A 56,661-nucleotide genomic window follows, 5' to 3' on the forward strand; every position below is an offset into this window, starting at 1 on the left:
GCCGCTCGCGACAAAGCGGTGAGCGAGCCGGCTGATCTGACGTTCGCACAGTCCGAGTCGTTCAGCGGCCTGCACCATGGTCAGCCGATGCTCACAGACGGCCTCGATCACTTTGATACGTTCGAGTTCGTGCATAGTCGCCGTGATGAAACCACGCTCGTTCATGGTGAGCCCCGAATAGACGCGTCATCGTCAGCGTGCGCCTCGCAGGGCAAAACCCGACATTTCTAATGAGCCCAAACCCGACATTACTAAAAAGCGCTGACATCTAAATCTTCCTCTAATTTGTGTTATGTAAAATATAACGCATCCCGACATTGCATCTGATCGGCCGATCCCTCAACCACCGCAGCCTTAGTCCCGCACAACATCGAAACCGAAAAGCCGCCGAGGCGTTTCCCACTGAACCTGTCGCCTGATCTGCGCATCCGGCATCATTCTTTCAAACAGCGTCAGCAACGGGCCATAGTCAAGCCGCTCAGGCGCTCTCAGGAACGGCCAGTCCGAGCCCCACACACAGTGCTGCGGCCCGAAGACCCGAAGTAATGTATGCACGTATCGCCAGGCGTCCTCGTAGGGATAAGCTTCGCGGGAAAACTTCTGCCAGCCGGAAAGCTTGACCGTCGTGCGCCCATTGTCTGCAAGACGCAGAAGCGCATCGAATCCAGCTTGCTCGACACCGGCTTCTGCGCGAGGCCGCCCGCAGTGATCGATCGCGAGCGTGGTTGCCTGCTTGTCGAGCCAAGGCTGAAGCGCGACCATTTGATCTTCGGCGACCTGGACCTGAGCGACCATGCCGAGATCCGCAAGCATGCGAAAGAGCGCGCCGGCACCGAGCACCGCATCGACGCCCTCCATCGCCGGATTGAACGCGACGCCCACCACACCCGCACGATTCAGGGAAACGAGCGCGTCCCGCGTCATGTCGTTATCGACGACCGCGATGCCGCGAAAGCGGCCTTCATACCGCGCGATGGCATCGAGGAGACAGCGGTTGTCCGTGCGATATCCGCTGGTGGGTCCGACCAGCAATGCGTGCCTCACGCCATACGCATCCAGTACCTGCACGAACTGCGCGGCCGTGCCGATTTCCTGGCCTTCAGGGCGGTAGACGGTGTCGTCGCGATAGGGAAAGCGCAGTGGATCGAATATATGGCAATGACAATCGATCTTGTCGTCTTCGAAAACGCTCATTCAGATGCTCCAGTGAGGGTCGTCAGTTTTCCGGCGCCGGATAGCGGTTAGCTCCTGCTCAGGAACAACTCCGCCACGACCGGGCGAAGCCAGCGGTTACCCGCTTCGTGATGATATTTCGCATGCCAATGTTGTCGCACCGCGAACTTGTCGACCGGAAAGGGACATGCATGGACCGCAACGTCATTCACCCGTGCCAGTGTCTCGCCGATGTTTCGCGGCAACGTAGCGATGAGGTCCGTCGACTTGACGATCGATCCAGGTCCGAGCATGCCTGGCAGTTCCAGCACGACGTCGCGCTCGATGGCCTCGCAACAAGGCTTGTTTCAGCAACTGCGCGCCCGTGCCGGCTGCGATGATCACATGCCCTTCATTGCAATATTGCTTGAGCGTCAGTCTGGCGCGCACGCGGGGATGGTGCGGATTCGCGAGGCATACCCAATCCTGCATATAGCGCTGTTGCTGGTACATGCCGCCTCCAAGCCAAGGCACGTGTCCTATCGCAAGGTCGGCTTCGCCGGATTCGAGCGCCCGCTCCGTATTCCCGTCGATCCTCGCCGCTTCCAGCCGGATGTCCGGGGCCTGAGAACGTACGTGCGCCAGCAGACGTGGAAGCAGCGTGATGTGGCTGGCGTCCGTCATGTAGATCCGAAAGCGCCGCTTGGCCGTGGCGGATCGAAGGAAATCTCCCAGGCTGCAAACCGGCGCAGCGACTCCAGTATTTCCCTGCACGGTCCGATCAAAGCATCCGCCTGAGGCGTGGGCGTCATGCCGCCCGGCGTGCGGACGAACAGCGGGTCCTGCAGATGCTCACGCAGACGCGCGAGCCATATGCTCACCGAGGGCTGGCTCTGGCCGAGCTGTCCTACTGCCCGGGTGACGCTTCGCACGTCATACAGCAGGTCGGACAGCTGCAGCAGTTTGAGGTCAGGGAGTTCGGAGAGGTTCATCGATCTATTGCCTGTCGCAATAGCCTCATTTTAACCATTGCATTGCGTGCGTGGGTTCAGCCTCGTATCTTGAAGCCGGTTGGGTTACCCACGCGCTCTCTACGCTCTCCTCACTCGCTCTTCACATTTCAAAACCGCCCGGAGACACGCATGATCACTGGCAGTACAGCCATCATTGCCCACATCGGCTTTCCAACGCATTCATTCAAGGCGCCGATGATCTACAACCCCTGGTTCGATCACGCCGGCATAGACGTTGTTGTCGTTCCGATGGGTTGCAAGCCCGAGCCCTTCCCTGCCTTCCTGAAATCGGTCTTCACGCTCGATAACATCCATGGCGCGCTGATCACGATGCCGCACAAGATCACCACCGCCGGCCTCCTCGACGAAGTCACGCCTGCCGTGAAAATCGCCGGTTCGTGCAACGCCGTGCGCCGCGCTGAAGATGGGCGTCTGGTCGGAGATAGGTTCGATGGCGAAGGCTTTGTGCGCGGCGCCCGACGCAAAGGCTGCAAGCTCGAAGGTGCGCGGGGTACTGGTGGTCGGCGCGGGCGGCGTGGGCTCGGCGATCGCCGCATCGCTTGCCGCAGCGGGGATCGCATCGCTTGCGCTTTACGATGCCCGTCCGGAATCCGCGCAAGGGTTGAGCGACCGTCTGGCCGCGCACTATCCGCGACTCGAACTGAGCACGGGCAGCAACGATCCGTCGGGCTACGATCTTGTCGTCAATGCCACGCCGATGGGCATGAACGACGGCGATCCGCTTCCTGTGGATGTTGCACGAATCTCGCCCGATACATTCGTCGGCGAAGTCGTCATGAAGACCGAGATGACGGCCTTTCTCAAAGCGGTTCAGGCACGCGGCTGCCGTTTTCAAACAGGCTCGGACATGTTGTTCGAGCAGATTCCTGCGTACCTTGAGCTCTTCGGCTTGGCGAGTACGACAGCAAGCGCTCCCGTCCGCTGCCCTGTCGCGTCTTTCTGGAAAATATTTTCTCGCTGCTCTTCCCGCAACGGGAAAGCTTCCTCTATAATTCGCGCCTTCTGTAGGCTCGTAGCTCAGTTGGTTAGAGCACCACCTTGACATGGTGGGGGTCGTTGGTTCGAATCCAATCGAGCCTACCAACGACATTCTGAAAAAAGCACCGCCACGATTTTCATCGTGGCGGTGCTTTTTTGTTGTCGCGTAGGCGATGCACGCGACGTCAATCGTTCATCAGTCCCAGCAGTTCCGGAACGCCACCGCGACGATCACCGGCACGGTGAGCACCAGCGGAATGGCAAAGTACTGGACTTCGAGATCGACGATCCACGTATAGATCAGCCACGCCACGCCGAGCGCAAGCGTAGCCAGGCCGACGAGCGCCGTGAGCACGTTGAGCATGCGATGCGAGATCTTGCGGGAGCTTTCCTTGCCCGAGTGAGTGTCCATGGCAGCGGGCGCGTTGAGGCGCGATAAGAGACGCATCAATTTTAACCCGCCCTGCCCGCTGCCGTATCCGTTGCTGTCGTGGCTCGCCGCTCAGATATGAAAGAGTTGCGCCACGAGCGCTGCGCCGAGAAACGTCCCGGCGTTCGCCACGAACGACACCAGCACGATGCGCCAGCCAAGCCTTCTGAACGCCGGAATGTCCTTGGCGATCGACAGGCCCGCGAAGGTCAGCATGGGCGTGGTCACGCCGAGGAAATCGTTCTGCGCGCTGAGCGTCGCGATTTGCGCGCCCCACGGGCACCACGGCGACGTCAAAAACATCGCGACGATCGACACCCAGCACACCGCCGGAATCTTGCGGCCCGTGGCCTGCGCGACGGCATCGCCGACGATCGTCGCCAGCACCATGATCGCCATTCCCGGCAGGGCTTGCAGCGGCGTCGTGCCGTGCGTGATCCAGTCGGCGACGAGCGCCATCACCGCCGTCACGCCCCACGCGAGCAGCTTGCCGCCATAGCCGAGTTCAGGCGCGCTGGTCTTCACTTCACCCAGTTGCGGCGCTGTCGTGACCGCCTCGCTGGCGTCGGAGGCTTTTGTCTTGCGGCCGATCAGCGGTTCGAGCAGGCGGTAGCCAAAGATCGCCATCGGCAGCGAGATGAAGAGCGTGAAATAGGTGCCGATGGTCGTGGTGATCAGATTGCTGGCCGCCGCGAAGGTCAGCACCGACTTGGCCGTTTCCGGGTCCTGTTGCGCGGCGATCGCGCCGGATGCAGCGGCCATCATGCTGCCGGACCCGACACCCGATCCCATGGCGAGCGCGAGCGGATGAAAGATATGCAAGCTGGCGACGAAGCCCGCGAAGATCGCGATGAATAACGCGCCGAACACCGTGCCGGTCAGGTATTCGGCGAGCACGCCGCGCCCTTCTGCGGAATCCATGCCGTATTTCTCGCCGATGATGGCCAGGCTCGGCTCGCGTCCCACGGAGAAGGTCGCGCCGATCGCCTCGCGCTTGATGCCGAGCAGCAGCGCGAGCGGCAGGCCCAGCAGGATCGTGCCGACGAAATGCCCGAGTTCCTGGAACGCCAGCGCCCAGCCGGCTGCGGCAAGCTTCGGCAACGCGCTGCCCACCATGAGACCGAGCTTGGCGACGAACAGCAATAGCGCGGGCTGGAGAATCGCCGCTGCGTAGAACTGGCTGCGCACGTCGAGACGCGCCTCGCTGTTCCAGCGTTCGGAGACGAGTCCGAGCGCGGCGCCGAGGAGAAGCGCCCAGATCATCGGCAGCAGGATGACCTTGCCCGGACCGATCTTGAACGTGAACGAACCAATGAACTCGGCGATCAGCAGGATCACCGCCGCATAGAAAAACAGCTTCGCGGTCCTCAGGCCACTGCCTTGTGCGCTTTCCGCGCTCATTGTGCTTTGCATGCGCTTCTCCCGTGTGCGTCGTCGTTCATATTGGCCCGTGCCGTTTGCACGGCACGGGCTGCAAGGTCACAGATAGCCGAAGGTCGTGGCCGGTTCCTTCGCGGTTTCCACCCATACGCTCTTGGTCTGCGTGTATTCGTAGAGCGCCTCGACGCCGCTCGACCGGCCATACCCCGAGAGCCCATAGCCGCCAAACGGCGACGCCACGTTGATGGTCTTGTAGCCGTTGACCCAGAAGGTGCCGGCATCGACCTGTCCCGCCACGCGGTGCGCGCGCCCGACATCGCGAGTCCATACCGCGCCCGCCAGGCCGAACTCGGTGTCGTTGGCGATCGCGACGGCTTCCTCTTCCGTATCGAACGGAATGGCCGCGACCACCGGCCCGAAGATCTCCATGCGCGCGACCTCCATGTCGTTCGTGACGCCGGCCAGCACCGTCGGCGGCACGAAATAGCCCGCCTCCGAACGTTCGATCGTGCCCGCCGCGAGCGTCGCGCCCGCGCTGACGCCCTTGTCGATCATCGACATCACGTGATCGTACTGCTTGCGGTTGTTGATGGGACCGACTTCAGTGGCGTCGTCCAGCGGTGCGCCGACCTTGATCTGCTTCGCACCCGCCGCGACCATCGCGACGAACTCGTCATACACGGTGCGTTGCACCAGCAGTCGCGAGCCCGCCACGCAGCTCTGCCCGGCTCCCGCGAAAATCGCGGCCTGTGCGGTCAGCGCGGCGCGCTTGAGATCGGCGTCCGCAAAAATGATGTTGGCCGATTTGCCGCCCAGTTCCAGCACGCACGGCAGCACCCGTTTCGCCGCGGCTTCCGCGATGCGCGCGCCCGTCGCCGGCGAGCCGACGAACACGACCTTCTTCACCACCTTGTGGGCGATCGCCGCCTGCGCCACCGTGTGACCGAGCCCCGCGAGCACGTTAATGAGCCCCTTCGGCGCCCCGCCGCGCTCCGCCAGCAGGCCCACCACGAGCGAGGTGAACGGCGTCAGTTCGGAGGGCTTCAACAGTACCGCATTGCCCATCGAGATGGCGGGCGCGACCTGCCAGCCGCACGTGAACACCGGCGCATTCCAGGGCGTGATCTGCAGCACCGTGCCGGCGGGCTCGCGACGCGTGTAGTTGAGATGCGAGGTCGGCACCGGGATGACGTCGCCATGGAACTTGTCGGCCCAGCCGCCGTAGTACTCGAACATCTCGGCAACCTTCGCCACTTCGCCCCGGCAATCGCGGATCGGCTTGCCCGAGCCCAGCGATTCGAGCCGCGCGATAGCCTCGGCTTCCTTCCTGATTTCGCGCGCGATCTCGAACATCACTCGGCCGCGCGCGGCATGGGTGAGCGCCCACCATTGCTTCTGCGCGCGTGCTGCGGCGGACGCCGCTTGTTCGACCACGGCCGCGCCGCCATCGCGATAAGCAAGGCTCGGCTTGCCGGTGGCGGCGTCATGAAGCTGGATGTTCTCGCCCGCGCCTTCGATCAGTTCGCCGCCCACATAAGAGCCGATGGTCTTCGCGTTCGGGAAGAAATGCGCGAAGGCCGCGAGAAGTTGTTCTGCTGCGTTGTGTTCCATGTCCGTCAAGTCCCCTTACTTCGATTCGATGAACTGCACGATGCGATTGAAGTCCTCGGCGTCGCCGATGCTCGCCTCACTGGCCGCCCACAGCCGCCCCGCTTCCTTCGCGATGGGCGCGTCTTCATGAACGTTGTCGAGCAGCGCCATGGCGAGGCGCACGTCCTTGCGCATGAGCTTCATTGTGAAGCCGGAGTCGAACTTGTCGTTGAAGATCCAGGTGGGATAGTTGGTGAGCGTCGCGCTGTTGCGTCCCGAGCCGCCGTTGAGCGCTTCCACCAGTTTCTCCGGATCGACGCCCGCGCCCTGCGCCGCGCGCACGGCCTCGCTGGCGGCGAGCAGATGCACGCCGGTCAGCATGTTGTTGATGATCTTGGTCACGTGGCCCGCGCCCACCGGCCCGACATGCACGCGCTTCGCGCTGATGACGGCGAGGATCGGTTCGACGGCCGCGACGTCCGCGTCCGAGCCGCCGAGCACCATGGTCATGGTCGCGGTCGCGGCGCCTTTCGGGCCGCCGCTCACGGGCGCATCGACGAAGCCAATCCGGCATTCCGCGAGCGCCGCCGCCACCTTGCGGGTGCTGTCGGGATCGGCGGTGGTCGTATCCACGACGATCAGGCCGGCCTTGCCGCTCGACGCCACGCCGCCCTTCCCGAGCACCACCTCCTCGACGATCGCGGAGGTTGGCAGCGAGAGGATCAGCACGTCGGCCTCGCTCGCGATGGCGGCGATCGAGTCGCGCGCCTCCACGCCATCCGCTTCCAGCGCGGCGGCCGCGCCGGGCGCCGCATCGAAACCGAGCACGCGATACCCGCCGCGCGCCGCCGAGCGCGCCATGCCGCGCCCCATGTTGCCGAGTCCGATCACACCTACCGTCTTCATCCGCGAAACCCTCCGTCCGATGCGCGGCGCCTGGCGAGGCAGCCCTCTGCCCGCCGCGCCGCGCGTTGTGCATGGATGCCATGATCCGCCCGGCAAGACGTATAACCAATCAACGCCAATATTGGATGTGTTCTAATTTTTAGAACGTTACTTGCGGCGCAAGCGCGCTGAAGCCCTGGATGCCATGACAGACAATCTCACCGACAGCCGCATCGTCTATTTCTTCGAAGCGGTCCGCTGCGGCACGATCCGCGCGGCGGCCGATTACCTCAACGTCGCGCCATCGGCGGTGAGCCGCCAGATCGGCCTGCTGGAAAAGGAGCTGGACGCCGCGTTGGTCGAACGCCATGCGCGCGGCGTGAAGCCAACCGAGGCCGGCCAGTGCGTGATCGAATATTTCCGGGAACAACTCGCGCACCGCGACGATTTGCTCTCGCGACTCCAGGAATTGCGCGGCCTGCGCACGGGGCATGTGAACATCGTGCTTGGCGAGGGCTTCGTCTCGGACCTGCTGTCGGGGCCGATGCCGCGCTTTTGCAAGCAGCATCCCGGCATCAACGTGAATCTCGATCTCGGCGGCACCAACGACGTAATCCGCAAGATCTCCGAGGACGAGGGCGAGATCGGGCTCGTCTACAATCCGCCGCAGGAACCGAAGCTGGTGTCGCGCGCGATCAAGCGCCAGCCGATGATGGCGATCGTCGGCGCCCGCTTTCCACGGCGCGATCGCAAGTCGCTGAGCGTGCAGGAACTCGCGCAATTTCCGCTGGCCGTCACGCATGCGTCCTACGGCACGCGCCAGATGTTGCAGGCGGTCGAATATGCGGAGAAGCTCCGTCTCGATCCGGTGGTGACCACGAACTCCATCGCCATTCTCAAGCAGTTCGTGAAGTCGGGACTCGGCATTACCGTGCTGCCCGCCTTTGCCGTGACGAGCGAGATGGAAGCGGGCGACCTGTTTGCCATCGACATTCCTCACCCCATACTCGCCGATGCGGAAGCGCATCTCGTCACGCGCACCGGACGCAGGCTTTCAGTGGCGTCCAACAAGATGTTGCAGCTCATGACGGCGCATATGCGCGCGTTTCGCTAGCCTCGTTCACTTTAATCAGGGAGAACTTCGCATGATCGACGATACCGACAAGCGCCATTTGCTTCGCTGCATTGATCTGGCGCAGGAAGCGCTCGACGCAGGCGACGAACCGTTCGGCTCGATGCTCGTGGCAGCCGATGGCCGCGTGCTGTTCGAGGACCGCAATCGCGTGAGCGGCGGCGATCACACGCGTCATCCGGAATTCGCCATTGCACGCTGGGCCGCTGAAAACCTGCCTGAAGCGCAGCGGCGTGACACGGTGGTGTACACCTCCGGCGAACATTGCCCGATGTGTTCGGCGGCGCACGCGTGGGTCGGCCTGGGGCGCATCGTCTATGCGGCGTCGGCGGAACAGTTCACGCGCTGGCGCGCGGAACTGGGCGCGGCGCCCGGCCGTGTGCGTCCCCTGGCGATCCAGGACGTGATCGGCGACACCGCCGTCGATGGACCCGTGGAGGCCTTCGCCGAACGTGTGAAGGCATTGCACGTGGCGAGCTATGAAAGGAGCACGGGTCAGCAGTAGATCGCCATCGGGATGCCGGATGCATCGGCGTCCGGCGGGTCGGGAAAGCGCAGCGCCTGGCCCACCGCGATACGGCGCGCGCTCCACAGCACGGCGAAGGCGTCGAGCACATCGTCCCGCGATGCCTGCGCGGGCCGTCTTGCGGCCAGCGCGGCATCGATGGCGCTGCCGAAGCATTTGACCAGCAATGCATGACGCAGCGCGAATCCGGGCGCGTGCGCCTTGCTTTCGCGCAAACCGTGCCTCGGGCCGCCATGCTCCATCGCCAGATGCATGAAGCTCAACTCCGGATGAACTTCGAAGAGGCGCGAGCGCGCGGCGGCATGGCGGTGCAGGAGCGCATCGACTTCAGCGATCTTCTTGCCGATATGAAAGGCCTGAATGGAAATGCGCTTGCCGGACTCGGCCTGGTTGATCGCACAGGCTTCCTCGTGAGTTCGTGCCGACAGTGCCGCGCGTGTCGGCGGTGCAAATACCGAACTGGCACGCGGACGTCCTAGCAATGTGCGCGCATGTCTGTCGCAGGCGCGTGTGCCATTGGCCGACAGACCCACGGGGATATCCACCGCAACAATTGCGTGCTCGTGTTCCCAGTCGAGAAGAAGGTCGAGGCGATCGATCACACAGGTCGAGAGTTCGCCGGTGCTCGCATGCTGCCGCGCGACGAACCATCCCCCCTTGCAGCCGTCGATGCCAAAGAGATCGATATTCATGCCGTGATCGTAGCAAGTGCGGATCTTCATGCGCATCTGTGCGGCTCAGCGCGGACGCCCCGGACGTCGCTTGCTATACATGGACAGCAAAGACGAAACGAACAGGAGAGGCGTCATGTCTGCTCAGCCCGGCCGCACGGCACGCGATGAAATCGACCCGGTCCGCAAGCTGTTCCGCCAGGCCATGGCGCATCTCGGCGCGGCCGTGAACGTCATCACCACGGCCGGCACGCATGGACGCTGCGGTATTACGGCAAGCGCGGTGTGTTCGGTCACCGATGCGCCGCCCACCTTGCTGGTCTGCATCAACCGGTCGAGTTCGATGCATGCGGCCTTCGCAGGCAATCGACACGTGTGTGTGAATGTATTGCCCGGTCACTTCGAGGAAATGGCCCGGCACTTTGCCGGCCTCACCCGGCTATCGATGGAAGAACGCTTTTCGCTGCCGGTGTGGGATGAAGGCGCGCACGGTGTACCCGTCTTGCGCGATGCGCTTGCGAGCCTGCAAGGCAGGATTGTCGAGGCCAAGGAAGTCGGTTCTCATTCGGTGATGTTCGTCGAAACGACAACCATCCGCGTGCGCGGCGACGGCGATAGCCTGATTTATTTCGATCGCAATTTTCATCGCGTACCGCGTGGATGCACTGCGCTGTGATTCAATGCCGGCATGCGCCTTCCAATTAAATGATTACCGTATTTGCTTTGTACGCTTCCCATTGCTTGCTTCCCTTGGGTGTTAAACACCGTAACGATACGTAATGAATTGTGAGGTATTCGGGATGCCTTCGGCTGAAGCGTTGCAGCACTGTCGGGGCGCCGACGCGAATGGGCATGCAAACGGAATCGATCGGAATTGTTGCTGTATTCCGCAAAGAGAAACAAAACACAGTGTGGGCGGGCCGCCATGGCAAGGGCTTGGCAGTATGGCTTCGGAACTGGGATCCGATAACCTTGAAGCGCCGGATCATCATGCGGGCCTTGTGCTGCCGGCCTTTTGTCAAGCACGTGCCTGCTGTCTGAAAGCCGACGGCCAGCGGCTTGTCGCGTCTTATATTCGCTTCACGCGCCTTGAGCCGCGCAAACCCGCCGCGAAGTACGGAATGCAAAAAAAATGCAGCGAGTTGGCCTGCCAAAAGATTTAACAAGCCCACTTCTTATATCTTTAAATGATTCTTTTCATGCGCTCGAAGTCTATTGCCTCTAGCGTATGGCGCATGCGCATGGCATAGTTCGAAAATACAAATCGATAGAGGAAAGTCCATGCCAACGCTCGAAAACATTCAGGCACGTATCGAGGCGCTGCAGGCGAAGGCCGAATCGCTACTTGCCACGCAATCGGAAAGCGCGCTGCAAAAGATTCATGATCTGATGGCGCGCCATAATCTGACAATTTCGGACATCGAGAAATTCACGGGTTCGCGAAAGAAATCGGGACGCGCAGCTTCGTCTCGCAAAGCCTCGGTCGTGGCTTATCAAGACCCAAAGACGGGCGCTACCTGGAGCGGACGAGGCCGTGCGCCGGCCTGGATCGCCAAGGCGCGGGACCGCAGCAAGTTTGCGGTAGGAAGCGCTGCGTCGGGCGCGAGCAAGACCAAAAAGCGCGCGGCCACGAAGACGAAGAGCAGCGCCAATGGCAAGGGGCAACCGCGCGGCCCGCAACCCGCGCTTTATCGGGATCCGGAAAGTGGCGCTACATGGAGCGGCCGCGGCCGGGCGCCTGCATGGCTGGCATCCGCCGAAGACCGCACGCCGTTTCTTCTCGCCTGAGCAGCGGCTCCGCAGCGGCATGGTTTGGAGACGGCGGAGTTCAATCGCGGATTTCCGTTGATTATTCGGCCGTCTCTTTTCTCAATGGCTCACTCTCGAGTGGCCAATCAGTACGTCACTGCTTCCCCGTTCCTTGAGTGCGCGGATCGAAGTCGAATTCCACACGTATGCCGCCAGGCTCATAAATCATCATGTGCCGTTTCGGTCCGGCGCCGAGCATTTCAGGTGGAAACTCCACGACGACCCCCGGCCACGCGGAGACGCGTTCGAGAATCTCGTTGAATGCCGATTCATTGGCAGCCCGCAATGCAATATGGTGAAGTCCCACATTCTTGCGGCGATCAAAGGCCACCGGCGTCTCTTCCTTGGCTTGCCATAGCGTCACCAGCAGGCTGCCATCCGAGACGAATACCGCCGGGTAATCGGGCTTCTCGCCCGCGACGGTCCAGCCAAGACATTCAACGAAGAAATCGCGCGTCGTCTCGAGATGGCGCGCGGTCAGTCCGATGTGATCAATCCCCATTGTTAGCGTCATCGCTTCCTCCGGATGATCGGGATGAGACTGGCGTCTCGCTCATGAGCGCCTTGCCTCATTGCCCCGAATAGACCTGTGAGTCAATCAAGTGAAGGCCATCAAGGCCCGGCTGATGCTCAGGCCAGTGTCAACGTGACGTCGATGTTATTGCGCGTCGCATTGGAATAAGGACACACGATATGCGCCTTGTCGATCAACGCCTGAGCGGCGCCGCGATCCATGCCGGGCAGCGAGATCTTCAGTTCCACTTCAATGCCGAAGCCATTCGGGATCTGACCGATGCCGACGTTCCCGTCGACAGCCAGGTCCTTCGGCAAATCAATCTTGTCGCGCGCGGCGACGAACTTCATCGCGCCGATGAAGCATGCGCTGTAGCCGGCGGCAAACAACTGCTCGGGATTGGTGCCGTCTCCACCGCCTCCGCCGAGTTCCTTCGGCGTCGTCAGGCGCAGATCCAGATCATTTTCAGGGATGTTGGCGCGTCCATCGCGGCCGCCGGTGACATGAGCATGGGCGCGGTATAGAACCTTTTCGATCGACATCATCAGACTCCTGGGTTGGGAACGAATCGAGCCTCGCGCACGATGCAAACGCGCGAGCTTCGCCGAGAGGGATCTCGATGGAACAGGAACACCGCCGCGTGCGGCGGGTTCCGCTATGGAAGGATACGCAAGACGCGCGAAGCTCGCTCAAGCTTCGCGCGGTAGAGGAAGTCGAAGAAGAAAAGAACGATCAGGAATCAGAGCACGACGGGCTCTCGCCGGGGAAACATCGCATCCGCGACGGTCGCCCTCGTTTCCTTGACGACGCTCTCGCACAGCGTCACCACCTGGCTCGAACCGCTCGGCATGAAGAGCGAGTGATCGGCATCGGAGAACACCGCCATGCGCACGGACGGGAAGCGCGACAGGCGCGCGCCACCCTTGCCGAAGTTTGCGGCGATCAGGTCCATGCCTGCATCGTAGGCGCCGTAGATGAGCACCGTCTTCACATGCCGGGCATCCAGCGCGCGAATCATCGGGCCAGGCTCGGTCGCGAGTTCGGGAGGCGTTTGGGTGAGGCGGTCGAGCCGCAGTACATCGACGACCCGTGAGCGTACGCGCGTCATCATATAGCCCGACACGAAACGCAGTACCCGCTTCAGATCTTTTTCACCGCGCAGGATAGCTTTCCATTTCTGCGGATCGAGCATCGAGAACGCATAACCTGCCATCGAGTTGCGCGTCGACTGGCGCAAGGCATCGGGCGCGATATCGGCGGGCTTCTTGAAAGTCGGCAAATTCACCGTGACCACGCCGGTGATCGAGTCCTCGATCAACGCGGCCTTCAACGCGTGATAGGCGCCCGAGCACACGCCGAACGAGAAGATCGACTTGTATCCCTGACGCGAAAGCCAGCGCGCGGCGGCGGCGGTGTCGTCGGTCGCAACCGAGTTATAGATGCGGCCAAATGCCGTATCCGATTGCACGATGCCCGAGGCTGCCGGACTATCGCCGCGGCCACGCGCGTCGAAGCGCAACGAGGCCACGCCGCGGCGCGCGAGTTCGCGTGCGATGCGTACGGAAAGCCGGCTGTCGCCCACTCGCGAGCTGGCCGACGTATTGGCGATCAGGAACACCGAGCCGCGCGAAAGGCCAGTGCGCGGCTCGCACAGCACCCCGAAAAGCCCTTCCTCGCCGATGCAAACCGGACGCTCGATCGCTTCCGAGGTTTCGATCGTCAGGTCGGGCCACGCTTCCTGCGGCATCACGGCTTCAGGCGGCGTGCCCTGCTCTTGCGCGGCGTCGCGGGCCATCCACTGCACCGCTTCTTCGAAGGCTGCGCGGGGCAGCGCATTGAAGGCCGTTTCCTGGATGAAGCCAAGCAGATCTTCGAACGGCGTCACCTCCGCCTCGACGCCGCGTTCCGCGAGCGCATCGCGCAACGGGTCCTTGCCGCCCGCCCGCACATTCATGATGAGCGCGCGTCGCGCGGGCGCGGCGGCAGCACGCTTCACGCTGGCGACGAGATCGATCTGTTCGAGCGAGCGCTTGAATTCAGCGCTATAGACCTGGCCCAGCACGTTGAGCGGTTCGGCGGACTGCTGCATCTCGCGCAACGGCGGCGCAAGCTGATCCAGCCAGGTCTTGCGCACGATGTTGAGCTCACGCATATAGATGCGCCCGCTCGACACCGGCGCGAGCAACACCAGTTCGTCCACTGGCTTGCGCAGGGCCGCCTCGAGCGCGAATGCCGCGCCGACGCGAAAGCCGCACAAGGTCAGGTGATCGATACCCGTGGTTTCCTTGAACCAGTCGATGGCCGCTTCGACGTCGTCGACGGACGAAGCGAACTGGTCGGGCGCACCATCGGCGCCTGCCGAATCGCCGGTTCCCCGATAGTCGAAGCGCAGTACCCACAGGCCGCGCGCGGACAAGGCATCGGCAAGATGCCGCATGCCGCTGTATGTCCATACGTATTCGTGGCCGTATGTATTGCAAAGCAGCACGCCGCGCGTGCCCGTCCCTGCATGCAGCCATCCGAAGCGATTCCCGAATACAACCGGTCTCATTAGATCTTTTCCTCGTCTCTGGTGGCGCGCAATTCGGCTAGTCATGTCTCCTGCCGGCAAGTCTCGCCTTGACATGTCAGGCCGTCAACGTCCCGGCGCACACAACCGTGGAGGTGCTTGTGCGCAATCGACGTTCCCGGATGCGAAAATGGCCCGCTGACTTTTGAACCGGACTACAGGTCATCCAGGAGTGCCATCTCATGGATTCCTTCGGTTTTAGGTGTCGCGGGTTCGCGAGGTATTGAGACGATTATATGAATCGCTCCCGCCATCACGACATTCGGTCCGCAAATTGTGCCCAAAGAAGCTATCAAATGGCGCTTAACGCGGGGGCTTGTGTTTGGCAGCGCTCATTCACGCGCGAACGACAGTAAGCGTTTCGATGCCTGGCTTTCGAATGGGTTTCATCGTCAGGCAATCCATGGCGGGAGGTATGGGACAACCGCGAGCGTCATCATGACATCGGCTTGTGAAATCATGGTAAACACTGAACGAAACTGAGGGCCCGATAAGGGCATCCGCGGATACGCGAAAGGATGAAGGAATGCATCACCGCTCGCGTCGCGCAAGCGGCATATGGGCGCCTTGATCAACGGGCTGTCAAACACGATCTGCATTGAAGCATGGGGCTTGCGCCCAGGCGAATGTCACACGCGGCTCAGGCCGCTTGCCGCCCCCGCTCTTCGCCGATGAGGCGTGCATGCGCATACACCCGGTCTCGTTCACCGGCCACGAGCGTGCGCTTGTGCGCGAGCGTTTGCCGATGATATTTCGGGTCGCCCATCAACTGTACGTATTCGCTGTGACGATGGCGCAAGTAGCGCTGAAAGAACTCCGCGCCGGGCAAGCCGCTGTCCAGCGCCATCAACACGCCATAGTCGATCTCGCGCACGTCGCCCAAAGTCTTGATGGCCGATTCGAGCGCCGCATAGCGTTGCGCCAGCGGAATGCTTCGTTCGCAAAGCGCATGAAAGCGCTGATAAGGCAGCACGTGTCCGTGCGCTGCACAACGCCATAAAGTTTTCGCGAGCCGTTGACTGAGTTCCGTTTCCACGTTTCCTCCCGCTGGTTGAGCGGATCGTATGCGTGCGACAACTCCACCCTCATCCGGAACTGCAATGACGATGACCGACTGCCTGGAAATCACCTGCAACGTCAGGAGATACGCGCGACATTCGACATCCAAGCGAGCCCTGCTTTGCGCATATCGCCAAGAAGCCGTGCTGATGTGTAGCGTGTTGTGTAATGCCGGTGATGCTTGAACGTAAGCGTCGCCCGCTATGCGGCTCGTGATGCGCCGATAAGATATGCGCCGCTTTTTACCACCGGCTTTCCGAACCAGAAACAGTTCAAGCAATAGTTAAAGCGAACGATCGACGATGCGAAACATGCTTTGCGCAGAGCGACGCTGCGCGCTGGAACCCAGCCTGGGATGGAGAACTTTCCATGGACGCTGTTGTGTGACCGCTGTTGTGTGGCATGCGGGGCTGCGGTCCGCGTCCTGCAACTCGCTTACATGCTAGCAAACATACAGCGGGAAACCAAGGAGAGTTTTCCGCATGGCGACGCACGCTTCCCCTATTGACTCATCGTCAAGAGCGACATGCCACCTCGAATGCCATTCACGTTGTCCACTACACCACGGGCCTTAAAAGCGTAAGCCGGAAAATGCAATGCGCCGTCCATGCATTTTTTAAGACTGGTTTAAGGCGAGAAGACTAAAACGTCTCTTGTGGGGCAAGCAAGCAGTCGTCTCGGTTCATCGAGAGAAGCAAGCCGCGCAACACGTCTGAGCAGCACGTCCACGCGGATGGTCCGACCGGGCACCGCTTCATGCGCATCCCAACGGCGCTGCAAGCGAGGTGACGACCATCCCATTCAGCCCGGCAGTCACATGCCGGGTTTTTTTTATGCCGGCCGCGCGGGTGCCGCGTCTTCCCGCATGCGCGCGCTGGCCGCAGGCAGATCGAAGCGAAACGTGGTCCCGTGTGGACCGGTGTCGATCAGCCGGATCTGGCTGTCATTGAGTTGCAGCATGCGTTGCACGATCAGCAGGCCCAGACCGCCCCGATGCGTTCCGCCCGACGTGAATGGCCGCTGGAACAGCGCATCGCGCATGGTGGGGGGAATGCCCGGTCCGGTGTCGCTGACCGTGATGCAGACGCGTCCGCTCGTCTCATCCGCGTGGCCGACTGTAACGTCTACCGCGCCTTGCGGCGGCGTGTGACGGATCGCGTTGTCGAGCAGATTCGTAAGCACCCGTTCGATCATGCCGAGATCGCCCATGACGCTGGGGACGCGCGGCGCGAGGTGCGCATTCAGTTGCACGCCGCGCGACTGAGCGGGCAACTCGAACTTTTCGAACACGTCCTGCAAGAGATCCGGCAGCGAAAAGACTTCACGTTCGAGCGCGACCATGCCGTGTTCGAGCCGCGCCAGTTCAAACAGCGACTGCGCGAGATGACCGACCTTCGTGCTTTGCGCCAGTGCGATGGACAAATAACGGCGGCGCTCGGCGGCGGCAAGCGATTCCGATTTGAGCGTCAGCGTTTCCAGATAGCCATGCAGCGACGCGAGCGGCGTGCGCAGGTCATGCGAGATATTCGCGACCATCTCGCGGCGTTCGCGATCCTGCCGTCCCAGCTCGCGCCATTGCTCGCCGATGCGCGCCGCCATTTGCGCGAACGCGCTTTCCAGCACGACGATCTCGTCGCGTTCGTCTTCGCGTGCACCGCGCTTGTCTGCCGTTACCGCCGCCGGCAACGTCGCAAGCGTCGGCTCGCCGGGCGCCGCGCTCGCGTCGAAGCGGCGCATCGCTTCGGTCAGACGCCGCAACGGCCGCGTCACGAGCCCGAACGCCACCACGCCGGCAACCAGCCCGAGCAGCGTGACGAGCCCCATCGACGCAAGCGTGGTACGCAGCACCGCACTCGCCGACGCCTTCGCGGCTAGCGCATCGTGCTGTTCGCCGAGCAGCACCACATACACGTAACCGAACGGCGGCTGCCCGGCCGCGCCCAGCGGCGCCGCACTGAAGACCTTGCGCTTGTCGGCGCTGCGCGGATCGTCGCCGAGAATGGGCAACGCGTCGCCCTTCAGGAAGCGTTCGATGGGCGCGAGATCGATACGTTCGCGTCTCAGATGCCCCGGCGGCGCATCGTCGGCGCGGATACGGCCCGTGTTGTCCAGCAGATAGACTTCGACGCTCGGGTTCACCACCATCAACTGGCTGAAGAGACGGCGCACCGCGGGAGCGTCGATATCCTTCGCGTCCGCCAGTGCGCCATCGCGCGCCACGTGTGTGGCGAGACCACGCGACAGGCTCTGGATGACTTCCTTCTCGCGCAGGTCGCTTGCCCGGATCTGCAACCACGCCGATGCGCCGCAGCATGCCAGCAGCAGCACGCAGAACACCGCAAAAAGCCGTTGCGACAGCGTCAGCTTCACGATGCGGCCCCCGGCTCGCCGGCGCTCTGTACCGCAAGCTTGTAACCGTGTCCCCACACGGTGAGGATGCGCTGGGGATCGGCCGCGTCGCGCTCCACCTTTGCGCGCAGCCGGTTGATGTGAGTGTTGACGGTATGCTCATAACCTTCATGCCGATAACCCCACACGGCATTGAGCAGGTCCATGCGCGAAAACACCTTGCCCGGATGGCGCACGAAATGATGCAGCAGATCGAATTCGCGCGGCGTGAGTTCGATGCGCGCGCCATCGACCCAGGCTTCGCGCGCGAGCGGATCCATCGCGATGCCGGCGGCCTCGATGCGCCCTGCTTCGAGCCGCGAGTCCTTCGCGACGGCATCGACGCGACGCAGCAGCGCCTTCACGCGCGCCACGAGTTCCAGCACGGAAAAAGGTTTGGCGAGATAGTCGTCCGCGCCGAGTTCGAGGCCCAGGATGCGATGCACTTCGCTCGACCGCGCGCTCGTGATGATGATCGGCGTATAGCGCGTCATCGCGCGTGCGCGCCGGCAGATCTCGAGGCCATCGACGCCCGGCAGCATCAGGTCCAGGATCAGTGCGTCCCAGCCGCCCTGTTCGAGCAGCCGCAAGCCTTCGGCGCCGTCGGCGGAATGCACGACTTCATAGCGTTCGTCGCGCAGGTTGAGACTCAGCACGTCGGCGATATGCATGTCGTCTTCGACGATCAGAATGCGTTTCGGTTGGTCCATGGGCAAAGGTGCGTGGCGGCGGAGCGGCGGAGCGGCAATGGCGCATGACGATGAGACGCGCCCTGCCGTCATTGTGCAGAAATGCGCGCGGCCAAGTTATCACATTTAATTTAACTTTCGGTGAGGACTCGGGGATGCACGCGCGTCTAGGATGAGGCCATTCCAGTCCACGACCAGGATCACGCCATGCCGACTCGCCGCCGCTTTCTTCTGACCGGCACCGCGGCCGCCGCCTCAGTGCTCGCGCTGTCGGGCCGCTTCCGCGCCCTCGCCGGCACGCCGCCGCAGGGTGCGATGCAGGCTTTGCCGCCGGAGCGCTTCGAGATCGTCCATAGCGACGACGAATGGCGCCGCGTGCTGAACCCTGCGCAATTCGACGTGCTGCGCCGCGAGGGCACCGAGCGCCCCTACACCAGCCCGCTGAACGACGAGCATCGCGCAGGCACCTTCAGTTGCGCCGGATGCCGGCTTGCGGTGTTTTCGTCGCGGACCAAGTTCGAGAGCCACACCGGCTGGCCGAGCTTCTGGGCGCCGCTCGACCACGCGGTCGCCACGCGTCAGGACGGCTCGTTCGGCGTGTTGCGCACCGAGGTGCATTGCCGGCGCTGTGGCGGCCATCTGGGCCACGTGTTCGACGACGGCCCCAAGCCCACCGGTCTGCGCTATTGCATGAACGGCGTGGCGATGTCCTTCACTCCCGGCGCCGCCTGACGCGCTGCTACCCAAAACCTTTCTACGCGAGCTCATCATGTTGCTGATCGTGTTGGCCTATCTCGGCGGCGCGCTGACGATTCTCAGCCCGTGCATCCTGCCGGTTCTTCCCTTCGTGTTCGCGCGGGCGGATCAGTCCTTCGTGCGTAGCGGGCTGCCCCTGCTCGCCGGCATGGGCCTGACATTTGCGGGCGTCGCGACGCTCGCCGCCGTGGGCGGCGGCTGGGTCACGCAGGCGAACCAGTATGGCCGCTGGGCCGCCATTGCGTTGCTCGCCGTGTTCGGCCTGACGCTGCTGCTGCCGCGCTTCGCCGACCGCGTGATGCATCCGCTGGTCACGTTGGGCAACCGTCTGACGGCCTACGCCGAGCATGGCGACGGCAAGCCTGGCATCGGCGGCTCGGTGCTGCTCGGCATCGCGACGGGCCTGCTGTGGGCGCCCTGTGCCGGCCCGATCCTCGGCCTCGTGCTGACCGGCGCGGCGCTGCATGGCGCGAGCGTTGGCACGACCTTGCTGCTGCTCGCCTATGCGGCCGGCGCGGCGACCTCGCTGGCGGTCGCGCTGCTGATCGGCGGACGGGTGTTCGCGGCCATGAAGCGCTCGCTCGGCGCCGGCGAATGGGTGCGGCGCGGGCTCGGCGCGGCCATGCTGCTCGGCGTGGTCGCGATCGGGCTCGGCCTCGATACCGGCGCGCTCGCGCGAGTGTCGACCGTGGCCACCGCGGGCATCGAACAGCAGCTCGTCGACAGGTTCTCCAAGGGCAATGGCGCCATGATGATGTCGGCCCAAAAGCCTGCGCCCGTGCAGAAACAGGACGCGGGCGAAGCACCCCAAGCGATGATGCGCGCCGGCACGGGCATGCAGAAAACCGCGGCATCGGACTTGCCGGTAGAAGGCGTGCTGCCCTCGCTGGATGGCGCGGTGCAGTGGCTCAATTCGCCGCCGCTGACGCGTGAAGCGCTGCGGGGCAAGGTGGTGCTCGTCGATGTATGGACGTATTCGTGCATCAATTGCCTGCGCACGCTGCCGTATCTGAAGACGTGGGCGCAGAAGTATCGCGACCAGGGACTGGTGGTGATCGGCGTGCATGCACCGGAGTTCGCGTTCGAGCGCAATATCGACAACGTGAAGAAGGCGACGCACGATCTCGGCATCGACTATCCGGTGGCTATCGACAACAACTACGCGATCTGGCGTGCGCTGGACAATCAGTATTGGCCGGCCCATTACTTCGTCGATGCCAACGGCAACATCCGTTATCACCATTTCGGCGAGGGCAATTACGCGGAGTCCGAGCACGTCATTCAGGAGTTGCTCGCTGAAGCGGGACATGGCGCGCCGCCGTCCGCTGCCATGAAGGCGGCCCCGCAGCGGGACGCCGCCACCGGCCAGGGCGCGATGATGCAGGCCGACAACGCGGACATGCGCTCACCGGAGACTTATATCGGTTACGAACGGGCCGCGCAGTTCATGTCGCCCGGCGGACAGACGCCGGACCGCCTGCACGATTACGCCGCACCCAAGGCACTCGACACCAACGACTGGGGCCTCGGCGGCGCCTGGAAGGTGGGCGCGGAGCATGCCACGCTGGAGGGCGCGTCGGGGCGCATCGTCTACCGGTTCCATGCGCGCGACCTGCATCTCGTGCTCGGGCCGTCGAAGGACGGCAAGCCGGTGCGGTTTCGCGTGAGCATCGACGGCGCGGCGCCGGGCGCATCGCACGGCAGCGACATCCAGGCCGACGGCAGTGGTACGGTGAAGGAACAACGCCTGTACCAGCTCGTGCGGCAGACCGGTCCGGTTGCGGATCGCACGTTCACTATCGAATTTCTCGATCCGGGCGTCGAAGCTTACGCGTTCACGTTCGGTTGATTCCCGCATCAGCGGATGCAGCGTGTGTCATCAGGAGCAGTCCATGTTGAAAACCAGCAAGTCCTTCAAGGTCGCGAGCGTGGCGGTGCTGTTCGCGGGCGCCTTTGCGTTGCAGCGCGTCGCGCATTCGAGCGAGGAAGCGGTGAAGATCCCGCCGCCCGCGCACGACGAGACCGCCGGCGCGGTGCATAGCGAGACGGCCGTGTTCGCCGGCGGTTGTTTCTGGGGCGTGCAGGGTGTGTTCCAGCACGTCCGCGGCGTCAAGGAAGTGATGTCCGGTTATGCCGGCGGCGCGGCGAACACCGCGCAATACGAGCGTGTTAGCGAAGGCGATACGGGTCATGCGGAATCCGTGCGCATCACCTACGACCCGGCGCAGGTCAGCTACGGCAAGCTGCTGCAGATCTTCTTTTCGGTCGCGCACAATCCGACCGAACTCGACTATCAAGGCCCCGACCACGGCACGCAATACCGATCGGCGGTGTTTCCCACGAATGCGGCGCAGCGCGAGATCGCCACCGCGTATATCGCGCAGCTCGACCGCGCGCATGCTTATGGCGGCAAGATCGTCACGCAAGTCGAGGACTACAAGGGCTTCTATCCCGCCGAAGGCTATCACCAGAACTATTTGACGGAGCACCCGGAAAGCCCGTATATCGCGATCAACGATCTGCCCAAGGTGGGCAACCTCAAGCAGATGTTCCCGGGTGTCTGGCGTCAGGACGCGATGCTGGTGACGGTCGCGTCCAAGTAGGCGGCGAGGATGGCGAGCGCCTCGGGCAGATTGCGACGACCGAAGCCAAGGCGCACGTGTGCATCGCCATGATCGATCAGCGTGGACGGCAGCAGCAACACGCCGGCCCGTTCGAGTAGTCCGGAGCAAAAGCGCGCGGCATGGCCCTGCTTCAAGCGCACGAAGCCGACCGTCCCCGCGCGCGGCCGATGCCATTCGACACGTCGCGCATGACGCAGGAAGAAGTCGTCGAGCAGCCGGAGATTGGCGCGCACGATCTCCAGATTGCGCGCCAGCAGCGCGTCGCTGTGCCGCACGGCAAGCGTCGCCAGATATTCGCTCGGCGCGCTGTTGCTGATGGTGAGATAGTCCTTGAACGTGCTCATGCGTTCGAGCACCTCGGCGCTATGTGTGGCGACCCAGCCGAGACGAAGGCCTGCCAGTCCGTGCGTCTTCGAAAGCGCGCCGAGCGATACGGCGCGTTCATACACGTCGCAGGCGGCGGGCAGGCGATCGGCGGGGTCGTGCTCCAGCCCGCGATACACCTCGTCGCTGAACAGCCATAGCCCATGTCGCCGGGCGAAATCGACGATCCGCTCGAACGCTTCGCGCGACGGCAGATAGCCCGTTGGATTGTGCGGCACGCAGATCACGAGCGCGCGCGTGGCGGGCGTCACGAGCGTTTCCAGTGCGTCGATGTCGGGCGCCCAGCCATGCGTCTCGCGCGCCATCCACGCCGACACCCGCACGCCTGATGCCTCCGCCACCGAATAATGCGACTGGTAGCCGGGCATCTGGACGATCACGTGGTCGCCGGGCGCGAGCATCGACTTCATGAATGAATAGATGGCTTCCTGCGCGCCGGTATGCACGATGATCTGGTCCGCACTCACGCTCTCATACCGCTTCGCCAGTTCATGGCGCAATGCGGGCGCGCCGGGATACTCGGTATAGCCGAGCCAGGTGTCGCGGAGTCCGTCGAGTGCGTTGGGCTCGAAGTCCAGCAGTTCGCCGACCGACATCGATTCCGGATCTGAACTGCACAGCAGATGGCGCGCGGTGAACTCGTGTTGTGCGAAGTAGCGTTCCAGCTTGAATGGGGTCGGTTGCATGATGCGTGGCTTGATCGGGCTCGAAGAAAGCCGTAGTCTGCGCGTTCGATGCGCCTTCACAAAGCTCATTTTTCTAATCCCGATCAAGGAACGCTAATGCTCGACTATGCCCTTCTGAACGCGCTACTGGCCGTGGTCCGCACAGGTTCGTTCGAACGCGCCGCGCGCGAGCTGAGCATCACGCCTTCGGCGGTATCGCAGCGGGTGAAACTGCTGGAAGAGCGCGTCGGCAGTCTGCTCGTGCGGCGCGGACAGCCTTGCGAGGCCACCGCGTCCGGTGCATTGCTATGCCGTCACACTGAACGCGTCCAGTTGCTCGAAGCAGAACTGGGCGGACGTATGCCGGCCCTGCCCGGTGTATCGGGCGAGCGGCGTGCGCGGCTGCGCATCGCCGTGAACGACGACAGCATGAGCACGTGGTTCCTCGCGGCGGCTGCGGAGTTTTGCGTCGAGCGGGAGGTGCTGCTGGATCTCGTCGTCGACGATCAGGATCACACGGCGCAACGCATCCGTGACGGCGACGTGCAAGGCGCGGTCACGACGCTGGCCGAGCCCGTGCCCGGCTGGCGTTCGACCAAGCTCGGACGCATGCGGTACAGCGCGGTCTGCGCGCCCGCCTATTTCGCGCGGCATTTTGCGCGTGGTCTGACACGCGAGGCCTTGCGTCAGGCCCCGTGCGTGAACTTCAATGACAAGGACGAGCTACAGCGGCGCTTCATCCGGCGCGTGACGCGCGCGGACATTCATCCGCCTGCTCACGTCGTGCCGCATGGCGCCGGCTTCGTGAATGCGTGTACCGCGGGCATGGCCTGGGGCATGTGCCCGCGGCGTCTCATTGCGCGCGAACTGGAAAGCGGCGAATTAGTGGAGATGTCGCCTGGCGTGCGCTTCGATGTCGATCTGCATTGGCAAAGCTGGCGCCTGGCGGTCGGCTGGCTGGACGACTTCAGCGCGGTGCTGAAGCGCCATGCCAGGCTGTTGCTCGACTGAGATGCGCTTGCGTGAGTTTCAGCGCTCGAGCGTATCGAACGAATCCACGCGGTCCTTGTAGAACGCGAGATGTTCCTTGATCGCCGCGACCGCCTCATAGGGCGTCTCGTAGGTCCACACCGCATTGGCCGATTGCTGTCCACCCGCCGTGATGCTGTAATAGCTGCACTCGCCTTTGTAAGGGCAATAGGTCGTGTGCGCGGTGCGTTCGAGTTGCGTCATGTCCACGTCCTTGCGCGGCACGTAGAGCACTTCGGGATAGGTACTCTCGCGCAGCGAAAGCGCCTCGGTGGTGTCCGCAATCACGCGGCCGCCGGCCTTGATCACCACGCGCGAAGGACTGCGTTCAATGGTGATCGGATGATCGGGTCCAGGAATCTTTACGGCTTTATCCATGAGTCTCGGCCTCTCGACGCGCGCCCAATGCGCGCAAACGAGTCGATGGTAGCGCCCTTGCGTGATGCTTGCTCAAACGACGAAAACGCAGCCGCTTCTCGTCGACTGCGCTCGCCCTGCTAACCACACTCGGGGAAATACGACCCGGTCAGTGCCCGAAATAAACCGGCTTGGTGCCGTCGTTGTCCATCGGGCGCATCGAGCGCATGCCCGACACCGAGGTACCCGCCCGCGCACCGCCATATGCGTTCATATTGGCGTTATAGGCATTGCCGTTCTGGCGCTGAACACGGCCCTCCGCGGCCTGGATATCTTGCGGGTACGTGGTCTGATCCGACTGCGACGGATCGTAGCCCGCCGCTTCTACTTGCCGCAGGTCCTGCTTTACCTGGGCGCGCGTCACGGTCGAATCGGATTGGGCGAACGAGAGGGCCGGCGCCACCACAACGGCGGCAACGGCCACGGCCTTGATCAAGGATTTCATGGTGATCCTCCGGTATGTAGACATCGCGCAGAGATTTTTCTGTGCGTGCTTCATACTCAGCATCGGCCGTGCCAGACCGCCAGGGAAATCCCTAGGACGCTTTGCTTTCAATCAGCCTGACGAGCGTATGCAGCACGCGATTGGCCGGCGTCGCCACACCCAGCGCCTCGCCGCGCCGCACGATCAGACCATTCAGGTGATCGATCTCGCTGAGCTTGCTGCGCGCGAGATCCTGCGCCGTGGACGAGAACTGGTTCGGCATGGTTTCGGCGATACGGCTCACCGCGGCATCCACGTCCCCGGTGAGGGTCACGCCTTCGGCCTTCGCAACCGCCAGACATTCATCCACCACGTCGCGCATCGTGCGCGTGACGCCCTCGCCCTGCACCAGCTTTCCGTAGGGCAATTGCGTGATTGCCGAGAGCGCGTTGTAAGCGCAGTTCAGCACGAGCTTGGCCCAGAGTGCGCCGCGCACGTTGTCAGAGATCTCGGTGGGCACACCCGCTTCGATGAATGCGCGTGCCACTTCCTCGCTTCGAGTCGACGGCTCGATCACGAGTTCGCCACGGCCGTGATGCCGGATATGTCCGGGGCCGGCCATTTCGGACGCGACGTACACCACGGCGGCCGCCGCCTCCTGCGGCAGCATCTCGCGCAGACGCACCGCATTCTCGACCCCGTTCTGCAGCGAGAGCAACAACGCGTCGCGTTCGAGATGCGGAGCGAGGGCGCGAGCGGCGCTTTCCGTATCGGTGGACTTCACGCAGAAGAGCACGAGTTGCGCGCCCTTCGCCGCGCTGGCCTGCGTGCTGGCCGCGACGTGCACGCGCTCGTCGAACTGCTGCGTGTCGAGCCGCAGTCCTTCGCGTTCGATCGCTTCCACATGCCGCGGCCGTGCGATCAGCACGACCTCGTGACCCGCGCGCGCCAGCATGCCGCCGTAATAGCAACCCACCGCGCCCGCGCCCATCACCGCGACTTTCATCTCGCCTTCTCCTCGTTGCATGGCGTTGTATTGGCTCGCCACGGTAACACAGCGAAGCGGCTAATCCGCACGCAAGGCTAGCGAAAATGCGCAAACGCTTGCGCCTGTCGAAGCAAATCGCGTCGTGTCTGGTATTGCCGCAATTTTGTGTGCGGACGCACCATAGTCAGTCGAATTCGCGGTGAACCATATTGTTAAATCAGGCCATACGGATATACGCTTCTTTCAGTGGATTGACGATGCCGTCCGCACCGGAGCCGAGCGCCAGAATCTGGACGCATTCGGAAGCGCATCGTCGACAGTGATCCCGGGGATCAATACACGGCAGGCCGCAGGGCAGGCACGTCGCGGGCGCATGAAAGCGCACGAAGGACGCGGGGTGCACGCTGCCGGAATTCGAAAAGGCGCGGAACAACCGTTCGGGGATGAGCGGCCGGAAGCCTTGAAGCGTGGGCGATTTCACGAGAACAAAAAACATGAATCATGGTTATGAAGCATCGCTCGTCAAGCGCGTGGTGAATCAACTCGTCGCAAGCATCGTGAACGGTGAATACCAGGACCATGTCCTGCCGCCGCAAGTGCTGCTTTCGAAGAAGCACGGCGTGAGCCGCACCATCATGCGCGAAGCGCTGAGCGTCCTGATCTCGCGACGCATGCTCGATGTGCGGCCCAAGACCGGCACGCGCATCAAGCCAGTCAGCGAGTGGCTCGTGATGGATGCCGAGGTCGCCGAATGGCGTCTGCGCGTCCAGCCCGATCCGGACTTCGTGCGCCGCCTCATGGAGTTCCGCACCTTGGTGGATCCGCCCGCGGCAGCGCTGGCCTCGACCCGTGCGAACCGCCATCAGCGCATTGCCATCAACGCGGCGTTCCAGAAGCTGCTGCACACGAGCCCGACCGAAGCGCTGCAATCCACGGCGGAGGATGCGTTGCAGGCCGCCATCGTCGATGCCAGCGGCGACGAGTTGCTGCGGCAGATGGGTTGCGTCGTGCGCATCGGCATCAAGACGATGAAGGCGGCGCTGCGCACGCAGCCGCATGCGCTGCCGCGCGTGCCGGAGAGCCAGCTCGGCGAATATGGCCGGCTCGTGCGCGCGATCGAGCTCAATGACAGCGATGCCGCACGCGAGGCGATGACCCAGGTGCTCGCGCGTAGTGCTTCGCTGTGGACCGAAGAGTTGGTCTGACATCCTGCCCTGACCTGCTTTCTTCCGCACTGCCGCAAAGCCGCTCCTGCAAGTCGGGAGCGCATCTTGCGCGCCCCCGTGTGTCACGGGCGGCGCTTTCGCCTCGCACGCGCCGTTCGCGTGACTACAATGAGTGAAGCCCCAGGTGAAGCCCCGCGTGCGAGCATGCATGCGCGTCCGTCCTGCGGCGCGCTCGTGCGTTGACCTATGTTCAGGACACGGAGGCAGGAATGGCAGAACTCGTCAAGGAACAGGTCGTCGGCGTCCTGAACCGGATTCTCGAATCCGAACTCGCAGGCGTCGTGCGCTATACCCATTACTCGTTTCTGGTGTTCGGCTTCGGCCGTATTCCCATTGTGTCGTGGTTGCGCGCGCAAGCCGACGAGTCGCTGATGCATGCCCATCAGGCCGGCGAATGGATCACCACGCTCGGCGCGTATCCGTCGCTGACCATTGGACCGCTGCTCGATACCCACACGTTCGATATCACCACGATCCTCCGTGAATCGCTCCAGTCCGAGCAGGTTGCGCTGGGTCACTATCGCGAGTTGCTTCGGCTCGTGGAAGACCGGTCGGTCGCGCTGGAAGAATATGCGCGGCAGATGATCCAGGTGGAAGAGTTGCATGCGGGCGAAGTCGACAAGATGCTGCGCCGGCCCGGCGAAGTCGATACCGCGCCCGAGCGCCGCACCGGTCACAGCTGAACGCCACGCTGCACAAGCAAAAAGCGCCGGCGCCGCTTGCTGCGGCCCGGCGCTTCATCGACACGAAGCGAACGACCCTTACTTCGGCTGCGCCACCGTGCGCAGATAAGGCTTCAGCGTCTTGAAGCCATCCGGGTACTTCTTCTTGGCGTCGTCGTCCGATACCGACGTGGGAATGATCACGTCATCGCCCGGCTTCCAGTTCACCGGCGTGGCCACCGTATGCTTCGCGTTGAGTTGCAACGCATCGAGCAAACGCAGCACTTCGTCGAAGTTGCGGCCCGCGCTCATCGGATAGGTGAAGGTGGCCTTCACCTTCTTGTCCGGACCGATCAGGAACACGGCGCGAATCGTTGCATTGTCGTTGGCGGTGCGCGGGCTGCCGCCGCTCGCGTTCGGATGGATCATGTCGTAGAGCTTCGCGACATTCAGGTCCGCGTCGCCGATCATCGGATAATTGACCGCGCTGCCCTGCGTTTCCTCGATATCCTTCGCCCATTGCGCGTGATTCGTGACGGGGTCGATGGACAGACCGATGACCTTGGTATTGCGCTTGTCGAATTCGGGCTTGAGCTTGGCCATATAGCCAAGCTCGGTGGTGCAGACCGGTGTGAAGTCCTTCGGATGCGAGAACAGGATCGCCCAGTGGTCGCCAATCCACTCGTGAAAGCGAATCGTGCCTTCGGTCGTTTCCGCCGTGAAATCGGGCGCTTCATCACCAATGCGAATAGCCATATCTAATCTCCACATATAGAAAGAACCGGTGAACATTCCGCATGTCGCAGGAATGGTTTCCGGGTTGAAACACTGAAAATGCAACAGTCACGCCGATTATAGAGCGCGACGCCGGGCACGCGCTTCCGGCTTCCAAAGCCCTTGCACGCCGTGTGGCCTTGTGTCACCGCGGTTCGTCGCGAACGCTCGTTTCGCCGCGGCACGTTTCCTGCTGCCCTCGTGCTGCTTTTGAGATATCCCGATGAAGCATCGCTCGAATTTGGCGGTGATATCTGCTATTACGGAACGACGTGCTGGCAAGAGGAAGTGGCAGGACCGCGCAAGATCCCGCATTCGAACAGGCGGACAGCCTTCGCCGTGCCAGGTGGCGCGGCCGCCCTGCCGCCGCACAGGAGGCGATCGTGACCGTCATGCAAAGAAAATCCATCGCTACGCTGCAGGACGAAGCCGACGCGACCGACGACGCCCTGCAGGAACACGGCGGCCACGCGCTGAAACGTTCGCTCAGTTCGCTGGATGTCGTGATGCTGGGCATAGGCTGCATCATCGGCGCGGGGATTTTCGTGCTGACGGGCCATGCCGCCGCTACCAATGCCGGCCCGGCGATCATTCTATCCTTCGTGCTCGGAGCGATCGTCTGTGCACTGGCGGGACTGTGTTACGCCGAGATGGCATCCACGGTGCCGGTATCCGGCAGCGCCTATACCTATGCCTACGCAACGATGGGCGAACTCATTGCCTGGCTCATCGGCTGGGATCTGATACTCGAATATGCCGTGGGCGCCACGACCGTTGCGATCGGGTGGTCGGGCTATGTCGTGAGCTTCCTGCATTCGCTTGGCATCGACATACCCGCGCAATTCGCGCAGGCGCCCTTCTCGTATGAACCCGGGCACGGCTGGAGCCATGCGGGCGGCGTGCTCAATATACCCGCGATGGTGATCGTCGGACTGATCACGATCCTGCTCGTGTTCGGCATACGCGAGTCGGCGCGCGTGAACAGCTTCATCGTGCTCATCAAGGTGCTGATCGTGCTGGCCTTCATCGGCGCGGGCATCGCATACGTGGACACGGGACACTGGGTCACCGCGAAGAACCCGACCGGCGCGTTCATTCCGCCCAACACCGGCGAATCCGGCGTGTTCGGCATGAGCGGCGTGTTGCGCGGGGCGGCGGTGGTGTTCTTTGCCTATATCGGCTTCGATTCGGTGTCGTGCGTCGCGCAGGAGACCAAGAACCCGAAACGCGACATGCCCATCGGGCTGCTCGGCTCGCTCACCATCTGCACGATTCTCTACGTGCTCGTCGCCTATGTGCTCACGGGCATCGTGCCCTACGACAAGCTCAATGTGTCGGACCCGATCGCGGTGGGCGTCGATGCCATCGGCATGCGCTGGCTCTCGCCCATCGTCAAGCTCGGCGCGATCTTCGGCCTGACCTCGGTGATCCTCGTGCTGCTGCTGTCTCAGCCGCGCATCTTTTACTCGATGGCGAGAGACGGCTTGCTGCCGCCGTTCGCATCGAAGATCCACCCACGCTTCCAGACGCCCTACATCACAACAATCATCACCGGCCTCATCGTGATGGTACTCGCGGGGTTGCTGCCCATCGGGCTGGTCGGTGAACTCGTGAGCATCGGCACGCTGTTTGCCTTCATGGTGGTCTGTATCGGCGTGCTGGTGTTGCGCATCACCCAGCCCGAGCTCAAGCGCTCGTTCAGGACGCCGGCGGTGTATGTGGTCGCGCCATTGGGCGCGTTGTCTTCGTTGTTCCTGATGTCGGGACTGCCGGCCGATACATGGATACGGCTTGTGGTGTGGATGGCGATCGGCGTCGTCATCTATTTCTTCTACGGCATCCGTCACAGCAGATTGCGCGATCAACGCGACGGCCAGCCGGCGCGTCACTGAAACGCTGCACGTGAAAGAGCCGCCCTTGCAGGCGGCTCGATCTTTCCGCGCATCGAAAGCGTCAATACATGGCGTAAATGAAGTTCGGCACCTGTTGAGTCTCCTCATCGGTGGCGCGCAGTTCCGCGGCCATACTGCGCCATTCGGGTTCGAGCGCCGCCAGCGAGTCGAGCCCCTGGCGCCTCCAGATGTCCACGAGCGAAGCGATCATGTCGTCCTCGCTCACGATGGGCTCAGGCTCGAAGACATCTTGCAGATAAGACGCACAGTCAGCGTCGAAAGCCGTGGGAATGAATCCTTCGACTTCGGGCTTCAACACCGCAAGCCGTGCGGCGAAGAACGGGTTCAGGTCGGCATCAGTCAAGTTCATACTCCTTCTTCCAGGATTCATCCATCTCGACCGCCGCTTGCTCGTCGCGATGGAGGATGTAATTGCCCAGCACGAGCGCGTCGATCTCAGTGCGCATGAAGCAGCGGTAAGCGTCCTCGGGCGTGCACACGATGGGCTCGCCGCGCACGTTGAACGACGTATTCACGAGCACCGGGCAGCCGGTGAGTTCGTCGAATGCGCGCAGCACGGCGAACATGCGCGGATTGACATCCTGCGTCACCGTCTGGATGCGCGCGCTGTAATCGACGTGCGTGATCGCGGGCACGTCGCTGCGCACCGCATTGACGATCTCCAGCATGTCCTCCGGATCCGCAGCGTCCTTTGGCGTGACGCGGTGCGTTTCCTTCACCGGCGCGACGAGCAGCATGTAGGGACTGTCGGCGTCGATGTCGAAATAGTCGGCTGCGCGCGCCTTCAGCACGATGGGTGCGAACGGCCGGAACGACTCACGGAACTTGATCTTCAGGTTCATGCGCGACTGGGTATCGGCGGCGCGCGGATCGCCGAGGATGGAGCGCGCGCCCAGCGAACGCGGGCCGAACTCCATGCGCCCCGAGAACATGCCGACGATCTTCGCCTGCGCCAGCAGCGAGGCCACCTGCTGCGCGCCCTCTTCGCCCTCTGGCAGTGCATGGAACACCGCGCCCTGACGCTGCATGAAGGAGAGGATTTCATCATCGCGATACGCCGGGCCGATGAAACTGCCGCTTTGTGAATCGCCATGCGCTACGGGTTCGGGGCGCGTTCCGCCGAGCACGTTGAAGTCCGCGAGATAGGCGGCCCCAATGGCACCGCCCGCGTCTCCGGCAGCGGGCTGGATCCAGAGCTCGTCGACAATGCCTTCGCGCAGGATCTTGCCGTTGGCGACGCAATTGAGCGCCACGCCGCCCGCGAGGCATAACTTGCTCGCGCCGGTGAGTTGCCTGAGCCCGTAGCACAGCTTCACCATGACCTCCTCGGTCACGGCCTGGATGGATGCCGCAAGATCCATCTCGCGTCGCGTGATGCGCGATTCGGGCGTGCGCGGCGGTCCGCCGAACAGTTCATGGAAGCGCGCGTTGGTCAGCGCGAGTCCGCGATGGAAGTCGAAGTAATCGAGATCGAGACGGAACGAGCCGTCCGCCTTGATATCGATGAGATGTTGCCGGATCTTGTCGGCATAGACCGGCTTGCCATAGGGCGCGAGGCCCATCAGCTTGTATTCGCCGCTGTTGACCTTGAAGCCGCAATAGAACGTGAAGGCGCTATATAGCAGCCCCAGCGAATGCGGATAGCGGATTTCCTTCAGGATATCGAGCTTCGAGCCGCTGCCGAACGCGAGACTGGTTGTCGACCATTCGCCGACTCCGTCCACGCACAGCACCGCCGCTTCCTGGAATGGCGATGGAAAGAACGCCGAGGCTGCATGCGAATAATGATGTCGCGAGAAATAGATCGGCACGTCGTCGCACGCGAGCATCGCGCGGATCTGTTCCTTGAAGTAAGGCTTGACGCCGAAGAACGACTTGACCGCCTTCGTGAAGAACGCCTGCGACTCGGGCGCAAAGGCAATCGACGAGCGAATGATGCGGTCCGCGGTCAACGCAGGATCGTCATAGAACGCAATCGCCGACAGATCCGTGCCGTCGATCTCCGCCTCTTCCAGACAGTAGTTGATCGCGCCCGCCGGAAAGCCCGGATCGTGGCGCTTGCGCGTGAAGCGCTCTTCCTGCGCGGCCGCGATGATCTCGCCGTCCTTGAGAATCGCCGCCGCCGAGTCGTGATAAAACGCCGAAATGCCGAGTACGTAGCGTGCCATTGTCGTTATCCGATGGGGTTATCCAATGATGTTTCGAAGCTGATTGGCCAGGGCTTCCCCGACCGCCCGATGCGCGGGCGGTGTCATGTGCACGTCGCCGCGAAAGCGGAAACCACGGCGCGTCTCGTCGTCGAACTTCCACAAGTCGTCCACGACGTGATGCACCGGCGCGCCGCACTCGGCCGCCAGTTCGTCGAAGCGCTTGCGCACGCTCGCATAACTCGCGGTCTTCTCGACGTACTGATACACCGGCAGCACGGCGATCAGCACCGGAACGTTCACTTCGGCGCGCCAGTGCAGCAGGATCGCGCGCAGCAGCTTCCACGCGTGGCTGTCGGGCGAGTCGTATTCTGGCAAGGGCTGGAAGCGCGTGAGTTTCTGCACCTTGTCCTTGAACTCCGGTCCCATGCCGTTCACCATCTGGCGCGCCTTGGAGAACAGGCCGCCTCCCGGCGCGGGCGTCTGATCGGCTTCACCCTGGAACGGCAGCGGTACCGGCACGCCCTGCAGGTCGATCGCGCCACACTCCGACAGCTCGAACCACGGCTTCGGAACAAAGAGCGGCGCGCCCTCGCGGTCCGACCATTCGCGATGCTTCAGGACGTTGCGCTGGATGTTCTCGACCAGCACGCTGATGACCACGGCATCGAACTCGATCTTCCTCGCGAACTCGCGATACACCAGGTATTGCTGGTCCGTGCCGCTGCCGGACAGGCCGAAGTTGAGCACTTCCGTGTCGGGCAGGTTGTCTTCCAGTACGTCGGAATAGCGCTTGCCGTTGCTGACGCCGTCGCCTGCCGTGAAGGAATCGCCGAAGACCAGCACACGGCGCGCGCGGTTCTTCTGCGGCGTGGCTTCGTGATTGCATCGAAAGCCGGCGCCGTTCGTCTTGACGAGATAGCCGACGCCCTCATGCGGGATCCGCAGCTTCAAACCCGGCACGAAGCGATAGCCGAGCATCTCGTCGTATTGCATGAGCTGGCGGTGCAAGGGGGGCGCGTCTGCGCGTGCATTCATCGATCTCTCCGGTTCGCCCGTGGGGCGTCATTGCTCATCCCGCGACGGCCAGCTCGCCGGCGCGCGCACCGTTCACAACTTCCGCCACGCCATCGACATACACATGACGCGGACTCGATGTCGCAAGCAGATGCGCGAAGCCCGCACTGCCCTCGCCGCCTTGCCATGCGTGCGGCCGGTCGTAGAGGCACAGGTCGGCGCGCATGCCCACGGCAAGCGAGCCGAGATCGCGCAAGCCGAGCGCACGCGCCGCGCCGTGCGTGAGCGAATCGATCCACGTATCGCACGCGGCGGCCGGACAGGCGCTCATTTCCGCCGCGCCCTGTGCGAGCCGGTGCAGCGCGGCGGCATCGAACGAACAGGCGAGCGCGCGAGCGTTGAGCCAATGCGCCCAGAGCCGGTGCTCGACCAGCGAGGAGCGCACGAGCGGCGCGCCGCACACGAGATTCACATCCGTTTCCGCGATGAACGCCGCGTCCTGACGCGACACGTCGGCGGGACCGAACAGCGTGGTCTCGCGGCTCAGGATCGACAGGTAGGACAGCAGCCCGACCTCGGTGAAGTAGCGCGTCTGGCGATACTCGCGCTCGTCGTCATGCGAAGGGCACAGCTTCACGCAAAGACGTTTGCGCAGACGTTCGGCCGCCGACGCCACAGCAAGCAGCGACGCAGCCGACCAGATGCGCGCGGGCACCACGGCGGGCAGGAGCATGCAGCGCGGATCGGGCGTGTCGAACGAGGCGTGCAGGTCGGCTTCGGGCGGCTCGTCGAGTTCGACGTAGATCAACCGGCGCAGGCCTCCGCAACCATCGAATGCGCGAGGATCGGGAAAGCCGCGCTGGAACGAGCCGGCCGTCGTGACGCCGTGCGTGAGAAGCAGGTTCGAGTGTTCGCGCCATGCGCCGGGCCCGATACCGGCGTCGGCATCGATGAGGCCAGGGACGCAGACGAAGTCGCCGGCGTCGAGGCGGTCGGTGCGCACGGATTCGCGCGGTGCGAGAATCCGTGCGATGCGATCGCCGTCTATTTCGAGGTCGCCGCGCACGAAGCGATGCGTGAGGGAATCGAAATACCACGCATCGGACAGCACCCACTGATTCGCATGACACGCAAGCTGATCCAGCGCATTCATCTCGGCCCCCGTGTGCGTCATGCCGAGCCCCGGATGCGACTGTCCAGGCATGAATCGGCACTCACGACGACTGTCCTCGCGCGGCGCGACTGCGCCTGACCGCAATGGTTTCGGTTCAGAATAAAAGTGCTATCCGGCGCGCGCCGCAGGTCTTGCGCGGCGCTTTCCTCGCGTACTGCGGACGGTTTTGCGTTTGCGAACCCGCGCAGCTTTCCGGAGTGAAAACATTTTCTTCAGCGCGTTGACGGGCCGATGTGCGGAAAGCCACAAAGCCGCAAGCGGCTCAAAGCGTGCCGTTTGATCCGGTGCGATGCATCATGATCGTGCAGAGCGCCTGTTGATGGGGCGTCCGGGCACTTCCAAGGTGCCTTTTCAGCGCCGTTTTTGTGCATTGCGCCACCCGGCCGTGGCCGATAGGCGCTATGCAATGGCCGCTGCGCGAAGCGCGTGAACGACAGCTTTCAGTCCACCGCGCGCCGGGATTCATGTTCGCGCGCCTCTTCGGGACTCTCGTAGATATACGGCGCAAGCCCGCGACGCTTCAGCGCATCGCCCAGCTTGAGGCGCAGGAAACTGCTGGTGGTGTAGCGCGTCACGCGCTCGTACAGCGTGTTGACGAGGCGCGTCACCATCTCCGAATAGGCGTCGAGCATGTCGGGACGGATCGAGAAGTTGTCGTAGTTCACGATGGCATGCGGACGCGTCTTCGCCCCGCTCAGCTGCTTCTCGACTTCGCGCTGGATTGCCTCGACGTCGCTGGCATTCTGGACTTCGTGTCCTTCGAAATTGATGAAGAACAGATTTTTCTCCGCGTCGTAGCTGAAGCGCTCCGACAGATCCAGCCGCAGCAGAAGCGTGCGCAAACCCATGGGCGTATCGCGGAAAATGCGCTCGTCCATCAGGCGCGGCGGCGGCTCCATCAGCGGCGCGAAACCCATCCTGGCGACGATGTCCCGCTCGATATTCACACCCGGCGCCACTTCCGTCAGCCGCAGACCGTGTTCCGTCAGTTCGAACACGCAGCGTTCGGTGATATAGAGCACCGTCTGGCCGCGCTCGGCCGCGTACCGGCCACTGAAGGTACGGTGCTCGACCGCATCCACGAACTTGACGCAGTCGCCGTCGCGACGGATGCGCAACCGGCCGTCTTCTATCGCGAGATCCAGCTTGCCCGCATTGAACGTGCCGACGAACACCACTTTCTTTGCGGCCTGGCTGATGTTGATGAAGCCCCCCGCGCCCGCCAGTTTGGGGCCGAACTTGCTGACGTTCAAATTGCCTTCGCGGTCGGCCTGCGCGAGACCGAGGAACGCGATATCGAGACCGCCGCCGTCGTAGAAATCGAACTGATAGGGCTGGTCGATGATCGCCTGCGTGTTGGTCGCCGCGCCGAAGTTGAGGCCGCCCGCCGGAATGCCGCCGATGACGCCCGGTTCCGTGGTCATCGTGAAGAGGTCGATGACCTGCTCTTCGTTCGCGACGCTCGCAATGCCCTCCGGCATGCCGATGCCGAGATTGACGACGCTGTTGGCCATCAATTCGAAGGCGGCGCGGCGGGCGATGATCTTGCGTTCGGTGAGCGGCATCGGCGGCACCGAACTCGCGGCCACGCGCAGTTCGCTGGAAAAGGCCGCGCTGTAGGGTTCGCCGAAGGTTTGCCAGTGATGGTCGGGCCGCGCGAGCACGACGCAGTCCACCATCACGCCGGGGATCTTCACTTGACGCGAATTGAGCGTATTGGATTCCGCCAGCCGCTCGACCTGCGCGATCACGATGCCGCCCGAATTGCGCGCGGCCATCGCGATGGAGAGCGCTTCCAGCGTCAGCGCTTCCTTTTCCATCGTTACGTTGCCGTTGAGATCGGCGGTGGTGCCGCGCACGATGGCAACGTCGATCGGGAAGGTCTGGTAGTACAGGTACTCGGCGCCGTCGATGGGCATGAGCCGCACGATATCCTCGGTGGTGCGTGCGTTCAGCTTGCCGCCGCCGTGACGCGGATCGACGAAGGTGCCGAGGCCCACGCGCGAGAGCTGACCGGGACGATGCGCGGCGATGTCGCGGAACAACTGCGAAATCACGCCTTGCGGCAGGTTGTACGCTTCGATCCGGTTGTCGATCGCGAGCTTCTGCAAGCCCGGCACGAGCCCCCAATGACCGCCGATCACGCGTTTCACCAGGCCTTCGTGCGCCAGATGATTGAGGCCCTTGCTACGGCCATCGCCCTGACCTGCCGCGTAGACGAGCGTCAGGTCCGCAATGGGCTCGGCGCCTTCGCGAAAGCGTTCTTCCAGCGCCAGCGCCACTTCCTCGGCAAAGCCGATGCCGACGAAGCCGCTCGTCGCGAGGGTATCGCCGGAACGGATCAGCCGCACGGCCTCGTGCGCCGACACGATCTTGCCGCGTTCGACGAGCCGGGCGGTGGAGGGAAACGGCTGGCGAGTCGGCGTGGTGCTGGCGGTCATGGGGTCTCCTCGTTAACGTGTCTGGTGCGCATCGCGTGCAGGCCTCGTCGAGTCTGACCTGATCCGGACGTGTCTGCCTGTGTCGGGTGCCCGCGAATCAGCCGATTTCCGCCGTCATATCTCGACACGCGCGCCCAGTTCGATCACGCGATCGGCGGGCAGGCGCAGGTAAGCCGCGACATTGCCGACGTTGTGCAGCATGATCGCGAAGAGCCGCTCGCGCCATAACGCCATGCCGTGGCCCGGGGTCGGCACCACGGTGGCGCGGGACAGGAAGTAGGAGATCGTCGCGCGATCGAACTTGAGCCCCGACGAACGGCACTTTTCCAGCGCGGCGGGCAGATCCACTTCGTCCTTGAAGCCATAGTTCACGGTCAACTGGAAACAGCCCTCGCCGAGTTGCTGCAACGAGACGCGACGCCCTTCCTCGACCCACGGCACCGGCTCGGTCGCGACGGTCAGGAAGACCGTGTGTTCGTGCAGCACGCGGTTGTGCATCAGATTGTTGAGCAGCGAATGCGGCACGGCGTTCGCATCGTTTGACATGAAGATCGCTGTGCCCTCCACCCGCGCCGGCGCCTGCGCATGCAGATTCGACAGAAACTGCTGCAGCGGCATCGTGCCCGCGCGCACGCGCGCTTCCTGCACCATCAGTTGGGCGCCGCGTCCCCAGGTGGCCATGATGGTGAACATCACGAGGCCGATCACCACCGGAAACCAGCCGCCCTCCGCGATCTTGAGCAGGTTCGCAGAAAAGAACAGCGCGTCGATCACGAAGAAGAACGCGGTCGCGAAGAGGCACAGGGCCCAGTTCAGATGCCATGCATAGCGGATCACGAAGAAAGTCAGCACGGTGGTGATGAGCATCGTGCCCGTCACGGCGATGCCGTATGCGGAGCCGAGCGCCGTCGACGAGCCGAAGCCCAGCACGGCGGCCACTACCGCCAGCAGCAAGGTCCAGTTGATGCCCGGCACATAGATCTGGCCGATCTCCCGCGCCGATGTATACACGACGCTCATGCGCGGCAGGAAGCCGAGTTGCATGGCCTGCTTGGTCATCGAATACGTGCCGGAGATGACCGCCTGCGAGGCGATGACCGTCGCGATGGTCGACAGCACCACCATCGGATACAGCATCCACGATGGGAACATCCGGTAGAACGGATTCTGCAGCGCCGTTGGATCCGCGATCAGCAGCGCCCCCTGACCGAGATAATTGAGCGCGAGCGCGGGAAAGACCACCGCGAACCAGGTGAGGCGGATCGGCAGCGCGCCGAAGTGACCCATGTCGGCATAGAGCGCTTCGGCGCCGGTCAGCGAGAGCACCACGGCGCCGAGCGCGACGAACGCAAGCCAGCGATGATGCACGCAGAACGCGAGCCCTTCGAGCGGATCGAGCGCGGCGAGAATCTTCGGCATGGCCACGATGTTCACGACGCCCGACACGGCCAGAATCACGAACCACAGCACCATGACCGGCCCGAACACGGCGCCGATGCCCGACGTGCCGTGCTTCTGCATCAGGAACAGCGCGACCAGCGCGACGAGGGTCACGGGCACGACATAGGGCTGCAGGCCCGGCGCGGCGACTTCGAGCCCTTCCACCGCGCTGAGTACCGAGATCGCCGGGGTGATGACGCCGTCGCCATAGAACAGCGCGGCGCCCATCACGCCGATCAGCAATAGGGCCTGCTTGAGACGCTTCTTCGATTCGACCGAGGACGCCGCGAGCGCGAGCAGCGCCATGATGCCGCCTTCGCCGTGGTTATTGGCGCGCAGGATCAGCGTGACGTATTTGAGCGAGACGATCAGCGTGAGCGACCAGAAGATCAGCGAGACGATGCCGATGACGTTGGCCGGCTGCAGCGCGAGACCGCCCGCCGGATCGAACACGGTTTTGAGGGTGTACAGCGGGCTCGTGCCGATGTCGCCGTACACGACGCCGAGCGCCGCGAGCGAGAGTCCCGCCCACGCCGTGCGGCCGTGCGGACCGGGCGCGTCGGGCTCGCCGGCCGGTATGCCGGGTGCAGTCGATCCCATGAGTCCTCCCTGCGTTTTGCGGGCCGCCGCGCGTGCCGGGGCCCATTTGTCAGAGGATGAGCGTCTGCCTGGTCGTCTCGATAGCAGTATAGGAACGGTTGCGAGCTTGTGTTCGGGTTCGTGTGCGTGCTCGGGTTCGTGCAGCGCAACTCAGGCGTAGCGGATCTGCGCGACGGCGCGCAGGTCGTCGGCGCTTGCCGTGCCGTAGCCGAAGAACTCGAGATAGGCGGGAATCATCTCGAACAGCATGTCGGTGCCTACTTGCACCTTGCAGCCTTTGTCCATCGCCGCGCGCAGCAACGGCGTGTACTCCGATTTCATCACCACTTCGCCGACGAAAGTAGAAGGCGCGATACGGTCGATATCGAACGGCAAGGGATCGCCCTCTTTCATGCCGAGCGGTGTCGCGTTGACGATCACGTCGAAACCGGTGGGATCCCTGGTGTCGGTGCGCACGGTCAGTTGCGGATAGTGCTCGCGCAGGCGCGACGCAAGTCCTTCCACCGATGCCGTGTTCATGTCAAAGATCGCCAGTTCGGCGACACCGGCGGCGGCCAGCGAGGCGGCAATCGGCGAACCGACGCCGCCGCTGCCCAGCACCAGCACGCGCGCCCCGTCAAGCTTGCACCCCTTGCGCTCGACGCCGCGCACGAAGCCCGCGCCGTCGAACTGATCGCCCAGCAGCGTGCCGTCCGGGCGCTTCAGGATGGCATTGCACGCGCCGGCAATGCGCGCGGTCGGACTGACTTCATCCATCAGGCCGAGGGTCGTGATCTTGTGCGGCATCGTGACGAGCGCGCCGCGGATGTTGGTGAGCTTGAACAACTGCGGGAGGAAGGCGACGAAATCGTCCGGTTTGACGCCCATCGGCATGACGACGGCATCGATGCCCTGTTTGTCGAACCACGGGTTGTAGATCATCGGCGCCTTGAAGGCTTCGGTCGGGTAGCCGAGATGGGCGATGAGAGTGGTCTTGCCGCTGATCATGGCTGCTCCTTGCGCAAGGTCAGGCAGCGCGGAAAGCGCGCGCCTCATCCATGATAGTGCGGTTCGCCGGGATCAGTGGCTCGCGCCCAGGTAGGCGGCCTTGACCGAGGGATCGTTGCGCAACTGCTCCGCCGGGCCATGCGTGGCGACGCGGCCGTTTTCCAGCACGTAGCCGTAGTCGGCCACGTTGAGCGCGGCCGCCGCGAACTGCTCGACCAGCAGCATCGTGACGCCGTCCGCCTTCAGGCGCTCGATGATGCGGAACACTTCGTCGACGAGAATGGGCGCGAGGCCCATCGACGGTTCGTCGAGCAGCACGAGATCCGGGTTCAGCATGATTGCGCGCGCCATGGCGAGCATCTGCTGTTCGCCGCCGGAGAGCGTGCCGGCGAGTTGATGACGACGCTCCTTCAGGCGCGGGAACAATTCGATCGCGCGTTCGAGATCGGCGTCCACATCGCCCTTCGGACGCGACCAGGTGAGGCGAGGGAAAGCGCCGAGCAGGAGGTTGTCGGTGACGGACATCGTCGCGAAGACGCGGCGGCCTTCGGGAGAATGCGCAAGCCCCAGGCGTGCGATGCGGTGCGAGTCCAGCGAGTCGATACGCCGGGTGTTGCTGCCGACGCCCATGGTGATCTCGCCGTCGGTGGCCTTGATCATGCCGGAGATGGCGCGCATGGTCGTGGTCTTGCCCGCGCCGTTCGAGCCGATCAGGGTGACGACTTTTGCCTTCGGCACGTGAAGCGAGATGCCGTGCAGGACCTTGACTTTGCCGTAGCCGGCGTGGAGGTTGTTGATGGTCAGCATCGTGGGCGGGCTCTGTTCGTCTTCGGCGCGGGTTGTGTGGCGGGTGCTTTTTCCGGGGTGCTTTTTTCCGGGGTGCTTTTTACGATTAGATACCTGGGGGGTGTGCTGGTCTATTAGCAACGGCCCTCGCTTGGATCAGGTGCTTTGGTCGTGGATGTGGCGCAGCGCGGCGGTGTCCCATCTGCCTGTGTCGATTGCGTGCTGGAGCATGCCGAGGGTCAGGGGTTCTGCAACGCGGTAATCGATAATGCCCCATCTTTTGAATTGCCACTTCGTCAGAAACGGGATTCTGATTCCACGGAACGGATAGTATCGGTTAAACGCGAAGTCGCCCGGATCGATAGAAAAGCGTTCGAAGTATTCCGCAAGTAGGTCTTCTATGTCCTCCGGCGCCATCTGGAGATCTTCTTCCAGGCGGTCACTCAGTTTGAACGGCGAGCGCCTTGGGTTGAAGCCGTAACTTTGAATCAGCGCCTCAAAATCAGGCGAGAGTGCTAAAGGTTGGGCCATTGCATTTTTAGTCAAGAGTTTTGGTTGCTGATGCGCCGTAGCTCGTCAGTGTTCCATCTGCCCATATCGATTGCGTGCTGAAGCATTGCGAAAGTCAATGGCTCCGCCTCTTTATAGTCGATGACGCCCCACCTTTTGAGCAGCCACTTTGTTAGAAAAGGAATTCTGATTCCGCGGTAGGGAAAGTATCGGTTGAAATCGTAATCGCCCAGATCGACGGTGAAGCGTTCGAAATACTCTTCAAGCAAATCCGCCGCCGACTCTGGAAGCATTTCGAGGTCTTCGTCCAGACGGTCACTGAGGACAAGAGGCTGATGACCTGCCTTGTAGCCGTGGTTCAATACGACTGCCTCCAGCTCAGCCGAGAGTGCCAAGGGTTTTGTCTTGATTCTGCCCTGCTGCAGCCGTTGCTGATGAAGCACTTGGTGACTCCAATATTTCTACCCTTACGAATCTCAACGCCACTTTGATCGAGCTGTGGAGAGCTGCAAGATTTCACGAGCCCTTGCCTTGTTCGCCCACGCGCCGCAGTTCGTCAGTGTCCCATCTGCCCATGTCGATTGCGTGCTGAACCATTCCGAGGGTTAGCGGTTCTCCAACCCGGTAATCGACAATGCCCCAACTCTTGAACTGCCACTTCGTCAGAAACGGAATTCTGATTCCCTGGAACGGAAAGTAGCGATTGAAAGCGAAATCGCCTGGATCGACAGCAAATCGTTCGAAATACTCCACGAAGAAATCCTCTAAGGCTTCGGGCGACATTTGAAGATCTTCTAACAGGCTGTGATCCGGCGTGAACGGTGTACATTTTGGATTGTATCCATGCTTGCGGATCAGCTTCTCAAGATCAGCCGAGAGTGCCACCGGTTGCGTCATTTATTCTGTCCTCTGAACGAACAAGCGCGTTATAGCGCAGTATCGTCTTCAGCTGAATTGAAACGATGTCATAAGCTGCGACAGGTATAGGAAACCACGGCAACCACCTTCCGACCACAGCGCCAAGGTGAGCCGTATAGCTGACGCGTATCAACGGAAATCCACTAATGTGGGAAGGCTCCTCTTGAGTCTGATGTCGAGCAAAGCCCGGCAAATCACAGAAGCGATCGATGTTCCAGGCGATGCCCCAGTCGGCTTCTGGCGCGTCTTCAACATGGGCCTGCCCAACACAATCGCAAACACAGCAGCAACCTCAACGACATCGAAGTGGTCGCAGATGATCTCCACCAGCACGCAGAGATAAAGCTCCTCCTTCGTGAGATCGTGCAGGTCACCATAGCTATAGAGATTGCGCGACAACTCCCCATCGCTAACAAGCGCTTCGTAGCTCACGTCGCACCGCCGTTATCGAAACTGCCGCAGATCGATCACGGCCGTCACCGCGCCCATCGCACCGCCGGTGATGCTTTGCGGGAAGTACTCCTGCTTCATCGTGGTGAAGGAGAGGCTGACCGTCTCAACTGCCATGCTGCCTCCACCAGCCGGAGACACGTGAGTGATGACTACCTCACCCAGCGTGATTCGAAAGTATTCGAACGGCACCCCACCCGCTTTCCGCAAGGTGAGTTTGACCTGCCTGATGCGTGTCCCGTTGAAACAGTAGACAGCGAGATTAGGCGAAGCGCGATCAATCTGGTGTATGAACGTCAGGTCTCCAACACTGGCTTTGGTTGCCCCGCCACCCGACCCTGACATGTTCGCGGCGTTCTGACGGATATCCCAGTTCCATGAACTGGCCTGAATGGCACGAGGGTGCATTGCGTCCGGAGACTCACCGTCGACACCGTCGATGTCTACAAAAATATCGCCAGACATGGATCTCCACGCTCGACCGAGGAAGCCGCTCCTCAGCGGCGGAATATCCTGACCGCTGAAGTCGGGATAAGTCGAGGTGAAGGCAGCTTATCGTCAGAGCAAAGACCTGATAAGCCCGAAATATCCGAAATCGCCTTCAAACCGCCTCAGCCGCCTGCCCACCCAGATAAGCCTCGATAACTTTCTCATTCGCCTGAATCTCCGCAGGCTTCCCCTCCGCGATCTTCTGCCCGAAATCCAGCACCGAAACGATATCGCACACGCTCATTACGACATCCATGTGATGCTCGATCAGCACCACCGTAATGCCGTGAGTTCGCACCTTGCGAATGATCGCCACTAGTTCGCGGATATCCGGTGCAGTCAACCCGGCAGCCGGTTCATCGAGCAGCAGCAATTGCGGATCGAGCGCCAGCGCCCGCGCGATTTCAAGGAGACGCTGCTTGCCATAGGGAAGATTGCGCGCCTCCTCGCCGGCCACATGTTCCAGTCCCACGAAGCGCAGCATGTTGAACGCACGCTCCCGCGCCGCAAGCTCTTCGCGCCGGTAACGCGGACTCATCACGCCGACATCCGCAAGGTTCGACCTGAACGTGTGATGCAGTCCGACGAGCACGTTCTCCAGCGCCGTCATCTCCCCGAACAACTGCACGTTCTGAAACGTCCGCGCAATGCCCGAAAGCGCGATGCTCGACGAGGTGCGTCCCGCAAGCGACTGCCCCTCATACTCGATGGCGCCCGCCGTCGGCACGTAGATACCAGTCAACACGTTCATCATCGTGCTCTTGCCCGAACCGTTCGGTCCGATCAGCCCGTGGATTGTGCCGCGCCTGACCGTCAGGTTCACGTCGTTCAGCGCCTTCAGTCCGCTGAACTGCATCAGCACGCTGCGCACGTCGAGGATCGCGTCCATACCCTCGGCCGCAACCGCCGACACCGCATCGTCCTCGCGCGTCTGGTGGGCGAGTTCCTCGGTATCCACCTTGGTCACGCGCACGGGGCCGAGATTCAGCGTCTTGCGCACGAAGCCGACAATGCCGTCCTGCAGGTAGTACACGACGAGCAGGATCATCAGACCGAAGATCGTCAGACGCCAGTCGGTGAGCGCCTCGATCCAGAACGAGAACACGGCAAGCCCCGCTGTGCCGATGACCGGCACCGCCACGCGCTGCACGCTGGTGGTCTTGCGGGCCAGCGCCAACCCGGCGCCCGCTACGACGATAACCGCCAGCGCCGTCGCGACCACGCGAAAGTTCGAGATATCGTCGAGCAGTTTCGGCAGCAGGACGATCACCGTCGAGCCGATGATCGCCCCCGTCCGCGTCTTGCGTCCGCCCATGATGATGGCGAGCAGGAACAGGATGGTCAGCTCGAAGTTATAGGTGTTCGGCGAGATGTACTGCTCCGAATACGAGTACAGGCAACCGGCGAGCCCCGCGAAGCCCGCGCTGATGACAAACGCATAAACCTTGTAGCGATACACCGACACACCCATGCAATCGGACGCGATCGGGCTGTCGCGCAAGGCTTCGAACGCGCGGCCCAGATGCGACTTCAGCACCCGGTGCACGACGATCAGCGACACCACCAGCAGCGCCGCGACGAGCCAGTAGTACTGCACTTCATCGAGCCGATGCCCGGCGAACGACGGCTTCGGGATCTTGAGTCCCATCGGGCCGTTGGTGAGGAAATCCATCTCGTTGATGAGAATCTGGATGATCGTGCCGAATGCGAGCGTCACCATCGCGAGATAGGGACCGGACACGCGCAGCGCGGGCAACGCGAGAATCGCGCCGAAGCCGGCCGTGACGAGGATCGAAAGCGGCGCGGTCACATAGAACGGCATGCCGAGCTTGATGAACAGCACGCCCGCCGTGTACGCGCCCACGCCGAACAGACCCGCGTGACCCAGCGAGACCTGGCCGGTATAACCCACCACGATATCGAGCCCGAACAGCAGGATCGCGTAGATCATGATGGTTTCGACGAGATGGATGTAATACGGATTGCCCGAGGCCAGCGGAAACACCACCAGCGCGGCCAGGCCGACGAGCGCTGCGATCCAGTTCTTTGCTTTCATCGTGGCCGCCTCAGACTTTCTTGATCGCCGTCTTGCCGAACAGGCCGGCGGGCTTCACAGCCAGCACGATCAGCAGCAGCACGAGGCCCGGCACGTCCTTGTAGCCGGTGGAGATATAGAAGCCGGTCGTCGTCTCCGCGATGCCGAGGATCATCCCGCCCACGATGATCCCCATGCCGCTCGACAACCCGCCGATGATCGCCACCGCAAACGCCTTGAGGCCCAGCACCGCGCCCATTGTCGCGCCGGTCAGCGTGAGCGGCGCGATCAGCACGCCGGCGAACGCGGCCGTCAACGAGGACAGCGCATACGAGAAGGTGATGACGAGTCCGGTGTTGATGCCCATCAGCGCGGCCGCGTCGCGGTCGTTGGCGGTCGCGACCACGGCCTTGCCGAAGATCGTCTTGCGATTGAAGAACTCGACCGCGAGCATCATCACGAGCGCGCCGCCGACCACCAGCAGTTCCATCGGCAGCACGTTGGCGCCGAAGACCTTGAGCGGCGCTTCCGGCAGCGGCGAAGGAAAGCGCAGGTCGTCGCGGCCCCACACGTTCTCCGCGACATTCTTGAAGATGATGCCGAGCGCGATGGTCGACATGATCCAGCCGAATTCCGACTTGATGCGGATGGCAGGCCGCACGCCGATGCGCTCGACGAACGATCCCTGCACGAGCCCGAACAAGCAGACCAGCGGAATCATCAGCCAGTAGTTGACGCCCGCCGAGACCAGCGTCAGGCCGACAAGCGCGCCGAGCATCAGCGCGTCGCCCTGGCCGAAGTTCAGCGTGCCCGATGTGGCGAACGTGAGTTGATAGCCGAATGCGATCACGGCGTAGATCATGCCGAGCGCGATACCGCTATAGACGAGTTGCAGGAGGATCATCGTCGGGCACCAGGATAGAGCATGAAAAAGCCGCACTCACCTTCCCGGCGAGCGCGGCTCACATCGACATGCGGGGACGGCCGGCCTTAGTTCGTCGCCGTCGTCTGCTTGGTGCGCAGCGTGCTGCCGCCCTTCTTGTCGGCGTCGTAGGCATAGACCACGCGGCCGCCCTTCACCTCGCCGACCACCGGCACGTTCGGGCTGATCGCTTCGTGATCGGACTTCGTGAACGGCTTGTCATAGACCATCACCACGCCTTCCACCTTCGTGTTCAGGTTCTCCAGCGCTTCCTTGACCTTCGGGCCGTCGGTGCTGTTGGCCTGCTTGATCGCCGCCGCGAGCAGGTACACCGAGTCATAGCCCTGCGCCGCCGACACCGGCGAATCGATGCGTTCGTTCTTCGGCTTGAACTCCTTCAGATACGCTTCGATGAACGCCTTGCGCTTCGGCGTGTTGGCTTCCTGAATGAAGGTCTGCGGCATGCGCGCACCTTCGCCGTTGCTGCCGGCATTGTCGATGTAGTTCGCCATCGAAAGCGTCCAGCTGCCGATCAGCGGCACTTTCCAGCCGAGCTTCGCCATGCCGTTCGCGATCTGCGCGAGTTCAGGCCCGATGCCATACGTCAGCACGGCCTCCGCGCCCGCCTCCTTGGCCTTCAGCAACTGGGCCGTCATGTCGACGTCCTTGATGTTGAACTTCTCGACGGCCACCGGTTTCACGCCCTTCGCGGCCAGCGCCTTCTCCAGGTCCTCGCGGCCGAGCTGGCCGTAGTTGGTCGAATCGGCGAGGATCGCGACCTTCTTGAAGCCGCGCTTCGTGACCGCTTCCTCGACGATCATCGGCGCCTGGATGCGGTCGGCCGCGGCGTTGCGGAACACGTAGTTGTCGGGCTGGTCGTCGAACTGTTTCGTCACCACCGTGCCGGTCGCGACGTTGTTGAACACCGGGATCTTCGCTTCCTGGAAGAAGCGCTGCGATGCGAGCGCCACGCCGGTGTTGATGTAGCCCACCACCGCGACCACCTTCTCCTTGTTGATGAGCTCCTGCGCGATCTGCACGCCGCGCTCGTTCTTCGCTTCGTCATCGCGCTCCACCAGCACGATCTGACGTCCGAGCACGCCGCCCGACTTGTTGATCTCGGCGGTCGCGAGACGCACGCCGTCGCGCATGCTCACACCCATGGACGACGAACCGCCGGTGAACGGCCCATCGACGCCGATCTTGATCGGGTCGGCCGCGTGCGCCAACGAAAATACGCCGAATGCGAGCGCGCCCGCGATGAGCTTCATCTGCATACCCATGTGTGTCTCCGTCGCCTCAATTGAATTGTTATGAGAAGGTCGGCGCGACGAACCTTCGGCGCGCGTGCCCGGTCCCGCTGCTTGATGCTCGCCGGCGCATGCAACGCTATTAAGTGCGATCTGCGTTATCGATTACATCGGCCGTGACCGATATTAGAAAAATGTAAGGATATGACCATATTCGGACATACCCGAGGGGCGCGCGCGATGGCGCACACCCGATGCATCGCACCGGTGCATGGCCTGGAATAGAGGGAAATCGACTCAGATGAGGGATGCGCTTGAACAGCATCCCAAAGCTTTTGGACGGCGTAACGAAAGGCGCCGGTTCGCGGGTATACGTGTAGCTACATGCCCCGACGTAATCCCGCCGTGTGCACCGGGCTGTCCCAATGACGGGTCATTTCGTCATCGAGCGTGCACAGCGTGATCGAAGCGCCCGCCATCTCGAGCGACGTAGTCAGCGCGCCGACCTGCGAACGCGCGATGCCGAGGCCGCGTCCGTCGAGCCAGCGGCGCACGGCGTCGTACAGCAGATACAGCTCGCCCAGCGCCGTGCCGCCCAGTCCGTTGACGAGCACGAGCAGGCGCGCATCGGCGGCGGGTTTCAGGTCCTCGACGATGGCCGCCAGCAGTTCGTCGGCGATTGCATCGGCCGTGGCGAACTTCGCGCGCCTGCGCCCCGGCTCGCCATGAATGCCGACGCCGATCTCGATCTCGTCGTCGCCGAGCGTGAAGGTCGGCTTGCCGGCGGCGGGCACCGTGCAGCTCGAAAACGCGACGCCCATCGACGCGATCCGTCCCGCCACGCGATCGCCGAACGTGCGGCACGCTTCGAGGTCCGCGCCGGTCTCGGCGAAGCTGCCCACCAGCTTCTCGACGATCACCGTGCCCGCGACGCCGCGCCGGCCCGTCGTGAAGCTCGAGTTCTCGACGGCGACATCGTCGTTGACGAGCATCGTGGCGTTGGGCATCTCGCAGAGTTCGGACGCCATCTCGAAGTTCATCACGTCGCCCGAATAGTTCTTCACGATGAACAGCACGCCCGCACCGGTGTCGGCGGCCTGCGCGGCGGCCAGCATCTGGTCCGGTGTCGGCGATGTGAACACCTGGCCCGGACAGGCGGCATCGAGCATGCCGTAGCCGACGAAGCCGCCATGTAGCGGCTCATGCCCCGAACCGCCGCCGGAGATGATGGCGACCTTGCCCGGCTTGAGCGCCTTGCGCACGATGAACGCCGGATCCAGGTTCACCGTGACGAGATCCGCATGCGCAGCGCCGAAGCCCGCGAGACTTTCGTTCAGGAAGTCATCCACGCGATTGATGAACTTCTTCATGTCTCCGTCTCCTTGTGAGGTTCAGGCCGCGTCTTGCGCGAGCCGCGCGCAGACTGCCGCGATCATGAGCTGACTGGACCGCGCGCCCGGGTCGATGTGACCGCGCGAGCGTTCGCCGAGGAACGATGCGCGCCCCTTGGTGGCAAGCATGTCGCGCGTGGCGAGCATGTTCTCTTCCGCGATGCGCGGCAGCGCGTCCAGTACTTCGGCCCTCGACGCGCCCGCCTCGGCCAGCGCGGTGAAGCGCTGTGCCACCGGAATCAGGACGTCCATCATGGTCTTGCTGCCGGTCGAGGTCTTGCCGCGTTGCCCGACTGCCTCGACGCCCGCCGCGAATGCACGTGCGAAGGCGGCGACGCTGTCCGCGCCGTCATCGATCGGCGTCTTTGCCATGCCGGTCAGCATCGAGAAGAACAGCGGTCCGGACGAACCGCCTACGGTGGAGAGCGTCTTGGCCGCGGCGAGCTTCAGCGCGGGCGCGAATGCTTCGGCTTCGATCTGCGTGCGCAGCGCCACGAGTGCATCCATGCCGCGCAGCAGGTTGATGATGTGATCGCCGTCGCCGATAGCCTGATCCAGCGACGCGATTTCGTCTGCATGTTCCTTGAGCGACGCGTGCGCCGCGTCGATGCACGCCATGACCGTCTTGCCGTCCATGCGCCGATCCTCCGTTCACGGGCAGAGTGAGCTGAGAGGATACCGCGTCGTGCGGGGTCACGTCGTTTGTCGAGCGGACGCTTCAGGTCCACGGAACATGCACGCGGTCGAGATCCCGGTCGAGTTGATACGCGGCGCTGATGAGCGCGAGATGCGTGAGCGCCTGCGGGAAGTTGCCGAGCGCCTCGCCATTGGTCGCCACTTCCTCGGAGAACAAGCCGACATGATTCGCGTAGGCGAGCATCTTTTCGAAGACGAGCCGGCCCTCGTCGACGCGGCCCGCGCGCGCCAGCGCTTCGGCGTACCAGAACGAGCACGCCGAGAAGCCGCCTTCCGTGCCGGGCAGGCCATCGAGAGTCGGGCCGCGCGTGTAGCGGAAGATCAGCGGATCGACGCGCAGTTCACGGCCGATGGCATCCAGCGTGCCGATCCAGCGCGGATCCTTCGGCCCGATGAAGCGCACCAGCGGCATCATCAGCGTGGAGGCGTCGAGCGTGTCGGAATTCGGGGTCTGCACGAAGCTCTGGAGTTCCTCGTTCCAGAAGTGCTCGTGGATGTCGCGATGAATCTCGTCGCGGGTGCTGAACCAGTTTGCGAGCGGCGCGGGCAGCGAACGCTTTTCGGCAAGACGCAGCGCGCGGTCCACCGTGACCCAGCACATCAGCCGCGAATGCAGCAGCGGGCGCGTGCCGTTGCGGAACTCCCAGATGCCGTTGTCGGCGTCGCGCCAGTGCTCGACCACGTAATCGACGGTGCGTGTGACGTGCCGCCAGCCCTCGTATGAGATCGCCGCGCCATACTTGTTGTACAGATAGAGCGAGTCGAGCAGCGCGCCATAGACGTCCAACTGGATCTGCGCACGCGCTTCGTTGCCGATCAGGAGCTGCCCCTGCGCATCGCCGACGAGGCTGTCGAGGTTCGCTTCCGCGAGCGCATCCTCGCCGTCAACGGAATACATCACACGCAACTGCCCGTGCGAACTGCAATCGCGGCTGCGTTCGGCGATCCACTTCATGAAGCGCTCGGCCTCGCCGGTATAACCGAGCCGCAACAGCGCGTACACGCTGAAGGCGGCGTCGCGGATCCAGGTGAAGCGGTAATCCCAGCGGCGCGAGCCGTCCTGCGCCTCGGGCAACCCGAAGGTCGGCGCCGCGACGATCGCGCCGAACTCCTCCGAACTCAATAGCTTGAGCGTCAGCGCCGATCGCAGCACCACTTCGCGATATCGTCCGCGATACGTCGATCGTGCCGACCAGGTCTTCCAATAGTCGATCGTCGCCGCCAGCACCGCATCGTGTTCGGCCTGGATATCCGCGAGACCTTCCGGCAAGCCGAAGGCAAAGCACGCGCAGTCGCCTTCCGCGAGTTCGAGCGTCGCGCAGGCGCGCGCGCCGTCGAGCGACAGCGGCACATTGGCAAGCAGTTGCACGGCGGGCGAGCCGTCGGCGGGAACGAATTCGACGCCCCGCTGCACCGCGCGCGCCTCATGCTCCGCGCGCGCATAGTCGAAGCGCGGATCGCAGTTCACGTCCAGCGTCATGCGGCCATACACGAGCCGGACAATGCGCAGCACGCAGTTCGGCGCCTGATCGGCGCGCGGGGTATCGGCGGCCACCGGCATCAGGTCGAGCAGTTCACAGACGCCATCGCCCGTCATGAAGCGCGTGAGCAGCACGTTGGTCTCGGGCAGATACATCTGCTTGACGTTGGCATGCTGCGCGCGCGGCGTAATCGCGAACGAACCGCCGCGCTCGCCGTCGAGCAGCGCGGCGAACAGCGTCGGTGAGTCGATACGGGGAAAGCACATGAAGTCGAGCGCGCCGCGCAGCGAGACCAGCGCGGCCGTCTTCATGTTGCCGATCATGCCGCGCCCATCGACAGGCAACGCGACCGGCGGAACCTGCTGGGGTTGATGTCTCATGACGATGTGCTCCCGGCGAGCCGTGGTTGGCGTCGTCGGAACGGAGCAAGTCATATTCCTGTTGCGCGCGCCAGCAAGGCTGTCGGCGCGACAAAGGCTGGACAGCTCAGCGCGCGGCGGCTTGCTCGGAAGTCGCTGTGGCGGCTTCCGCTGGCGCGCTGCCGAACACCGGGCCACTCGCCGCGCCGTCCTGTGCGGCCAGCGACGTGGCCGTCGGCACCGGCGCCTCCGCGGTACGCGAATGGCCGATGCTCGCGATATAGACCACCGCCGCCACAGCCACGCCTATCAGCACCGCTGCCACGGCAAAGCCTGACGACTTTCGCCTCATTGTTCCTCCTGATCGGATACGATGTCCCCGGCTCGCGGGCCGGCCCCGCACCGATGTTAGCAGCGCCGCCCGCCAAGGCCGCGTGGCCCGCCGCGCATTGCAGCACGGATCGATCAAAAAACCTGACCTGAGGGACATTCATGCACGCCGTCACGGCCTTCAATCTGGTGCTCATCTCATTGATCGCGATCATCGCGCTCGAAGTCCTCGCGCGCAGGCTGCGGCTGCCGCCCGCCGCCGCGCTGCTGATCGGCGGCGTCGCCATGGCCTTCGTGCCGGGATTGCCGAAGTTCGAACTCGATCCCGAACTCGTGCTCGTCGTGTTCCTGCCGCCGCTGCTCATGTACGGCGCGTATTTCTTCGTATGGGACGACTTCAAGCGCAACCTGAGCGGCATTCTGCTGCTGGCCATCGGCGCCGTCGCGTTCACCACGTTCGTGGTCGGCGTGGCCGTGCATCTCGTCGTGCCTTCGCTGCCATGGGCCGCCTGCTTCGCGCTGGGCGCGGTCGTTTCGCCGCCCGATGCCGTCGCCGCCAAGGCCGTGCTCGAACGGGTCGCGTTGCCGCGACGCCTGATGGTGCTGCTCGAAGGCGAGAGCCTGCTCAACGACGCAGCCGGCCTCGTGCTGTTCCGCTTCGCCCTCGTCGCGGCGATGAGCGGCGTGTTCAGCGCGCCGCGCGCCGTCGCCAGCTTCGCGGGGCTCGCGATCGGCGGCGTGGTGGTCGGCATCGTGGCGGGGTACATCGCCGTGAAGCTGATGCGCGCGCTCGCCGATGACTATCTCGTCATCACCACCTCGATGCTCACCGCGTGGGTCAGCTATATGGCGGGCGAGATGCTCGGCGTGTCCAGCGTGATCGCCACGGTCACCTGCGGCATGATGGTCGGCTGGCATCAGCACGAAGTGTTTTCGGCCGCGCAGCGCATGCGCGGCACGGCCTTCTGGCAGGTCGTCGTGTTCGTGCTGGAAGCGCTCGTGTTCGTGCTGATCGGGCTGTCGCTGCGTGGCATCGCGCTGCGTCTCGGCGGCGTCGGCGATGCCTTCGCGCTGCTCGGGCCTGCGACGGCCGCGGTGATCGGCGTCGTGATCGTGTCGCGCTTCGTGTGGGTGTTCGGGGTCGAGGGACTGAAAGGCATCGTGTGGACGCTCAGGGGTCGCCAGCATGCGAATTCGGGCGCGGATGCCGAAGACGCGCGCGCCATGAAGCCCGACTGGCGTGCGGCCACCGTGGTCAGCTGGGCGGGCATGCGCGGCGTCGTGACGCTCGCGGTCGCGCTCTCGCTACCCGAAGAGATGCCGGGCCGCGACCTCATTCTGTTCGCGGGCTTCGCGGTCATCCTCGTCACGGTGCTGTTGCAAGGCGCGACGATCGGTCCGCTGATCAAGTGGCTCGCGCTCGCGGCGGGACACGAGCGCTCGGCGCGGCATCTGAGCGAGCCGCAGGCGTGGGCGCGGATGGAAACCGCGCAACTGGCCGCCATTCAGCCGCTCGTCAGGGACGCGAACGGCGAGGTCATTCACCCGCGGCTGCTCGAGCAGTACACCTATCGCGCGGATTTGTCGTCGCGCTTCCAGAACGAAGAGGACTTCCCGACCGAGGCGCGTCATGCGCACTACGGTGTCGTGCTCGCGGCCATCGCCGCAGGGCGCGTCGAGTTGCTGAAAATGCATCGCGCCGGGCAAATTCATGACGAACTGCTGCATTCGCTCGAACGCGACCTCGATCTGCAAGAGATCATCGCGTTGCATTCGCGCGGTACGTGATCAGTCGCCGCCGTCGCGGGAATGAACGGGCGCGGCGAGCGGCAGGTCTTCCGGCGCTTCATCGCCCGACATCCAGGCGAAAGCCGTGACCGCCGTGCGCGCGTTGTTGCGCAAGCGGATGATCCATCTCCCGGGCGGCGCCCTGTGCGCCGTGGGTTGAACGGCGACGAGGATCATCGGCCGAGCGCCCCGCGCGCCCCGGCCGAGATGCACGACGCTGCACAGCCTGTCCGCGCCCTGCATGCAGACGCCGATTTCACCGCGTGCCAGCCACGCACTGCCGACGCCGCCCGGCGTGACCACCTGAATGTCGATGTCCGGCTCTGCGCCGGCGCCGTCGAGCCAGATCTCCGCAAAGCCAGGCGTCGCGCAACCGGCGGGCACCGGCCACTGCAACACAGCCTGCGTGATGATTGTTCGGGTATCGCGGCACGGCGCCCAATTGTCCGTACCGGACGGAAGAATGATGGAGCACGCGCCGATGTCCATCAGCTCGTCGAGCGCGCCTTCGATCAGCGAACTGCCGTCCTGCTGCCAGGCGACGTCGCCGGCGTTCATGCTGACGAGCGGATGGCTGCGCGGTCCGCCAATATCGTGCGCCCGCTGTGCCACATAGCGGACCGCGTCGAGCAGGCTCGCATCCGGACTCGGCCCGACTCCGCCGCGCAGCGTGCGATCGCGCGTTACGTGGCGAAGCTGTACACCAATCATCGGCGGGCGTTCTTCAGGGCCGGCGGGCAGACCCGGACGATGCGCAAGCGCCTGACTCGACGCGGGCGATGCGTCGCTCAATAGCGCGTTCATCCGGTTCTTCAACAGTTCACCGCCGTACCCGAGGCCGCGTGCGCTGTTCATTGCATCGTTCTGGTTCCAGAAGCAATGAAAGCGTGTGTCCGTGCCGAACGAATGCTGCGCGTGACGCCGATGAAAAAATGAAAGCTCTTCTTCGCACACGCCCACGATCATTCGCGCCGGAAAAGCGCAGGCGGGCACGGGGCTCAGCGCGGCCCTGCCGTGCGGACGCACACCGTGCGCCGGCGGGAGCGTCACCATTCCAGTCAGCCGTTCGATTTTTCCGGAAAGATCGGTTCCGAGCCGTGTGAAGAACTCGCGCGTGACGTGGGCGGTGCAGAAGCGCGTGCTTTCGAGCCTGTCCGGAGGATCGCGATACAGCGCGGACATCCAGATCCAGTCCTGCCAGCCATGCCGATCGATCTCGTGCGCGAGTTGCCGCGCGGTGACGCCGCCCCGCTTCAGTTCGAGCGCAATCGGCATGCGTCCGCCCGATCCGCCGGCGGGATTCTCGCGCCGGCCGAGGGTTGCCCACACGAGATAGGGATCGAGCCGGATCCCGGATGCAAGCGTCTGGCGGGCCGCTTCGCCAAACACTTCGCGGGGAACAGGTTTCTCCCAATGCGGCGCCATGCCTGTTTCCTTTTTATCGGTGTCGCCGCGCCTCGAACGCGTTTGACCTCCAGCGTCACGGCGACACGACTCCTCTGATTATTTCGGGAAACGAAATTCCAAGCGGACCCGATTAGGGCATAACGTAGTCACTCGGCGCGCGCTTGGCAAGCGGGATTGCCCTTGCCGTTCGCACGAAAGGTGGTTCCTCCGACATAACGCACACGATTGCGGTGTTCTGAATGTTATGGTGCAAGTGCTTCATTCGACCGCGCGCGCGTCCGGTTCGGGAAACACGGGCGCGATCTTGCGCCCATCGCGCGCTGTTTTCTTTCTGCGCGCCAGCAGATTCAAGGCTTCGACGAAGCCCGCGAAGCCCATCGCGGCGTAGATGTAACCCTTGGGCACGTGGGTGCCGAACCCTTCGGCAATCAGCGTCATCGCGATCACGAGCAGGAACGACAGCGCCAGTGTCACGACCGTCGGATTGCGTTCGATGAAGCGCGACAGCGGTTGCGCTGCAAACAGCATGGTCGCGACCGCGAAGATGACGGCGATGAACATGATTGGCAGATGCTCGGTCATGCCGACCGCCGTAATGATGCTGTCGACGGAGAACACGAGGTCGAGCAGCAGGATCTGGCCAATCGCGGACCAGACGGTCATCGTGCCGATACTCGACGCGACGCCCGGGGCATCGTGCGCGCCCTTCCCCACGTGATGATGCATCTCCTTGGTCGCCTTCCACACGAGAAACAGGCCACCCGCCAGCAGGATCAGGTCGCGCCAGGAGAAGGCATGATCGAACACCGAAAACACCGGTGCGGTGAGACGCGCGATCCACGCAACCGTACCCAGCAGCGCAAGACGCATCACGAGTGCGAGCATGATGCCGATGCGCTGCGTGCGCGCGCGTTGCTCGACGGGAAGTTTGTTGCTGAGGATTGAAATGAACACGAGATTGTCGATCCCGAGCACCACTTCCATCACGATCAACGTGACGAGTGCGGCCCAGACGGCGGGATCGGTGGCGAGGGCAAGAAGATATTCCATGAATTTTTTCTGGATGTGTGTCAGCTGAGGAATGCTGCAATCATCCACAGTCCGTCCCGACGGAAAAATCAGCGATAATCGAAACAGTACTTCGGTTTTTCCGAAGCTGGATTTGACGCGATCACCGCCGGGGGATATCCGCATGCTCAACTATCGTCACTTGCACTATTACTGGGTCGTCGTCAAGGAAGGTGGTTTCGCGCGCGCCGCCGAGCGGCTCGACATGGCCGTGCAGACCATCAGTGCGCAAGTGCGCGAGCTGGAAAAGTCGCTCGGGCATCAACTGCTCAAACCGGCGGGACGCGGCGTCACCATGACCGAAGCG

At 63.2% G+C, this 56,661-nt stretch carries 55 protein-coding genes, 1 tRNA gene and 2 pseudogenes (1 of these 58 cut by a window edge); 16 read left to right on the forward strand and 42 right to left on the reverse strand.

What is annotated here, in order from left to right:
- From QCE63_RS29265 to QCE63_RS29275, 3 genes and pseudogenes are all read right to left on the reverse strand, one after another.
- Positions 1–165, reverse strand: a 165-nt coding sequence (locus QCE63_RS29265) for a helix-turn-helix domain-containing protein (protein WP_309839314.1), incomplete at its 3' end; no start/stop codon positions are given.
- A gap of 189 nt (positions 166–354) precedes the next feature.
- Positions 355–1,194, reverse strand: coding sequence for an amidohydrolase family protein (locus tag QCE63_RS29270; protein WP_309838025.1), 840 nt, complete (start codon positions 1,192–1,194; stop codon positions 355–357).
- Positions 1,195–1,241: 47 nt separating this feature from the next.
- Positions 1,242–2,144, reverse strand: a pseudogene (locus tag QCE63_RS29275) (LysR family transcriptional regulator).
- A 150-nt stretch (positions 2,145–2,294) separates the two neighbouring features.
- On the opposite strand from QCE63_RS29275, the pseudogene QCE63_RS29280 reads away from it, so the two are divergent.
- Both QCE63_RS29280 and QCE63_RS29285 read left to right on the forward strand, forming a co-directional pair.
- Positions 2,295–3,093, forward strand: a pseudogene (locus QCE63_RS29280) (shikimate dehydrogenase family protein); the annotation flags it as partial.
- A 99-nt stretch (positions 3,094–3,192) separates the two neighbouring features.
- A tRNA-Val gene (locus QCE63_RS29285) sits at positions 3,193–3,269 on the forward strand.
- 91 nt (positions 3,270–3,360) lie between these two features.
- Here the strand turns inward: QCE63_RS29285 and QCE63_RS29290 are convergent.
- From QCE63_RS29290 to QCE63_RS29305, 4 genes are all read right to left on the reverse strand, one after another.
- On the reverse strand, positions 3,361–3,576 hold the full coding sequence (locus QCE63_RS29290) for a hypothetical protein (protein WP_309838026.1): 216 nt from the start codon (positions 3,574–3,576) through the stop codon (positions 3,361–3,363).
- A gap of 90 nt (positions 3,577–3,666) precedes the next feature.
- The gene (locus tag QCE63_RS29295) at positions 3,667–5,007 is read right to left on the reverse strand and encodes a DUF3100 domain-containing protein (protein ID WP_309838027.1); all 1,341 of its coding nucleotides are present in this window, start codon (positions 5,005–5,007) and stop codon (positions 3,667–3,669) included.
- Between the two features lie 66 nt (positions 5,008–5,073).
- Positions 5,074–6,585 (reverse strand): aldehyde dehydrogenase family protein, encoded by a 1,512-nt coding sequence (locus QCE63_RS29300; protein ID WP_309838028.1) that lies wholly within the window; start codon positions 6,583–6,585, stop codon positions 5,074–5,076.
- Positions 6,586–6,600: 15 nt separating this feature from the next.
- Entirely contained in the window at positions 6,601–7,470 is an 870-nt protein-coding gene (locus QCE63_RS29305) for an NAD(P)-dependent oxidoreductase (RefSeq protein ID WP_309838029.1), read from the reverse strand.
- 184 nt (positions 7,471–7,654) lie between these two features.
- On the opposite strand from QCE63_RS29305, the gene QCE63_RS29310 reads away from it, so the two are divergent.
- Complete coding sequence (locus tag QCE63_RS29310; RefSeq protein WP_309838030.1) at positions 7,655–8,563, forward strand: LysR family transcriptional regulator; 909 nt, start codon at positions 7,655–7,657, stop codon at positions 8,561–8,563.
- Positions 8,564–8,594: 31 nt separating this feature from the next.
- Complete coding sequence (locus QCE63_RS29315) at positions 8,595–9,086, forward strand: nucleoside deaminase (protein ID WP_309838031.1); 492 nt, start codon at positions 8,595–8,597, stop codon at positions 9,084–9,086.
- On the opposite strand, the gene QCE63_RS29320 is transcribed toward QCE63_RS29315, so the two are convergent.
- On the reverse strand, positions 9,077–9,829 hold the full coding sequence (locus QCE63_RS29320; protein ID WP_309838032.1) for a DUF429 domain-containing protein: 753 nt from the start codon (positions 9,827–9,829) through the stop codon (positions 9,077–9,079). The genes QCE63_RS29315 and QCE63_RS29320 overlap by 10 nt on opposite strands.
- An 85-nt stretch (positions 9,830–9,914) precedes the next feature.
- On the opposite strand from QCE63_RS29320, the gene hpaC reads away from it, so the two are divergent.
- From hpaC to QCE63_RS29335, 3 genes are all read left to right on the forward strand, one after another.
- The gene (gene hpaC, locus QCE63_RS29325; RefSeq protein WP_309838033.1) at positions 9,915–10,454 is read left to right on the forward strand and encodes a 4-hydroxyphenylacetate 3-monooxygenase, reductase component; all 540 of its coding nucleotides are present in this window, start codon (positions 9,915–9,917) and stop codon (positions 10,452–10,454) included.
- A gap of 268 nt (positions 10,455–10,722) precedes the next feature.
- Positions 10,723–10,941: a hypothetical protein gene (locus QCE63_RS29330; protein ID WP_309838034.1), complete on the forward strand. Its 219-nt coding sequence runs from the start codon at positions 10,723–10,725 to the stop codon at positions 10,939–10,941.
- Positions 10,942–11,059: 118 nt separating this feature from the next.
- Positions 11,060–11,566, forward strand: a complete 507-nt coding sequence (locus QCE63_RS29335) for an H-NS family nucleoid-associated regulatory protein (RefSeq protein WP_309838035.1) — start codon at positions 11,060–11,062, stop codon at positions 11,564–11,566.
- A gap of 115 nt (positions 11,567–11,681) precedes the next feature.
- Here QCE63_RS29335 and QCE63_RS29340 read toward each other — a convergent pair whose 3' ends face one another.
- From QCE63_RS29340 to QCE63_RS29365, 6 genes are all read right to left on the reverse strand, one after another.
- Positions 11,682–12,101 (reverse strand): VOC family protein, encoded by a 420-nt coding sequence (locus QCE63_RS29340; RefSeq protein WP_309838036.1) that lies wholly within the window; start codon positions 12,099–12,101, stop codon positions 11,682–11,684.
- Between the two features lie 116 nt (positions 12,102–12,217).
- Complete coding sequence (locus QCE63_RS29345) at positions 12,218–12,643, reverse strand: organic hydroperoxide resistance protein (RefSeq protein WP_309839316.1); 426 nt, start codon at positions 12,641–12,643, stop codon at positions 12,218–12,220.
- A gap of 197 nt (positions 12,644–12,840) precedes the next feature.
- Positions 12,841–14,652 carry an alpha/beta fold hydrolase gene (locus QCE63_RS29350; protein WP_309838037.1) on the reverse strand — a complete coding sequence of 604 codons (1,812 nt, stop codon included), beginning with the start codon at positions 14,650–14,652 and terminating at the stop codon, positions 12,841–12,843.
- A 658-nt stretch (positions 14,653–15,310) separates the two neighbouring features.
- Positions 15,311–16,009 (reverse strand): hypothetical protein, encoded by a 699-nt coding sequence (locus QCE63_RS29355; protein ID WP_309838038.1) that lies wholly within the window; start codon positions 16,007–16,009, stop codon positions 15,311–15,313.
- A gap of 551 nt (positions 16,010–16,560) precedes the next feature.
- Positions 16,561–18,099, reverse strand: a complete 1,539-nt coding sequence (locus QCE63_RS29360) for a HAMP domain-containing sensor histidine kinase (RefSeq protein WP_309838039.1) — start codon at positions 18,097–18,099, stop codon at positions 16,561–16,563.
- Positions 18,096–18,827 (reverse strand): response regulator transcription factor, encoded by a 732-nt coding sequence (locus tag QCE63_RS29365; protein ID WP_309838040.1) that lies wholly within the window; start codon positions 18,825–18,827, stop codon positions 18,096–18,098. The genes QCE63_RS29360 and QCE63_RS29365 overlap by 4 nt, the downstream gene beginning before the upstream one ends.
- Positions 18,828–19,013: 186 nt before the next feature.
- Here QCE63_RS29365 and msrB point away from each other — a divergent pair, with 186 nt between their 5' ends.
- From msrB to msrA, 3 genes are read left to right on the forward strand one after another with little or no spacing between them, the layout of a single operon-like run.
- The gene (msrB, locus tag QCE63_RS29370) at positions 19,014–19,538 is read left to right on the forward strand and encodes a peptide-methionine (R)-S-oxide reductase MsrB (RefSeq protein ID WP_309838041.1); all 525 of its coding nucleotides are present in this window, start codon (positions 19,014–19,016) and stop codon (positions 19,536–19,538) included.
- A gap of 37 nt (positions 19,539–19,575) precedes the next feature.
- Positions 19,576–21,411 (forward strand): cytochrome c biogenesis protein DipZ, encoded by a 1,836-nt coding sequence (locus tag QCE63_RS29375; protein WP_309838042.1) that lies wholly within the window; start codon positions 19,576–19,578, stop codon positions 21,409–21,411.
- 43 nt (positions 21,412–21,454) lie between these two features.
- A complete protein-coding gene (msrA, locus tag QCE63_RS29380; RefSeq protein WP_309838043.1) occupies positions 21,455–22,165 on the forward strand; it encodes a peptide-methionine (S)-S-oxide reductase MsrA in 711 nt (236 codons plus the stop codon).
- Here the strand turns inward: msrA and QCE63_RS29385 are convergent.
- A complete protein-coding gene (locus QCE63_RS29385) occupies positions 22,129–23,256 on the reverse strand; it encodes an aminotransferase class I/II-fold pyridoxal phosphate-dependent enzyme (RefSeq protein WP_309838044.1) in 1,128 nt (375 codons plus the stop codon). The two genes, msrA and QCE63_RS29385, sit on opposite strands and share 37 nt — an antisense overlap.
- A gap of 96 nt (positions 23,257–23,352) precedes the next feature.
- Between QCE63_RS29385 and QCE63_RS29390 the strand changes: the two genes are divergently transcribed.
- Complete coding sequence (locus QCE63_RS29390; RefSeq protein WP_309838045.1) at positions 23,353–24,246, forward strand: LysR family transcriptional regulator ArgP; 894 nt, start codon at positions 23,353–23,355, stop codon at positions 24,244–24,246.
- Between the two features lie 18 nt (positions 24,247–24,264).
- Here the strand turns inward: QCE63_RS29390 and QCE63_RS29395 are convergent, their stop codons facing one another.
- The 4 genes from QCE63_RS29395 to QCE63_RS29410 all read right to left on the reverse strand — a co-directional run bounded on the left by QCE63_RS29395 (position 24,265) and on the right by QCE63_RS29410 (position 26,589).
- Entirely contained in the window at positions 24,265–24,642 is a 378-nt protein-coding gene (locus QCE63_RS29395) for a DUF427 domain-containing protein (protein ID WP_309838046.1), read from the reverse strand.
- A 148-nt stretch (positions 24,643–24,790) separates the two neighbouring features.
- Positions 24,791–25,126: a DUF4148 domain-containing protein gene (locus QCE63_RS29400; RefSeq protein ID WP_309838047.1), complete on the reverse strand. Its 336-nt coding sequence runs from the start codon at positions 25,124–25,126 to the stop codon at positions 24,791–24,793.
- A gap of 91 nt (positions 25,127–25,217) precedes the next feature.
- On the reverse strand, positions 25,218–26,111 hold the full coding sequence (locus tag QCE63_RS29405) for a ketopantoate reductase family protein (RefSeq protein WP_309838048.1): 894 nt from the start codon (positions 26,109–26,111) through the stop codon (positions 25,218–25,220).
- 199 nt (positions 26,112–26,310) lie between these two features.
- Positions 26,311–26,589, reverse strand: coding sequence for a hypothetical protein (locus tag QCE63_RS29410; protein WP_309838049.1), 279 nt, complete (start codon positions 26,587–26,589; stop codon positions 26,311–26,313).
- Between QCE63_RS29410 and QCE63_RS29415 the strand changes: the two genes are divergently transcribed.
- Positions 26,588–27,298 carry an FCD domain-containing protein gene (locus QCE63_RS29415; RefSeq protein WP_309838050.1) on the forward strand — a complete coding sequence of 237 codons (711 nt, stop codon included), beginning with the start codon at positions 26,588–26,590 and terminating at the stop codon, positions 27,296–27,298. The two genes, QCE63_RS29410 and QCE63_RS29415, sit on opposite strands and share 2 nt — an antisense overlap.
- A gap of 230 nt (positions 27,299–27,528) precedes the next feature.
- Positions 27,529–28,002, forward strand: a complete 474-nt coding sequence (locus QCE63_RS29420; protein WP_309838051.1) for a ferritin-like domain-containing protein — start codon at positions 27,529–27,531, stop codon at positions 28,000–28,002.
- 78 nt (positions 28,003–28,080) lie between these two features.
- Here QCE63_RS29420 and QCE63_RS29425 read toward each other — a convergent pair whose 3' ends face one another.
- Positions 28,081–28,737, reverse strand: coding sequence for a peroxiredoxin (locus tag QCE63_RS29425; protein WP_309838052.1), 657 nt, complete (start codon positions 28,735–28,737; stop codon positions 28,081–28,083).
- Between the two features lie 410 nt (positions 28,738–29,147).
- Between QCE63_RS29425 and QCE63_RS29430 the strand changes: the two genes are divergently transcribed.
- Positions 29,148–30,647 carry an amino acid permease gene (locus QCE63_RS29430; protein ID WP_309839317.1) on the forward strand — a complete coding sequence of 500 codons (1,500 nt, stop codon included), beginning with the start codon at positions 29,148–29,150 and terminating at the stop codon, positions 30,645–30,647.
- Between the two features lie 61 nt (positions 30,648–30,708).
- Here the strand turns inward: QCE63_RS29430 and QCE63_RS29435 are convergent, their stop codons facing one another.
- From QCE63_RS29435 to QCE63_RS29530, 20 genes are all read right to left on the reverse strand, one after another.
- Entirely contained in the window at positions 30,709–31,017 is a 309-nt protein-coding gene (locus QCE63_RS29435; RefSeq protein ID WP_309838053.1) for a hypothetical protein, read from the reverse strand.
- Complete coding sequence (locus QCE63_RS29440; protein WP_309838054.1) at positions 31,004–32,836, reverse strand: carbamoyltransferase; 1,833 nt, start codon at positions 32,834–32,836, stop codon at positions 31,004–31,006. The genes QCE63_RS29435 and QCE63_RS29440 overlap by 14 nt, the downstream gene beginning before the upstream one ends.
- Before the next feature lie 18 nt (positions 32,837–32,854).
- On the reverse strand, positions 32,855–33,853 hold the full coding sequence (locus QCE63_RS29445; protein WP_309838055.1) for an SGNH/GDSL hydrolase family protein: 999 nt from the start codon (positions 33,851–33,853) through the stop codon (positions 32,855–32,857).
- Between the two features lie 34 nt (positions 33,854–33,887).
- Entirely contained in the window at positions 33,888–35,036 is a 1,149-nt protein-coding gene (locus QCE63_RS29450; protein WP_309838056.1) for a hypothetical protein, read from the reverse strand.
- Positions 35,037–35,446: 410 nt separating this feature from the next.
- Entirely contained in the window at positions 35,447–37,447 is a 2,001-nt protein-coding gene (locus QCE63_RS29455; RefSeq protein ID WP_309838057.1) for an acyl CoA:acetate/3-ketoacid CoA transferase, read from the reverse strand.
- A gap of 114 nt (positions 37,448–37,561) precedes the next feature.
- Positions 37,562–39,487 carry a potassium transporter Kup gene (locus tag QCE63_RS29460; protein WP_309838058.1) on the reverse strand — a complete coding sequence of 642 codons (1,926 nt, stop codon included), beginning with the start codon at positions 39,485–39,487 and terminating at the stop codon, positions 37,562–37,564.
- A 150-nt stretch (positions 39,488–39,637) separates the two neighbouring features.
- Positions 39,638–40,474 carry a ThiF family adenylyltransferase gene (locus tag QCE63_RS29465; protein ID WP_309838059.1) on the reverse strand — a complete coding sequence of 279 codons (837 nt, stop codon included), beginning with the start codon at positions 40,472–40,474 and terminating at the stop codon, positions 39,638–39,640.
- 72 nt (positions 40,475–40,546) lie between these two features.
- Positions 40,547–41,281 (reverse strand): ABC transporter ATP-binding protein, encoded by a 735-nt coding sequence (locus QCE63_RS29470; RefSeq protein ID WP_309838060.1) that lies wholly within the window; start codon positions 41,279–41,281, stop codon positions 40,547–40,549.
- A gap of 135 nt (positions 41,282–41,416) precedes the next feature.
- The gene (locus QCE63_RS29475) at positions 41,417–41,806 is read right to left on the reverse strand and encodes a DUF1493 family protein (protein WP_309838061.1); all 390 of its coding nucleotides are present in this window, start codon (positions 41,804–41,806) and stop codon (positions 41,417–41,419) included.
- A complete protein-coding gene (locus QCE63_RS29480; RefSeq protein ID WP_309838062.1) occupies positions 41,803–42,213 on the reverse strand; it encodes a DUF1493 family protein in 411 nt (136 codons plus the stop codon). The genes QCE63_RS29475 and QCE63_RS29480 overlap by 4 nt, the downstream gene beginning before the upstream one ends.
- Before the next feature lie 73 nt (positions 42,214–42,286).
- On the reverse strand, positions 42,287–42,667 hold the full coding sequence (locus tag QCE63_RS29485; RefSeq protein WP_309838063.1) for a DUF1493 family protein: 381 nt from the start codon (positions 42,665–42,667) through the stop codon (positions 42,287–42,289).
- A gap of 150 nt (positions 42,668–42,817) precedes the next feature.
- Complete coding sequence (locus tag QCE63_RS29490) at positions 42,818–43,120, reverse strand: hypothetical protein (RefSeq protein ID WP_309838064.1); 303 nt, start codon at positions 43,118–43,120, stop codon at positions 42,818–42,820.
- 12 nt (positions 43,121–43,132) lie between these two features.
- Positions 43,133–43,603, reverse strand: coding sequence for a type VI secretion system tube protein Hcp (locus QCE63_RS29495; RefSeq protein ID WP_309838065.1), 471 nt, complete (start codon positions 43,601–43,603; stop codon positions 43,133–43,135).
- 136 nt (positions 43,604–43,739) lie between these two features.
- Positions 43,740–45,683, reverse strand: a complete 1,944-nt coding sequence (locus tag QCE63_RS29500; protein ID WP_309838066.1) for a branched-chain amino acid ABC transporter ATP-binding protein/permease — start codon at positions 45,681–45,683, stop codon at positions 43,740–43,742.
- 10 nt (positions 45,684–45,693) lie between these two features.
- Entirely contained in the window at positions 45,694–46,566 is an 873-nt protein-coding gene (locus QCE63_RS29505) for a branched-chain amino acid ABC transporter permease (protein WP_309820144.1), read from the reverse strand.
- An 86-nt stretch (positions 46,567–46,652) separates the two neighbouring features.
- Entirely contained in the window at positions 46,653–47,861 is a 1,209-nt protein-coding gene (locus tag QCE63_RS29510) for an ABC transporter substrate-binding protein (protein WP_404990230.1), read from the reverse strand.
- A gap of 353 nt (positions 47,862–48,214) precedes the next feature.
- Positions 48,215–49,204, reverse strand: a complete 990-nt coding sequence (dhaK, locus tag QCE63_RS29515; protein WP_309838068.1) for a dihydroxyacetone kinase subunit DhaK — start codon at positions 49,202–49,204, stop codon at positions 48,215–48,217.
- Positions 49,205–49,225: 21 nt separating this feature from the next.
- A complete protein-coding gene (gene dhaL, locus QCE63_RS29520) occupies positions 49,226–49,861 on the reverse strand; it encodes a dihydroxyacetone kinase subunit DhaL (RefSeq protein WP_309838069.1) in 636 nt (211 codons plus the stop codon).
- An 82-nt stretch (positions 49,862–49,943) separates the two neighbouring features.
- Positions 49,944–51,782 carry a glycoside hydrolase family 15 protein gene (locus QCE63_RS29525; protein ID WP_309838070.1) on the reverse strand — a complete coding sequence of 613 codons (1,839 nt, stop codon included), beginning with the start codon at positions 51,780–51,782 and terminating at the stop codon, positions 49,944–49,946.
- A 106-nt stretch (positions 51,783–51,888) separates the two neighbouring features.
- Positions 51,889–52,113 carry a hypothetical protein gene (locus tag QCE63_RS29530; protein WP_309838071.1) on the reverse strand — a complete coding sequence of 75 codons (225 nt, stop codon included), beginning with the start codon at positions 52,111–52,113 and terminating at the stop codon, positions 51,889–51,891.
- A gap of 140 nt (positions 52,114–52,253) precedes the next feature.
- Between QCE63_RS29530 and QCE63_RS29535 the strand changes: the two genes are divergently transcribed.
- On the forward strand, positions 52,254–53,879 hold the full coding sequence (locus QCE63_RS29535) for a Na+/H+ antiporter (protein ID WP_309838072.1): 1,626 nt from the start codon (positions 52,254–52,256) through the stop codon (positions 53,877–53,879).
- On the opposite strand, the gene QCE63_RS29540 is transcribed toward QCE63_RS29535, so the two are convergent.
- Entirely contained in the window at positions 53,880–55,304 is a 1,425-nt protein-coding gene (locus QCE63_RS29540; RefSeq protein WP_309838073.1) for a hypothetical protein, read from the reverse strand.
- A gap of 240 nt (positions 55,305–55,544) precedes the next feature.
- A complete protein-coding gene (locus QCE63_RS29545; RefSeq protein WP_309838074.1) occupies positions 55,545–56,336 on the reverse strand; it encodes a TerC family protein in 792 nt (263 codons plus the stop codon).
- 142 nt (positions 56,337–56,478) lie between these two features.
- On the opposite strand from QCE63_RS29545, the gene QCE63_RS29550 reads away from it, so the two are divergent.
- Positions 56,479–56,661, forward strand: partial view of a LysR family transcriptional regulator gene (locus QCE63_RS29550; protein ID WP_309838075.1) — the beginning only. It continues 699 nt past the right edge of the window; 183 of the gene's 882 nt are visible here — the first part of the coding sequence; it begins with the start codon at positions 56,479–56,481; its stop codon lies off the right edge, out of view.

This window comes from Caballeronia sp. LZ065 (assembly GCF_031450975.1).
GTDB lineage: Bacteria > Pseudomonadota > Gammaproteobacteria > Burkholderiales > Burkholderiaceae > Caballeronia.

Coding starts and splice junctions, on each gene's coding strand:
- QCE63_RS29270 (WP_309838025.1), bottom strand. CDS start 1,194: ATGAGCGTTTTCGAAGACGACAAGATCGATTGTCATTGCCATATATTC.
- QCE63_RS29290 (WP_309838026.1), bottom strand. CDS start 3,576: ATGGACACTCACTCGGGCAAGGAAAGCTCCCGCAAGATCTCGCATCGC.
- QCE63_RS29295 (WP_309838027.1), bottom strand. CDS start 5,007: ATGCAAAGCACAATGAGCGCGGAAAGCGCACAAGGCAGTGGCCTGAGG.
- QCE63_RS29300 (WP_309838028.1), bottom strand. CDS start 6,585: ATGGAACACAACGCAGCAGAACAACTTCTCGCGGCCTTCGCGCATTTC.
- QCE63_RS29305 (WP_309838029.1), bottom strand. CDS start 7,470: ATGAAGACGGTAGGTGTGATCGGACTCGGCAACATGGGGCGCGGCATG.
- QCE63_RS29310 (WP_309838030.1), top strand. CDS start 7,655: ATGACAGACAATCTCACCGACAGCCGCATCGTCTATTTCTTCGAAGCG.
- QCE63_RS29315 (WP_309838031.1), top strand. CDS start 8,595: ATGATCGACGATACCGACAAGCGCCATTTGCTTCGCTGCATTGATCTG.
- QCE63_RS29320 (WP_309838032.1), bottom strand. CDS start 9,829: ATGAAGATCCGCACTTGCTACGATCACGGCATGAATATCGATCTCTTT.
- hpaC (WP_309838033.1), top strand. CDS start 9,915: ATGTCTGCTCAGCCCGGCCGCACGGCACGCGATGAAATCGACCCGGTC.
- QCE63_RS29330 (WP_309838034.1), top strand. CDS start 10,723: ATGGCTTCGGAACTGGGATCCGATAACCTTGAAGCGCCGGATCATCAT.
- QCE63_RS29335 (WP_309838035.1), top strand. CDS start 11,060: ATGCCAACGCTCGAAAACATTCAGGCACGTATCGAGGCGCTGCAGGCG.
- QCE63_RS29340 (WP_309838036.1), bottom strand. CDS start 12,101: ATGACGCTAACAATGGGGATTGATCACATCGGACTGACCGCGCGCCAT.
- QCE63_RS29345 (WP_309839316.1), bottom strand. CDS start 12,643: ATGTCGATCGAAAAGGTTCTATACCGCGCCCATGCTCATGTCACCGGC.
- QCE63_RS29350 (WP_309838037.1), bottom strand. CDS start 14,652: ATGAGACCGGTTGTATTCGGGAATCGCTTCGGATGGCTGCATGCAGGG.
- QCE63_RS29365 (WP_309838040.1), bottom strand. CDS start 18,827: ATGGACCAACCGAAACGCATTCTGATCGTCGAAGACGACATGCATATC.
- msrB (WP_309838041.1), top strand. CDS start 19,014: ATGCCGACTCGCCGCCGCTTTCTTCTGACCGGCACCGCGGCCGCCGCC.
- QCE63_RS29375 (WP_309838042.1), top strand. CDS start 19,576: ATGTTGCTGATCGTGTTGGCCTATCTCGGCGGCGCGCTGACGATTCTC.
- msrA (WP_309838043.1), top strand. CDS start 21,455: ATGTTGAAAACCAGCAAGTCCTTCAAGGTCGCGAGCGTGGCGGTGCTG.
- QCE63_RS29385 (WP_309838044.1), bottom strand. CDS start 23,256: ATGCAACCGACCCCATTCAAGCTGGAACGCTACTTCGCACAACACGAG.
- QCE63_RS29390 (WP_309838045.1), top strand. CDS start 23,353: ATGCTCGACTATGCCCTTCTGAACGCGCTACTGGCCGTGGTCCGCACA.
- QCE63_RS29395 (WP_309838046.1), bottom strand. CDS start 24,642: ATGGATAAAGCCGTAAAGATTCCTGGACCCGATCATCCGATCACCATT.
- QCE63_RS29400 (WP_309838047.1), bottom strand. CDS start 25,126: ATGAAATCCTTGATCAAGGCCGTGGCCGTTGCCGCCGTTGTGGTGGCG.
- QCE63_RS29405 (WP_309838048.1), bottom strand. CDS start 26,111: ATGAAAGTCGCGGTGATGGGCGCGGGCGCGGTGGGTTGCTATTACGGC.
- QCE63_RS29415 (WP_309838050.1), top strand. CDS start 26,588: ATGAATCATGGTTATGAAGCATCGCTCGTCAAGCGCGTGGTGAATCAA.
- QCE63_RS29410 (WP_309838049.1), bottom strand. CDS start 26,589: ATGTTTTTTGTTCTCGTGAAATCGCCCACGCTTCAAGGCTTCCGGCCG.
- QCE63_RS29420 (WP_309838051.1), top strand. CDS start 27,529: ATGGCAGAACTCGTCAAGGAACAGGTCGTCGGCGTCCTGAACCGGATT.
- QCE63_RS29425 (WP_309838052.1), bottom strand. CDS start 28,737: ATGGCTATTCGCATTGGTGATGAAGCGCCCGATTTCACGGCGGAAACG.
- QCE63_RS29430 (WP_309839317.1), top strand. CDS start 29,148: ATGCAAAGAAAATCCATCGCTACGCTGCAGGACGAAGCCGACGCGACC.
- QCE63_RS29435 (WP_309838053.1), bottom strand. CDS start 31,017: ATGAACTTGACTGATGCCGACCTGAACCCGTTCTTCGCCGCACGGCTT.
- QCE63_RS29440 (WP_309838054.1), bottom strand. CDS start 32,836: ATGGCACGCTACGTACTCGGCATTTCGGCGTTTTATCACGACTCGGCG.
- QCE63_RS29445 (WP_309838055.1), bottom strand. CDS start 33,853: ATGAATGCACGCGCAGACGCGCCCCCCTTGCACCGCCAGCTCATGCAA.
- QCE63_RS29450 (WP_309838056.1), bottom strand. CDS start 35,036: ATGCCTGGACAGTCGCATCCGGGGCTCGGCATGACGCACACGGGGGCC.
- QCE63_RS29455 (WP_309838057.1), bottom strand. CDS start 37,447: ATGACCGCCAGCACCACGCCGACTCGCCAGCCGTTTCCCTCCACCGCC.
- QCE63_RS29460 (WP_309838058.1), bottom strand. CDS start 39,487: ATGGGATCGACTGCACCCGGCATACCGGCCGGCGAGCCCGACGCGCCC.
- QCE63_RS29465 (WP_309838059.1), bottom strand. CDS start 40,474: ATGATCAGCGGCAAGACCACTCTCATCGCCCATCTCGGCTACCCGACC.
- QCE63_RS29470 (WP_309838060.1), bottom strand. CDS start 41,281: ATGCTGACCATCAACAACCTCCACGCCGGCTACGGCAAAGTCAAGGTC.
- QCE63_RS29485 (WP_309838063.1), bottom strand. CDS start 42,667: ATGACGCAACCGGTGGCACTCTCGGCTGATCTTGAGAAGCTGATCCGC.
- QCE63_RS29495 (WP_309838065.1), bottom strand. CDS start 43,603: ATGTCTGGCGATATTTTTGTAGACATCGACGGTGTCGACGGTGAGTCT.
- QCE63_RS29500 (WP_309838066.1), bottom strand. CDS start 45,683: ATGAAAGCAAAGAACTGGATCGCAGCGCTCGTCGGCCTGGCCGCGCTG.
- QCE63_RS29505 (WP_309820144.1), bottom strand. CDS start 46,566: ATGATCCTCCTGCAACTCGTCTATAGCGGTATCGCGCTCGGCATGATC.
- QCE63_RS29510 (WP_404990230.1), bottom strand. CDS start 47,861: ATGCAGATGAAGCTCATCGCGGGCGCGCTCGCATTCGGCGTATTTTCG.
- dhaK (WP_309838068.1), bottom strand. CDS start 49,204: ATGAAGAAGTTCATCAATCGCGTGGATGACTTCCTGAACGAAAGTCTC.
- dhaL (WP_309838069.1), bottom strand. CDS start 49,861: ATGGACGGCAAGACGGTCATGGCGTGCATCGACGCGGCGCACGCGTCG.
- QCE63_RS29525 (WP_309838070.1), bottom strand. CDS start 51,782: ATGAGACATCAACCCCAGCAGGTTCCGCCGGTCGCGTTGCCTGTCGAT.
- QCE63_RS29530 (WP_309838071.1), bottom strand. CDS start 52,113: ATGAGGCGAAAGTCGTCAGGCTTTGCCGTGGCAGCGGTGCTGATAGGC.
- QCE63_RS29535 (WP_309838072.1), top strand. CDS start 52,254: ATGCACGCCGTCACGGCCTTCAATCTGGTGCTCATCTCATTGATCGCG.
- QCE63_RS29540 (WP_309838073.1), bottom strand. CDS start 55,304: ATGGCGCCGCATTGGGAGAAACCTGTTCCCCGCGAAGTGTTTGGCGAA.
- QCE63_RS29545 (WP_309838074.1), bottom strand. CDS start 56,336: ATGGAATATCTTCTTGCCCTCGCCACCGATCCCGCCGTCTGGGCCGCA.